The sequence below is a fragment of the Bradyrhizobium elkanii WSM2783 genome (assembly GCF_000472865.1).
In the GTDB taxonomy this organism is placed as follows: Bacteria; Pseudomonadota; Alphaproteobacteria; order Rhizobiales; family Xanthobacteraceae; genus Bradyrhizobium; species Bradyrhizobium elkanii_A.
On sequence record NZ_AXAP01000054.1, the window covers coordinates 1 to 55,677 of the forward strand.

The following is a 55,677-nucleotide window of genomic DNA, read 5'->3' on the forward strand; positions in this document are numbered from 1 at the left end:
CCCTGGGATGGTCGACGGGCAGCGGTTGCCGGAAGCACGATCACTTTCGCTCCGACTTTCACCCGCTCATAAAGGTCCACGACGTCCTCATTGGTCAGCCGGATACAGCCGGACGAAACCCGCTTCCCGATCGTATCGGGCTTGTTGGTGCCGTGAATTCTATATTCGGTCTCGCCCAGATACATCGCCCGAGCGCCGAGCGGGTTGCCGGGACCGCCTGCCATAAACCGCGGCAGATAAGGCTGACGCACAAGCATCTCTGCCGGCGGACGCCAATCCGGCCATTCCGTCTTACGGGCCACAGTCTGCTCGCCTGACCATGTGAAGCCTTCGCGGCCAACACCGATGCCGTAGCGCAACGCTTGCGTGTCGCTCAGAACGAAATACAGGAATGTGTTCTTGGTATCGATGATCACGGTGCCCGGCGTCTGGTGGCTGGCGTAGTCAACTACCTGCCGAACAAATGCTCCGGGACCGTCAGCAGCTTTTGGTGGTTCGACCAGAGGCGCCGGGACCGAAATCGGAGCCGGAGCTGGCGCTGATGCATGAACTGGAGTTGACACGTGAACCGGAGTTGACGATGCCAGGGCTTGGGGCGCGGACGGCTTCCGTATCGGTTGCACGCTCGTCGGGCGAGACAGCAAGCTGTATCCCAATGCGGCGACGGCCACGGCGCCAACTGCAACTCTCGCGGCCATTGGTAGTGCGAGCGCTTCTGCCTTTCCACGTTTGGCCCGCTTACTCATATCTTTCCCCCGGTCACCATGCCCGGAAGAGGTACCCAGCAAAATTTAAGAAACTTCGAAGCGATTTCGCTCAGGCTGGAACCGTTAGCGGTGGTTAACGCCGAACTCTTGTTCGGCAACATAAAAATTGGGAGTGACGCTCGATATCAATTTGGCGACATGGACGACGCACGTCACATTGCGGAACGAGTCGAAGTCTGAATTGCCCGGCCGAGCGGACACGCTCCGCTCTTTGGTTAACAGCGGCTTCGGGTCAAAGCGCGACGTCCCCCACTCCGTATGCGTCAGTCTACTTAGCCTGTCCAGAAAACCATAGGCCTCACTTCGACGCTCTAGTTTCACGCAAACATCTTTATCGCCGACTTCCTTTGATCGCTATGGGTCACAAGCGGCGGTAGAAACTCGCGCGAGCGAGTTTCCGGACTACCCGTGAGAGCGGACCTGCGAGATCGGGCGCCAGGATATCATCGTCATTGCGCTGGGATTGCTCAGCGCCGCCGCCTACATCATCCAGTACCGCCTGCTGCACTAGACCAATGCGCCATAATATTGCGTCATTCGCTCAACATCGTTCCGACTCGCGGGGAGCTGCTCATGTGGAAGGAACAAGCATGCGACGCTTTCTATTCATCATCGGGCTTCTTGCCGCGCTGATCATTTCCCCCGTCACCCAAGCCCAAATCATAAGCATTACGATCGCCCCACCGGAGCTTCCGGTCTATGAGCAACCGCCGCTTCCAGCACCTGGGTACATTTGGACGCCCGGCTATTGGGCTTACAGCACGGACGGTTATTACTGGGTTCCGGGCACCTGGGTGGAGCCGCCGGCCGTCGGCCTGTTGTGGACACCCGGTTACTGGGCCTGGCGTGACGGTGTTTACGCATGGAACACCGGTTATTGGGGGCCGCGTGTCGGCTTCTACGGTGGCGTCAACTATGGTTTCGGCTATGGCGGCGTCGGCTATGAAGGCGGCCACTGGGACAATGGCGTGCTGGCTTACAACCGCACCATCAATAATTTCGGCAGTGTCAACGTCACCAACGTCTATAGCAAGACCGTGATCAACAACAACATCACGCGTGTCAGTTTCAACGGCGGCAGTGGTGGGATCACGTCTCAGCCGACGGCGCAAGAGCAAGTGGCTGCGCAGGATCACCACGTTGCTCCTGCGCCCGCGCAGATCCAGCAGCAGCACCTGGCGAGCACGAACAGAGCGCTGCTCGCCTCCGAGAACCACGGCCGCCCGGCAATCGCAGCGACAGCCAAGCCCGGCGAGTTCACCGGCAAGGGTGTTGTCGCCGCACGGGAAGCCAAGCCGGGACCCGCGCCGCTGCCGCAGCCGGTCGCTCCCAAAGCGCCTGCGAACAATGCGGTCGCCAACAAGCCGCTCGAGAGCAAGCCTCTTGCGGCCGCCCCACCCGGCAATAAGCCTGTTGCGAACGATCCTCCCGCCGCGAACAAGTCACGTGAAAACAAGGCATCTGTTGGCTCGGAGCATGCTGCGCCGACCAACGGAGCGCTGCCCAAGCCGCCGAATGCGGCGGTCAGACCGGAAGCAAAGCCTCTGAATGCCGCAGCGAAGCCGGCAAATGTCGCAGCGAAACCGGTCGCCGCCCCACCGGCGCCAAAACCCGGCGCCGTTGCCGCGGCCCCGAAGCCGCCCCAGCATCCATCCGCTGCTCCAGCGCCACATCGAGTTGCCGCCGCGTCGCATCCGGCGTCGCGCCCCGCGCCCCACCCGCCGGCTGCAAAGCGGAATGTCTCGCCGCATAACGAGGCGCATTAGACCATGACCCGATTAGGCGGATTCGGATCATGTTCTCATCTCTTTGTTTGAGCATGATCCAGCGCTCGAGACTCGAATTCCCCGGTCGCCTTTCGCCATCCAACCGCTAAGCGCGTGTCAACGCTTCGCGCACGTTGACACGTTCCCCGCCTGGCTTGCTGACATAAAGATGGCTCTCCAGGACGGATTGCATGTTCTCGAACATCGAATAGAGATCGTCGCAATATACCGACGGATTGTCGTAACCATTTGCGTTGGAAAAACGATGCGGAAGATAGCCCCCTCCGCAAGCGTTCATGAACTTGCACTGCCGGCATTTCTCGCAAAGATTGATTGAGGCGTCGCGCGCCGCTTTCCAGCGCGGCTCGTTCCTGACCTCGTCGATCGCATGATCGAAGATGTTGAACCTGGTCCGCGTGAAGCCGTCGCCCGCGATGCGGAGCACATCGTGGGCCTCCACGGTGCCATCGGTCATCACGGTGCAAAGCTCGATCGGCTTGTGGCCGACGCCTTCGGTCGGCGAATTGTTGCCAAGCAGGGCAGTGATCATGTCGGAAATGATGCGGATATTGGCGGTCGGCGCCGTGCGATTTGCCGTCAACCACAAGTCGAACAGTCCGTTGTAGAACGACGCAATGGATGGCGGCTTCTCGTCCACCGTCGCATCGGGGATCATGATGTCGTAGTTCGCAATTCCGCACGCGGCGAAAAACGCGACATACTGCTCCGGGGGATAAGCGGGATTGCAGACAGCCAAAGCGCTTACGCCGATGTCGCGTGATACCAGCTTGCGGGCGGCGCGCTCCACCGCCGCGTGGGTGCCCGTACCTTGAAACGTGCGACGGTGAATGTCGTGAATATGTTCGGGTCCATCGAGACTGATCGCAACCGAGATGTTGCGCGTCTCGAAGCAGTCCAGCCATTGATCATCGATCAACACGCCATTGGTCGTGACCGCGATGGGAATGTCGCAACCGGTTCGCGATGAAATGCGCTCGCAGCCCTCGGCAAAATGGTGGAAATTCTCGACACCCCAGAGCAAGGGCTCGCCGCCGTGCAGAACGATGGGAAAATCGACGAGGGAGTATCGCGCGACGTGTTCTTCGATGCGCTGCAACAATTGATGTAGCACGCCGGTGCTCATCAGCTTGGGCTTGTCGTAGACGGCCGCGTCGCGAAACCAGTAGCAATAGGAGCAGTCGATGTTGCATCGCGCTGCCACCTTGACCAGCAACTGCGTGATCGGCTGATCCTGGAAGGCGACAGGATTTGAATCGTCAAACAACATGCCGATGCCGGTATGCGCCTGAAAAAATTGCGATTAGCTAGTATCCCCGAACAAAGCCCCCTCTGCGGAACGCGCCCGCTCCCGGAGCGTACGCGCCTCTGCGGAAGGCACCTGCCCCTGGAGCGTATCCGGCCCTGCGAAAGACACCCGCATGCGGCCCTCGGCCAAAGCCTCGCCTGAAATAAACTTGATTTACAACGGGTTGGTCGGGAATAACCGCGGGTTGGTCGGAGCTAAGTCCTTCCGTCGAACTCTGCTCGCGCAGTTCGTTCAGCAGCGCGTCGATACCTGGATGATCGCTCTGAATTGTCGCGCCCGGCCCGTGCAACTGCAGGAGGCTCGCCAAAACCTTCAGCGTGGTAATCGCCATGGTCGTGCTCCTCTTCGCGATGCAGTTCAAGATCGAACGAAAGACCGGTGATTTGCCTCAACCGGATGAGCAGCGGACAGTATATACCTTTTCTATTGCAGCGGAAATGTGGTGGGGCCGAGGTAGCGCTCTTTGCCACACAATGCTTTCAGGAAATTCCGACCGTTGACGGTCGGGATGAAGTTCGAAGCGGCGCGTCGGCGCAAATTTGCAGCAGGAGATCAATACACAAGCCGCAGGGAAACACGGAAATGAGCGATTGGTTGCACAACCTTTCAGTGCTCTGGATGGCACTCACCATTTTCGCCTTTACCTACCTTCTGGCGATCTTAGTTTTCGTAGGCGTTACAATACTATCGACCAAGGGCCGAACAGCTTCATTCAAGTCGGTCTCTCCCGGCATGTTGCCTGTACTAGGCATCATATTCGGCCTGTTTGTTGCCTTCACCGCGTCGCAGGTCTGGAGTGATAGTGATCGCGCCAGCTCGGCGGTAAGCCGCGAAGCCAGTTCGCTGCGAGCGGTTATCCTTCTCGCCGGCGGTTTGCCCGCAGAGCAGGAGACGCGCCTGCGCAGCCTCGTTCGTGAGTACGTCGAGCAAACAGTAGCGGTCGAATGGCCAATGATGGCGCGCAAAACTGCTTCGCTAACGGTGGATCCCCCCGCTCTCGCCCAGGTGCTGCAGCTCGTCGTCTCGATCTCGGCGCAAGGTGCAGGCCAGCAGACGGCGCAACGCGAAATCATCACAGCCTTGCAGTCCGCGCTGGACGCCCGAAGACAACGGATCATCGTCAGCCAGTCAGAAGTCAATTCGGTCAAGTGGTTGTGCCTCTACCTGCAGGCGATATGCGAGTTGCTGGTGATCGCCCTCGTTCACTGCGATAATAGGTTGGGATCAGCAATCGCGATGTGGCTGTTCGCGACCGGAGCGGCAACCTCGGTTTTGCTGATTGCCACTCATGATCGGCCATTCACGGGTCAGATTTCGATAGGGCCCGCGCCGTTGCTGCAAATCATGCCCGAAAAGACGGCAAGCTGATATGTGTCGGGTTGCACCGACACTTTTGGGCGGCTGACAGCCATCCATCTTGAACCAGTGACCGCGGCTGCGATGCGCGCATGGCAGAAGGACGTTCCCGGTGCGTTGTAAGTACTCGCGAGAGGACGAATAATGCTCATCATTGAATCGCTTCAGGGAAGGTACGATTGTCGCTTGTCGTTGAGGAGACCAAACAGTTCGGCGTGAAGCGCGCGGCATTTGCCGCCACGATCGGCAACATGCTCGAATTCTATGATTTCATCACCTACAGCTTCTTCGCGATACAGATCGGCCACACCTTCTTCCCTGTGCAAGGCGAGTATGGCAGCCTGATGCTGTCGCTTGCGACCTTCGGCGCGGGTTTCATCACGCGCCCGATCGGCGGGATCGTGCTTGGCATCTATTCCGACCGTGTCGGCCGGCGGCCGGCAATGCTGCTCAGCTTTGCGTTGATGGGGAGCGCGATCCTGGCGATCTCGATCACCCCATCCTACAACGCCATCGGCCTTGCGGCGCCGATCATTGTGATCGTGGCGCGCTTGGTGCAGGGATTTGCGCTCGGCGGCGAGGTCGGGCCGACCACGGCCTATCTCCTGGAGATCGCCCCGCCGGAACGTCGGGCGCTGGTGGTCTCGTGGCAGCCGACAAGCCAGCAGATCGCCGCCACCACCGGCGCGCTGGTCGGCTTCATTCTGAGCAGGACGATGACGCCAGAGGCGCTGGATTCCTACGGCTGGCGCGTGGCGTTCCTGATCGGCGCCATCTGCCTGCCGTTCGGGCTCTGGATGCGCCGGACGCTGCCGGAGACGATCCCGCAAGGCGAAAGCGGCGCCCGGCGCATCGAGAGCTCGAGCCATCTCGCGCTGGCGCGCCGGCACATTCGCCTGATCGCACTGGCGCTGATGATCTTGGCGAGCGGCACGATTTCGACCTATGTGACGCAATACATGACGACCTATGCGCAGAACACGCTCCATGTGGCGCCGTCTCTGGCCTTTGCGACGTCGCTTGTCAGCAATGGTCTTGGGATCGCGGGCGCGTTGCTGGGAGGCTGGCTGGCCGACTTGCTGGGTCGCAAGCCGGTCATGATCTATCCGCAGCTCGTCACGCTCGCGCTGACCTATCCGATCTTCCTGTGGATCGCCGGTGCACCCGGCGCGTGGTCGCTGTTGTTCGGCTTCGGCGCGCTATCGCTGATCGGATCGCTGCCGTTCACGGCTTTCTATGCGACCTTCACCGAGGCGCTGCCCCAACAGATCCGCGGCGGCGTATTCGCCACCGTCTACGCGGTTGCAATCGCAAGCTTCGGCGGCACCGCGCAGCTCGTGGTCACGTGGCTGCTGCATATTTCAGGAGATCCGCTGGCGCCCGCCTGGTACCTCCTGCTCGCCGCCGTCGTCGGACTGATTGCGATGAGCCTGATGCCCGAGACGGCACCGGTGAAAGTGCAGGCTGGTGCACCAGCCCGTAGCCCGGGTGGAGCGAATGCGTAACCCGCGACGTCGGCATCCGCGACTACGGGCAGTCCCGGGTTGCGCTGCGCTTCACCCGGGCTACGGAGCAGGCCCCCTTTGATTGATCGACGGATCAGCTCTGCGAGTGGCGCGCCATGAAGTTGTCATAGCCGACTTCGGCGACCTGGAACCATTGATAGCCGTTGCTGGTATAGGCTGTCAGCGATTCATAGACCTTCTTGAAATTGGCGTTGCTGGCCGCGACTTCGGCGTGCAGCTCCTTTGCCGCCTTGAAGCTTGCTTCCATGATCGCAGGCGAGAAGGCGTGCAGCTTGGCGCCGCCCGCGAGCAGCTTCTTCAGCGCGGTCGGGTTCACGGTGTCGTACTTCGCCATCATCCAGTTGTTGGCCTGGTGGCCGGCCTGCTCGAGGATGGCCTGATAGTATTTCGGCAACGCATTCCACTTCTCGAGATTGACGAAGACCAGCAGCATCGGGCCGCCCTCCCACCATCCCGGATAGTAGTAATGCGGCGCGACCTTCTGCAGGCCGAGCTTCTCGTCATCGTAAGGGCCGACCCATTCGGCTGCGTCGATCGTGCCTTTCTCAAGCGCCGGGTAGATGTCGCCGCCGGCGATCTGCTGCGGAACGCAACCGAGCTTCTCCATGACGCGCCCGGCGAAACCGCCGATGCGGAATTTCAATCCTTTCAGATCATCGACGGTGTTGATCTCCTTGCGGAACCAGCCGCCCATCTGGCAGGTCGTGTTGCCGGCAAGCAGCGAGGTGACGTTGTAGCCCTTATAGAACTCGTTCAGGAGCTCCTTGCCGCCGCCCATCATGTACCAGGCCTGATTGAGCCGCGCGTTCGGCCCGAACGGCACCGATGAGCCGAAGGTGAAGGTCGGATCCTTGCCGAAATAGTAGTAAGAGGCGGTGTGGCCCATCTCGACCGTGCCGCTCTGCACGGCGTCCAGCACCTGCAGGCCCGGCACGATCTCGCCAGCGGCAAAAGTCTGGATCTGGAATTTGTTGTCGGTGGCCTCGCCGACGACCTTGGCCATGATCTCGGCTGCGCCATGCAGCGTATCGAGCGATTTCGGCCAGCTCGTCGTCATCCGCCATTTCAGCTCCGGCATCGACTGCGCGATGGCCGGCGCGGCGAGCGTGGCGGCACCGGCGGCACCGATGCCGGCGACTTTGATGAAGTCCCGTCGTTTCATGTCGTTTCCTCCCTTTGAATATGTGTCATCGGCCTTCGTACCGAGGCCTGAGGGCAGCATGGAACATCCCCTTCCCGATTGCCATCGCCAACGTTCGCCGCAGCGCTCAAAAAAAGCTTGGTCCGGGCCGTCCGTCTCGTGGGCGTGTGGATTACGAACGCAACAAAGATCCGATCTGCTGCAATCGTCTGGTAGCGCGGGTATCCAAATCTCTCCCATCCGACGCAATCGGCGGCCTGCCGTCGACAGGCTCGCCATCGCCGCTTCCGATCGATGGGAAACAAGCCATGTCCTACAATTTCCTGGTGGCCACCTGGGGAGACCACGGCCATCTCGGACCGACCCTGACAGCGGCGCAGCAATTGCGTGCAAGGGGTCATGTCGTTCGTTTCATCGCGCGTGCGGACGCGCGCGCGTCAGTCGAGACGGCGGGCTTCGGCTTCGCGACCTGGCAACGGACGCCTCACGTTTCGCCTATTGGGCAGGCCACCGCCCCCCTTCAGTACGCCTGCGATCACCTGCTGTTTGGGCCAGCCGCCGCGCAAGGTGCGGATGTCCGCGACGAAATCCGGCGCGCCACGACTGACGCTGTGTTGACCGATATGCCTCTGTTCGGCGCCGTGCTCGCCGCGGAGGCCGAACATATTCCCTGTGCCCTGCTCTCGCCCACCATCAGCATACGACCTCTCCCAGGGCAGCCACCAATTGGCAGTTGTTTGCCCGCGCCGCGTACGCCGGAAGACCGTGTCGCCGTCGAGGCGGCAAGCAACCGGTTCGCTGCTCTCATGAACGAATGGCTGCCGATGCTGAACGAGGCGCGGGCGAGCCTGCAGCTTGCTCCTTGGGCTGATGTGATGGAGTTGTTCGACCGACCGGCGCGGCTCCTGATAGCGGTAAGCGCGGCGTTTGACTTTGCCCCCGACGTCCTCCCCAGCAATGTCAGGTACATCGGGCCGCTCCTGGATTCCTCGAATTGGTCGAAGCCATGGATCTCTCCCTGGTCCCAAGGGGATCGTCCGCGCGTGCTGATCTCTTCCAGCACGACCAATCAGGATCAGACCGAGGCGCTGCAACGCACGATCAACGCGGCAGGACGCGTCGATGTGGATGCGGTTGCAACGCTCGGACCTGCTCTGGACCACATCACCCTGCAGGCGCCGGACAATGTCACGCTGCTGCCGAGCGCCCCGCATGATGCGGCCATGAAGGAAGCCTCGCTGGTCGTGAGCCATGGTGGCCATGGCACGACGAGCCGTGCACTCGCGCATGGCCTGCCGCTGCTGGTCATGCCGTTCGGCCGCGATCAGGGCGACATTGCCGCGCGTGTGGAAGCCTGCGGCGCGGGGTTGGTCTTGCCGCCGACCGCCACGGAAGCGGAAATTGCCGCCGCGATGACGCGCCTGATCCGCGAGCCGCAATTCCTGATCGCTGCCCGACGGTTCAAGGACATCATCGCCGCCGAAGTCAGCGCAGCTCCGCTTGTTAGAGAACTGGAAGAAATCGTTCGAGCTGCAGCGAACGCCTGAATCCGGGACATCCGTATTCACACCGCAAAAAAGCCCGGCCCCCACGAGGGGACCGGGCGGTGCATCTACTATTTAAAACCCGATCAGCCGCGGGTGCGCGAGCGGATCATGAAGCTGTCGTAGGTGTATTCGGCGACCTGCCACCACAGATATTCGTCGGAGCGGTAGGCCTGCATTGCGTCGATCGACTTCTTGAAGTCGGGGTTCTTGGCGGAGATTTCGCTCCACAGCTCGTTGGTCGCCTTCAGGCAGGCTTCCAGCACCTCGTTGGTGAACGGACGGAGCTGCGTGCCGCCGGCAACCAGCCGCTTCAGCGCCGTCGGGTTTTGCAGGTCATACCGCGCGGCCATCCAGCTATTGGCATTCGCGGCCCCGTTGGTGAGGATTGCCTGATAGTTCTTCGGCAGCGCATTCCACTTCTCGAGGTTGACGAATGCGTGGACGGTCGGGCCGCCTTCCCAGAAGCCCGGATAGTAGTAGTACTTTGCGACCTTCTGGAAGCCGAGCTTCTCGTCGTCATAGGGGCCGACCCATTCGGCGGCGTCGATGGTGCCCTTCTCCAACGCCGGATAGATGTCGCCGCCGGCGAGCTGCTGCGGCACCACACCGACCTTCTGCAGGACCTGGCCGGCGATGCCGCCGATGCGGAATTTGAGGCCGGAGAGGTCGGCGACCGTCTTGATCTCCTTGCGGAACCAGCCGCCCATCTGAGTGCCGGTGTTGCCGCAAGGCAAACCGATCACGTTGAACTTCTTGAAGAACTCATTGCCGAGCTGCTCGCCGCCGCCCTGGTACCACCAGGAGTTCTGCTGCCGCGCATTGAGGCCGAACGGGACCGAGGCGTAGATCGCAAACGTCGGGTCCTTGCCGACATAATAATAGGCCACCGTATGCGACATCTCGACGGTACCTGTCGACGTCGAGTCCAGCGCCTGCAGGCCCGGCGCGATCTCGCCCGCCGCGAACACCTGGATCTGGAATTTGTTGTCGGTCATCTCGGCGACGTATTTCGACAACTGCTCAGCACCGCCATAGATCGTGTCCAGCGACTTCGGGAAGCTCGAGGTCAAGCGCCACTTGATTTCGGGAGAAGACTGCGCAATCGCCGGCGCGGCAACCGCAGTCGCGGCCGCACCGGCCGCAGAAACTTTCAAAAAGTCACGACGCTTCATCTTAAGTCATCTCCTTGCGGGGCGTTTCCCTTTTGTCCCCAAAACATCTCCTCCGGGCGGGCGAATCCTCAGGCTCCGGGGGCGCTCTGGCGGGGCCGTTTAACACGGATGGCCGCCCGCGGAAACGCGACATTGGCATGACGGGACTGGACGAAAGTCGCAAGACGCGAGGCGAAATATCGGGTGGAAAGGACTGTCAAGCCGCGGCGATCACGCCCCGGAGCTGGTCGCGGACCTTGGTCCCGATTGCGCGGTAAATCGCCGCGTGCGGCCCGTCCGGCTCGCTATCCACCACCGGATTGCCGGAATCCGAGGTGGTGCGGATCGCCATATGGAGGGGAATTTCGCCCAGGAACGGTACCCCCAGCCGCTCGGCCTCATGCCGGGCGCCGCCATGGCCGAAAATGTCCGACCGCGTGCCGCAATGCGGGCACTGGAAATAGCTCATGTTCTCGACAATGCCGAGCACGGGCACGTTAACCTTCCTGAACATGGCGAGCCCGCGCCGCGCATCGATCAGGGACAGGTCCTGCGGGGTCGAGATGATGACGGCGCCCTTGAGCGGCACGTTCTGCGCCAGCGTGAGCTGCGCGTCGCCTGTGCCGGGCGGCATGTCGACCACCAGCACATCGAGCGTACCCCAGGCGACGTCGCGCAGCATTTGCGTGATCGCCGACATCACCATCGGCCCACGCCAGATCATCGCGGTGTCTTCCTCGACCAGGAAGCCGATCGACATGATCGAGAGCCCGAAGCGGGAGATCGGGATCATCTTCTTGTCGTCGTTGAGCGCGGGCTTCTCGCGGATCCCGGTCAGCCGCGGCACCGAGGGGCCGTAGATGTCGGCATCGAGCAAGCCGACGCGCAAGCCGAGATCACGCAAGCCGAGCGCGAGGTTGAGCGCGGTGGTCGACTTGCCGACACCGCCCTTGCCCGAGGCCACTGCGATGACGGCGGCGATCCCGGGGATTTCGGCCTGCCGCGACATCGGCGACGGCGCGCCTTGCGGCGGCCGATGCGTCGAGGCCGGCGCGATGCCGCCATGGCGGTGCGGCTGCGGCGGAGCCGCCGTGCCAGGCTTGCGCTCAGCGGTCAGCGCGATCATGGCGGCGGTGACGCCGGGGATGGCGCGCACGGCGCTCTCGGCCTGCGCGCGCACGCTTTCCCAGGCGCGCGCCTCCGCGGCATCGACATTGATCGAAAAGAACACCTTGCCGTCGCTGACCGTGATCGGCGACAGCACGTTGGCATTGGTCAAGGCGACGCCGCGCGGCGATGTTACCCCGGCCAATTTCTCCAGAACCTGTTGCTGCGTCACGCTCACAGCCGCTCTCCTGCCGAATATCCACATGGTGAAGTCACAGATATGACGGATCGGCAAGAAAGGGTAGTTGCGTCAGCACAATAGATTCCGCGGTTCACACCGCGCGTCCGAACGGTTCCTACCTGCCGCCGACGTCGTCAGCGCGCTCGGCCGGCGCTGCGGCGCCCTGTTCCTTGGCGACCTCGTAATTCAGCTCGATCATCACGCCGTTAGGATCGTGCACAAAGATCTGCCAGAGGTCGCCGCCCGGAACCTGCCGGGAATCGAATTTCATGCCCTTGGACTGAAGGCGCTGCTGCATTGCCGTGAAACCGCGGCTGACGAAGGCGACATGATGGACCACGCCGGAGTCGGGCTTTTGCGGCTCGTCGGTCGGGGAAATGTCCACGAGGTGAACCACCGGTTTGCCCTCGCTGTACATCCAGGCGCCGGGAAAGGCGAAATTCGGCCGGGCGCCCTTCTCCAGGCCCAAAACATCCTCATAGAACTTGACGGTTTCGGCGAGTTTCCGGGTGCGGATGTTGAAATGATCGAGCACGCCCACACTTGCGCCCGCCTCTCTTCCATTCATGTCTCACTCCCATTTTTGTGAGGTTCGTTGGTGGGTTATGATAACACAAAACCGCTAGATCATGATCCGATTGGACAGAATCGGATCATGATCTCATCTCTTTGTTGGAGCATGATCTTTTCGGAAAACCGGTTTCCACTTTTCCGGATCATGCTCTAATGCCGGCCAAACGAGCCGTTGCCCTCTGCGGCGCAGCGTTTATGGTGCGGCCCTCCCGCCTGAAAAACACCGTCCGGCCCGTGCAATGTCGCCGGCAAATCCCAAGGTCACTAGAAGAAACAAGGTAGCAGACATGGCTAAAGTCGCTTTTCTCGGTCTCGGCGTGATGGGTTTCCCCATGGCAGGACATCTCGTGAAAAAGGGGGGCCACGAGGTGACGGTGTACAATCGGACGCAGGCGAAGGCGCAGGCCTGGGTCGAGAAATTCGGCGGCCGCGCGGCGCCGACGCCGAAAGCCGCGGCCGAAGGCCAGGATTTCGTGATGTGCTGCGTCGGCAATGACAACGACCTGCGCGCGGTCACGATCGGCCCGGACGGCGCATTCGCCGGCATGAAGAAGGGCGCGACCTTCGTCGACCACACCACCGCTTCCGCCGAAGTCGCGCGCGAGCTCAATGCCGCCGCCGAGAAGGCCGGATTCAAATTCGTCGATGCACCGGTCTCCGGCGGACAGGCCGGTGCCGAGAACGGCGTGCTGACGGTAATGTGCGGCGGCAAGGAAGACGCCTATGCCGGCGCCGAGCCGGTCATCGCGGCCTATGCGCGGATGTGCAAGCTGCTCGGACCGGCAGGCTCCGGCCAGCTCACCAAGATGGTCAACCAGATCTGCATCGCCGGCCTGGTGCAGGGCCTTTCCGAAGGCATCCATTTCGCCAAGAAGTCAGGCCTCGACGTGGCCAGCGTGATCGAGGTGATCTCGAAGGGCGCGGCGCAATCCTGGCAGATGGAGAACCGCTACAAGACCATGAACGACGGCAAGTACGATTTCGGCTTCGCGGTCGAATGGATGCGCAAGGATCTCTCGATCTGCATCGCGGAAGCGCGACGCAACGGCGCCAACCTGCCGGTGAGCGCGCTGGTCGATCAGTTCTACGCCGAAGTCGAGAAGATGGGCGGCAAGCGCTGGGACACGTCGAGCCTGCTGGCGCGGTTGGAGCGCTAACGGCGCGCATGCTGCGCTCCTTCCCCTGAAGCTGGACTCCTTTCCCCCCTCAAAGGGGGAAGGCTGGGATGGGGGGTCAAGCCGCGCACACCAGCGTTGGAGCGACAGCGGGGATTGGGATTATAGGCAATGAGATTGCTCATATCCCAGCTATGGAGCAGTCAACTCTGTTCGACTTATCGCAGCAGATAGTCCCTGACATGGATGACGCGGGGATGGCGCAGTGCTGTCTTGTTCCAGACGAGATAGATCGTATTGTCTGGCCCCGGTCGCGCTGTCGGTAGTTCAACCAGATGACCGACGGTCAGCGCTTCGGCGCAGAGGTAGTCCGGCAACACGGTCCACCCTGTTCCAGCCTGGGCCATGCCGCTCAGGACGCGCAGGTCTGGAGCCGTTACCACCGCCTGCATGTCGGGCGTCTTGCCGAACACCTGCTCGAAGAAGGGCCGCAGCAGCGGCAGTGTCTCGTCATAGGCGATGCAGGGTAGTCCGCACAGAAACTCGGTCGTGACGGTGCGGGCCTTGGTGCGCTCAGCCAAGACCGGCGCGGCGACGAGCAACAATCGCTCCCGGCCCAATTCCGCGAACCCATGCACGCTGCCGTTCGGCGGCGAGGCCGTGACGGCGAGATCGGCATGGCCCTCGTCGAGCGCCGCATAGATGCGTTCCCGGTTGCCGGTCTGGATGCGCAACCGCAGGCCCTCGCGGACGAGCGGCGCCAGAGCGGGACCGATACGGGCAGAAAGATATTCGGCAGGGCCGACCAGATGCACCGTGCCGCTCAGATGGGTGGAGCGGGCCTGTGCCGCCCCCATGGTTGTCTCGATCCCGTCCAGATGAGCCGCGATCGAGCGGGCGAGATCGTCGGCAGCCGACGTGGGCGCGACGCCGCGTGCCTGGCGGACGAAAAGGAGCTTGCCCAGCATTTCTTCCAGCGCGGCGATATGCGCGGACGCCGATGGCTGGGTGATGCCGAGCCGCTGCGCCGCGCGGGTCAGCGATCCGGCGCGATAAGTGTCGAGGAAGGTGCGCAGATAGATGAGGTGGTTCATGATTGTTAAGCCATAGATATTTCTATGGCTGATAGCAGAAGGAATGATTTTTGTCGCGTTCCCGCTTGCTGCATGGTTCGGCCGAAAGCCGGAGTGACACCATGCCGAGCAAACTGAAAATCCTGATGATCCTTACTTCCAGCGCCCCCATGGGCGAGGCCGGCGAGCCGACCGGCCTGTGGTTCGAGGAACTGGCGGCGCCTTACTACGCTTTCATTGATGCGGGGGCGGCCGTGACGCTGGCCTCGATTGTTGGTGGCCCGGCGCCGATCGACCCGCGCTCGGTCAAGCCGAAGGGGGAGAACGAAGCCAGCGTTGATCGCTTCCTCAGCGACGAGACGGCTTCCGCAGCGCTCAAGGTGACAGTCCGCATCAACGGCATCGACGTCTCGGTTTACGACGCGATGTTCCTGCCCGGCGGACATGGGACCATGTGGGATCTGCCGGACAGCGCCGAATTGGCCTCGCTGCTCACAAAGGCATGGGCGCAAGGCAAGGTGGTCGCTGCCGTGTGCCATGGTCCGGCTGGCCTCGTGAACGCGAAAGACGAAACCGGCGCACCGCTCGTCGGCGGTCGGCGCGTTGCAGGCTTCACCGACAGCGAGGAACGCGCGGTCGGCCTCGACGCGGCGGTGCCGTTCCTGCTGGAAAGCCGCCTGCGCGAATTGGGCGGGCGTTATGAGAGCGTCGCGGATTTCCAGCCTTTCGCTATCACCGATGGGCGGCTTGTGACCGGGCAGAATCCGGCTTCATCTGCACTCACGGCCAAGCTCACACTGGAAGCGCTGAAAGCTCATCCCACGCGCTGAACCGCCTCCCCAACAAGAAGAAAGACCGTTCTCATGACCACGCCGCAGGCGCGGAGCATTCCGCTCGTCATCTATGTCTTCGCGCTCTCGGCGTTCGCTTTGGGCTTTACGGAATTCGTCACCATTGGCCTGGTGTCTGACATTGCGTCCGACCTGAAGGTGGATGTCGGGCAAGTGGGCGCCGCCGTCGCCACCTATGCGATCGGCGCGACCATTGGCGCACCGATCCTGACGGCGCTGGCGGCGAGCTGGAGCCGCAAGCATCTCCTGCTGGCGGCAATGATCGTGTTCACCGTTGGCAACTTCCTCGTCGGTCTGTCCGGCGACCTCACTTCGTTGCTTGCGGCCCGATTCGGATCAGGACTGGGCCATGGCGTCTTCCTCGCCGTTGCATCCAGCGCGGCGACAAGGCTGGTCGCGCCGGAGCGAGCAGGCAGTGCGGTCGCCGTCGTGTTCGGAGGGCTGACGCTGGCGCTGGCCTTCGGCGTGCCGATCGGCACTTTCCTGGGCGGCATCTGGAGCTGGCAGACCATTTTCATGGGCGTGGCGATCTGCGGCGCGATCGGCGTGGCCGGTCTGGCTCTGTTGATGCCAAATGCGAAGGATGGGGGGGAAGCGAAGGACGCCCTGCACAATCTGCTGGCGCTGTTCGACCGCCGCTTGCTAGGCGCAGCGTTCATCACCGTGCTGGCCTATACCGGCTCCTTCTGCCTGTTCTCTTATATCTCACCGCTGTTGATCGAAGTGACCGGCATGAACCTCGCATGGGTCAGCACGATGATGCTGGTCTATGGAGTGGCAGCGGCGATCGGCAACATCATCGGTGGGCGCATGACCGACCGTCTCGGCCCCGACAAGGCGGTGATGATCGTTCTCGTCGGTCTTGCCCTCGTGCTCGCGGCGATGTGGCCCGCCGTCCATTCCGTTCCGGCCATGGCGGCGTTGATCGCCGCACTCGGCGCGCTCACCTATGCTGCGGTGCCCGCCATGCAGGCCCGCGTCATCGGCATTGCCGAGCGCCATGCGCCCAAAGCGCTCGCCGCCGCAGCCGGCCTCAACATCGCTGGTTTCAACTCGGGCATAGCGCTCGGATCGCTGGTCGGCGGCGGGGTGATTGGAGGCTGGGGGCTGACCGCGACGGCGCTTGTCGGTACGGGCGCTGCCATCGCAGGAATTGCGGTCCTGTCGTTTCAACGGAACGAGTCAAGGACGTGAGGAGGCGTGGACAGAGCACAAGGGCGACGAATGCGGCGGCGCGAAGGGAGCGGTAGACCCTCATGAGCCTTCCCCGTCATTGCTGTGCATGTTCCCTAATTCGCTGATCGAATGGTTTGCGTCTGGGCCTCAGCAAAGTCGGCTCATTCACAGACAACGCCAAATGGTTAATTTAACTTCTCGTTAACGAGAATCTTTAGCTTTCTAAGTCATCGCTTAATGATTTGGCGCGAGAGATAGACAATGCAAAAGCCCGTGCGGTTTGCGGGCAGGATTTTGTGTTGTTAATGAGTGATCCCGCGGAAAAGCCTGAAGTTGTCCAGCTGCCGGCCGAGCCCCAGGCTGCCGCGCCGGTCAACAGTCGCCGCGCCGCGGCGCAGCGGGTGCGGGAGGCGCGGGATCGGTTAACGTCAACCAGCGGGACCCGCCCCGCATTCGACACCGAACTGCTCCGCCAATATGCCCAGACCAGGATCTCGGCATCCTACGTCGTGATGCTGCTGGTGATCGCCACCGGCGTGCTGTTCGGCCTGTGGCGGGAGCCGCTCGTGGCGGCGGCCTGGACCATCGGCGTGCTCGGCATCCATGCCGCGACCGTGAAGAGCTGCACCAAGTTCCTGAAGGAATCCCCCTCGCCTGCCGCGACGCGCAAATGGCGGGCGCGCTTCGTGCTGCTCGACCTGCTCTACGGCTTGTTCTGGACGGTGATCCTGGCCCATCCCGCAGGGACGGATGCCGCCTCCAATGCAATGATGATGTTCCTGATGCTGCTGGTGATCGCGGTCTCCAGCATGCTCGCGGCGAGCCTTCCAATGGCGGCACTGGCGGCCACCGCGCCGGTGACGATCGCGATCGCCGTCAGTTTCGCGCTGAGCGGTTCCTTCGACAATTACGTGTTCGCGCTGCTCGCGCTCGGCGCCGAGGGCTATTTCGCGCTGCTTGCCCACCGGCTGCATTCGACGACGCTCGCCACGCTGCAGGCGCGCGCCGAGAAGGACGTGCTGATCGCCGAGCTCGAACAGTCCAAGGCGATCTCCGACGAAGCACGGCATCGCGCCGAAGCCGCCAACGTCGCCAAGTCGCGTTTCCTGGCGCAGATGAGCCACGAATTGCGCACGCCGCTGAACGCCATCCTCGGCTTCTCCGAGGTGATGAAGAGCGAGATCTTCGGCGCGCATGCGGTGCCGGTCTACAAGGAATATTCTGCCGACATCCACAATTCCGGCGTCCACCTGCTCAATCTCATCAACGAGATCCTCGATCTGTCGCGGATCGAGGCCGGCCGCTACGAGCTCAACGAGGAAGCGGTCTCGCTGCTGCATGTCGTGGCCGACTGCCACCATCTCTTGAAACTGCGCGCGACCAGCCGCGGCATCACCATCCACGAAGTATTTGAGCAGGGCATGCCGCGGATCTGGGTCGACGAGCGCGCCACGCGGCAGATCGTGCTCAATCTGTTGTCCAACTCGATCAAGTTCACCCCGCAAGGCGGCGAGATCTGGCTGAAGGTCGGATGGACCGCCTCCGGCGGCCAATATCTCAGCGTGAAGGACACCGGCTCCGGCATTGCCGAGGACGAGATTCCGATCGTGCTGGCGTCGTTCGGCCAGGGCTCCAACTCGATCAAGTCCGCGGAACAGGGCGCGGGCCTTGGCTTGCCGATCGCCAAGAGCCTGATCGACCTGCATGGCGGCACCTTCACGCTGAAGTCGAAGCTGCGCATCGGCACCGAGGTGATCGTGACATTCCCGCCGGAGCGCGTGATGTCGGCGTTGGCGCCGATGGCCGAGGAAGCGCCGCCGTTGCAGCCGCAACCCTCGATTCCTATGACCGACGACAAGCAAAGGGGGCGCCACAAGCCGATCATGAGTGCAGGCACCGGGCTATAGACACTACGAAGAGTCATCCCGCTACGCGCTTGCACCCGCGATCGAAATCGTTTCACTATCGATGGATGAGCACAGAAACGCCGTGTATCGCAGTCTGTATGATCGACCCCAGGACCAAGCTCTGCTTCGGCTGTGGGCGGACGCTGCCGGAGATCGCGCGCTGGCACAAGATGGACAGCGCCGAGCGCCTCGCCGTAATGACGCTATTGCCCGCGCGCATGGCGGAAGCGGGCCTCGAGCGGATGGAGGCGCGCCCGAAGCGCGCCTAGAGCGCGATGACTTTTCTTCGAATCGTCATCCCGCTCTAGCTCTTTGTTTGAGCATGATCTCCGCGCAAACGCTTCGCGTTTGCCGCGAGGGAAAACCGGTGCCCACTTTTCCGGATCATGCTCTGGTGCATTGGACGCGGGAGGCGGTGTCATGAGCCGCATCCTCCTCGTGCTCCTATTGCTGGTTGCGACCGCCGGCGCGGTCGTCGCCTATGGCGATCCCGAACAAATCGCGCGCGCCGGCCATCAGGTTTCGCACATGCTGCGCGGGAACGTTGTGACCCCCGGCCCCGCCGTGCAGATCCCGCGCGGACAGGGCGGCGAGTTCGCGCTGCGCGCCAAGATCAACGGCGTCAGCGCGCCGATGGTGATCGACACCGGCGCGACCTCGGTGGTGTTGACCTGGGAGACCGCGAAGGCAATCGGGCTGCCGATCGAAATGCTCGAATACAATGTTGATCTCGAAACCGCCGGCGGCCACACCAAGGCAGCACGGCTGACGCTCGATCGCCTCGCCGTCGGTCACCTGGTCGAAAAGTCTATCCCGGCGCTGGTGGTGCCGCGCGGGCAGATGAAGACGAATCTGCTCGGCATGAGCTTCCTGGATCGGCTGGAAAGCTGGGGCGTGCGGGCCGACAAGCTGATGCTGACCGGCTATCCCGACGTGCTAGGCCGCCATCGACGCGGCCGCACGGCTTCCAACTAGCGCGATCGCCTCGCGTAGTACATTCACCCCCGCACCCGGCCTCCTGCCATGCTCGGCGAGATGGCGGCGGAAGGCGCGCGCTCCTGGCACGCCGAAGAACGCGCCGACGAAATGCCGCGTGATCGCATGCAGCCGCGCGCCGCGCGCGAGTTCGCCTTCGATATAGGGGATCATCGCCTCAAACGCGTCCTGCATCGTGGCGTGCGGCGCCGCCTCGCCGAACAGGTCGGGGTCGACCGACAACAACCGCCACGGCTCCTGATAGGCCGCGCGGCCCAGCATCACGCCATCGACATGCGCCAGGTGCCGCTTCGCCTCGTCGAGACTCGCGATGCCGCCATTGATGATGATGGGAACATGGGGCATGGCGGCTTTCAACCGATAGACGCGATCATAGTCGAGCGGCGGGATGTCGCGGTTCTCCTTCGGCGACAGGCCGTTCAGCCAGGCTTTTCGCGCGTGCACGATCAGCGCATCCGCGCCCGCTTCGATCACGCCGCGCGCGAGCGTATCGAGCGCCAGTTCCGGATCCTGGTCGTCGATCCCGATACGGCACTTCACCGTCACCGGAACCTTCACCGCGCGCTTCATCGCCGCGACACCCTCGGCAACGAGCACCGGCTCCGCCATCAGGCAGGCGCCGAACCGGCCATCCTTGACCCGATCGGACGGGCAGCCGACATTGAGGTTGATCTCGTCATAGCCGAAATCCTCGCCGATCTTGGCTGCAGCGGCGAGTTCACGCGGATCGGACCCGCCAAGCTGCAACGCCACCGGATGCTCGCTCGCATCAAACCCGAGCAGCCGCGCGCGATCACCATGAATGACGGCGCCGGTGGTCAGCATCTCCGTATAAAGCCGCGCCCGCCGCGAAAGCTGGCGATGGAAGACGCGACACTGCCGGTCGGTCCAGTCCATCATGGGGGCCACGGAAAAGCGATAGTCTTGCGATTTCAATACTTTATCCTATGTTCTCAATGGGATGAACCCGGAACATGTGCACTCCAAACTAGTCGAAATTGCACACGTTTGTACCTGTTTTGACCTCTCAGTGCACACGTAGCGCACACGAATTGGGGAGTGCACACGGCCGTGGCCAGCTTCACTCAATTGCCTTCCGGGAACTGGCGCGTCCAGGTCCGCCGCAAGAACCGCTACGTGTCAGAGACCTTCCGCCGGCGCAAGGACGGCGAAGACTGGGCGCTCGATATGGAGCGCAATATCGACCGCAGTGGATCACCAAAGCCCCGCGCCGCTGTCCAAGCCAAAACCTTCGGCGACATCATCGATCTGCATATCGAGGACATGCACGAGGTCGGCCGCCCTCCCCGTCGCTCCAAGGCCGCTGTGCTAGAGGCACTGTCCGTCGTCAGATAATTTGAGACTTATCAGGCTCTTCGAGAAGGGAGGCTCTGGCTCATCAGGGGTTAGAGTTTAAGCGGCGTGCAGCTGATGCTGCAAGCGGCGGTTCGCGATGGTGGCAAGCTTGATGCGTTTTCGTTCTGCGAGGATCATCTCCGCCCTGCCGAAGTAGACGTCGGCCGGCGTCAGATTATCGATGCTCTCATGATAGCGGACGTGGTTGTAGTGCTCGACGAAGGCGCCGATCTGCCGTTCGAGATCGCCGGGCAGGTAGTAGTTGTCGAGCAGGATGCGGTTCTTTAGGGTCTGATGCCAGCGTTCGATTTTGCCTTGGGTCTGGGGATGATACGGCGCCCCGCGCACATGCTGCATGCCCTTGCCTGCGAGCCACATGGCCAGATCGTCTGCCACGTAGCTCGAGCCGTTGTCGCTGAGAAGCCGCGGCCGGTGCGCGACGGTGATATGGTCAAGGCCGGAGGCCGCGAGCGCCTGGTCGAGCGTGGCCGTGACGTCGGAGGCGCACATCGTGGGACCAAGCCTCCAGGCCACGATGTAGCGCGAGAAGTCGTCGAGCACGCTCGACAGGTAGTACCAGCCCCAGCCAGTGATCTTAAGGTAGGTAAAGTCGGTCTGCCAAAGCTGGTTGATGGCGGTGGTCTTGTCCTTGAACTCGTTTGCCGCCTTGATCACCACATAGGCCGGGCTGGTGACGAGGTCATGTGCCTTCAGCAACCGATAAACCGACGCCTCGGAGACAAAATACTTCCGTTCGTCGGTGAACCGCACGGCCAGTTCGCGCGGCGACAGTTCCGGAAACTCCAGCGCCAGGTCGATGATCTGACCTCGTACGTCGTCGGGGATGCGATTCCAGGCCCGGTCTGGTCGAGACCGATGGTCGGCCAGCGCGTCGATGCCGCCCCCGCGGTAACGATCATACCAGCGATAGAATGTGGCGCGTGGGATGCCCAGCTTGTCCAGCGTGCGCTTGGCCGGAAGATGCGATTGCTCGACCAACTGGATGATCTCGGCCTTCTCGGATGCGGGATATCTCATGCCTCGTTCTCCCCATCCCGTTCATGCTTTTTTGAGCAAGCGGTTCTCCAGGGTGAGGTCGGCCACGACTTCCTTCAACGCTGCCGTCTCACGACGGAGATCCTTCCTCGCCAGAGGTCGCGGCACGCGCCGTATCGCCCGCCAGCCGGCGCTTACCGGCTTCGAGGAACTCCTTGGACCAGCCATAATACATCGAGGCGGCGATGCCTTCGCGGCGACACAGCTCAGAGATATTCTCCTCCCCGCGCAGTCCGTCCAGCACGATGCGGATCTTCTCTTCGGCCGAATACTGCCGACGCGTCTGACGACGAATGTCCTTTAGCACTTGTTCTGCCGGCGCTTTGCCCGGTCCGGATTTCTGCTTCATCTGCGCTCCTGGTGGCTACGATGAACCAGAAATCCTCCCTCCGCAAAATCCTTCAATTTGTCTCGCAGGCGCTGACGGCGAACACTCGAGATGGAAGACTACCGTCCGCTCGCCGATTCCGACGAGAACCGCAATGTCGGCGACCGTCTTTCCTTGCGCCGTCCACGCCAGGCACTGACGCTCGCGCTGGGTAAGCTCGCTCTCGACGCGCTGGCGCGAGGCCAGCGAGGCATCAAGCCTGGTGTCAACGTGGACGTGAAAATACAAACCTACCTGATGAACAACGTCTTTCCAGATATCATCGAGTTGATCAAACTCGGTTTGGCGAAGGCTTGTCGCCAAAGTGAATGCGGCCATGCGCCCGAACCCGCCTCTGATCGGGACGGTAATTCCAGACCGGATCCCAAACGTCGTTGCCTCATCAAAAAACTGCCGCTGCGCTCGGTCTCCGGCAGCGATGCGCGCCGCTCCACCGCAAGAGAACAAATCCCGCCTGGCCCGGGCACGAAGGACCACGGGGTCGAGTTGCTGGTAGCCGAGTTGAAAGTACCGGCTGGTCCACGATCTCGGGTAGGACGAGATCAACAGCGGCGCTTCGCCATCCAGACGCAGATAAGCGAAGCGCTCGAAGCCAAGTTTCTGCGCCACCCGAGCTGCGATCCGCTCGAACGCTCTTGCATTGTCAGCTGTCTGGATTGCGTCAACAAACTCCTGAAATGTGGTCTCCATCGGACTCATTCTATGTGGACTGTTGTGAAAAAACCGCGCACCGTGTTGAGCGAGATTTCCGGGGCACTTGCGATGTGCCTTTGGGCATGTCGCTCGACGACCGGGGACGTCCGCTAGCCATTTACGTCTGGTCAAGCGATCACGCTGCATTGTGGGTCTTCCGGGCTTCTATCTTGCTGGGAGATCAAGCAGCAGGACAAGCAAAGCCAACCAGAATGGAGCCAGGTGCAAGGACTAGTTGCCACGGCTCTATGTTCGGCCTCGGGACCTCCGTTTGCGGGACAGCATGAGTTCCGCTGCAGCACATCGGGCCACAGCTTGCGGATTGCCATGATCAGACGGACACATTGCGGCTGATGCAGTGGCGCCAGCGGAGTCAAGGCGTCGATCGCTCCCATAGAAGCGTGGTCGATTCGAACCGGCCCGGAGAAGGCATCGGCGCCGTGCACGACACGATGCCTAACCGCAATGACGCGGCCCATGTCAAAATGGCTCTCTCGCTATTTCCCGCGTGGCTTAGCTCAGCAGCGGTCTGGGCCGCCGCCGTGCAGTCGATGTCGGCGACTACAACCTTGGCGCCGTGGCGGACCAAGGCCCGCGCCACGCTTGCCCGATGCCGCTTGCGCCGCCGGTGACCAGCGCCGTCTTGTCCGCAATTTGTTTCATAGGCGGTCCTCCTTTAGATCTTGCTCAACTCGCCTTGACGACGCCCCCGTCTCAGGGATCATAGCCGCCTTCGCCGGGGTCAACTCTCAATGAAAATCCCCGGGCCAGTTCTCAACGAAGATCAACACACCACGTCCAACGGCAATGATCTTCGCTAGTCCTAACAACACATCCCACTGCCTCCGCGGTCGAAGCTGCGACTCAAAACAGCAGAAACAGGCATCCCAAGAAATTCAGCGACGATCCCTCACGGGGGAAATAACTGATGCTCGGATGATCGGTGTATGCCACGCCAAGCGTTCCCCAGATGCCGGGCCGGAGGTGCGCGGTGTAGGAAGCCGTTATGGTATTGGTGTTGTAACGCGCCCCGACCAAGGTCTCGGTCGCGAAACCGTTCACAAAATCAGCCAGATGGGGACTGACTTCATTGCGACTATAAACCAAACTGAGCATGTCCTTTGGCCTTGAGGCGGAGGGCCCAATCCAATAGAGCCTGCCCTCGTAATACTGATAGAAGGCGGCAGTCTTGGGCGGCGTGTACATTGCCGTACCGCCGACGTAGATGCCGCGGTAGGCCGTAAGGGGTGACGACGGATCCTGCTGCCAAAGCTGCCGGTCCGCGAGGAGATAAAAGCCCGGTACGCCAGATTTGGTGCCTCCGGTTGCCAGCTCGGATAGGTCTTTGAATTCGGATGTGTTGTACATGGCGCCCGCGCGGATCCAGGTTGACAGATCACCTGGCAAGGGAGGCGTCTGGTAGCCGACTTCGTTCAGAAATAACGTTCCCGTTCCCTTGACGGCGAGTCGAACCTCAAACCGACCCCGTCGCTGTGGATCTCATCGTAGATGGGATTGCCGGTAGGCCCGTTAACTGGATTGCTACGCTGAACAAGGAACTGATTGTAGAATGAATTCGAGATGTTCCACTTTAAACGAACCGCTGGCGCTGCAAAAGGTTCGGTGGCCAAGCCTAATTCCGCCGGTATCGACGCTGAAGGACCGAACGGACTTGAAAAATTACCGCCGACGTAGGTGCCGATCACTTCATCCGAAGCGGCGAACCAGCCGACCTTGGCTTCCACCTTGCCGTCGAACAGCGGCTGATACCAGGACAAATTGGTAATTCTGTTAGCGGTGGGTAGATAGGCGTCATTCGTGCTCGTAGTGACGTTCGCCGCGAACGCCAACTGCCCCCCAGTCAAACCGATCCGTCCCAAGTCATAGGTCAGGTATGGCTTCAGGGTGTATGTATTGCCGAAGCTCTGTCCAAAATAGGCCTGGTTTCCAGCGCAGATTCCGCCGATCCGGGTGATGCTGGTACAGACCGGATATGTACTGGGAACTTGTCGGGGCGTGTCGAGCATATTCGCCTGCATGATCTCGGGACTGACAAACAACAAGCCGAAACCTTCCTCTGCCAGCGCCGAGCGGAAACCGCCGACGTCTTGCGTTAGAGTGTCGGAGAAAGATGGGAACGGAATGTTCCAGCCCTTGTATCCCAAGGTCGCGTTCATCTGGTCCAGCGACATTGCTGGTGCGGACGGCTTCGCGACGCTAGGAGGCGGGGCCGTAGCGGGTATCGGCGCGGCGTCAAAGCCTTTCGCGATAGTGGAAGACGTCGAGGACCGCTTTTTCTGTTTGATCGGCTTCACGGCAGTTGGAGCTGGCGCGTCGACACTTGGCTGCGGTGGACTGGCAACCTCAGCCGCGTGCACGCCGGTCGGCGCGACGCCGGCAAAGGCGATCAGAAGGCCTTGGCAAATCCGCGCCTGCCATCTCACGTGACTTACCGAGCCCGATATACGGCTGCTCGCGATGACCCCTCTCGTCGGCATATTCTCTCCCTGTATTTATCTTTTGCGCCCACCCCGAGACCGGACTGAGCTGCCGGTCTTCGGGTAAGGCTGCGCGAATGAAATCCGGAAGAACGCAAAAAGTCAACCAACAAGTTGGATGATGACACAGATGCATCGGAATCGATTTGTGGAGGACGAAGCGGCGTTGTCCCCTGATCAAATCAGGCTTCAACATTTACGGGCAAACCCTTCGGCTCTCAGACCTAGCCATGCCCTCCCGAGCCTGCGACAATGATTGCATGTTCGCAGATAGCCAACCCCGTGCCCGTGGCCATGCGTCGCCGCGCCGATCTTCGGTCTGCCCGCCGTCAACCTGCGCGCCTGGTCCGGGAAAACCAGATCCCCGGAACGGCGCTTCCGTCAATTCGAGCAGGCTACCCGTTGGAATATCCGGACACGGACCTCCGACACGACCACAGCGGTCTTGGATTGGCTGCCAGAAATCGCATTTCAGAATGGGGAGGAAGGAAGCCGTCGTGCCAAAATATAAAATAGTGTAGACGTTTGATCATCAGATGTTCGACGATTCGTATCATAAATTGGCACTGACAGGAGGCTTGGTCCGTGCCCCGGTTATGCGCATGCAATATGGATATGGGCTCCGGCGAGAGGATGGCTTATGAGCACCTCTCGTAAAGCAGCTAAATCCATTGCAGGCGAGAATACCAAGGATCGAATCCTTCATGTCGCGGTGGACGAGTTCGCGAAAAGGGGCTTTGCGGCTGCCCGTATCGACGAAATCGCGCGGCGGGCTCGAGCGAACAAGCAGCTCATCTACTATTATTTCAAAGGCAAGGCTGGCCTCTATGACGCCGTGCTCGAGGAGATGGTCGAATGGTCAAAGCCACTTTGGGCGTCTGTCTCTCATAGCGATCTCAAACAGCTCATCACTACGCTGATGACGAATGCCGCAGATCATAAGTTAGCGAGATGGCGGCGTCTGCTTGCATGGGAAGGGATCGAATTTGGTGCGCGGCCGGACCGCCGTGTTCACCTCGAAAGCGTTCGCTCTGCCGCCTACCGGACGCAAACCGACGTTCTGGAACGGGAAAAAAATCGGGGAGCGTTTCCAGCCGAAATCGATCCGAAGGTGCTCTCACTTATGCTCACGCTCCTGTCGCTCGGACCGGATCTTCTTCCACAAGTGACGAAGCTCATAACGGGCAGGGAGGCCCGAGATCCCACGCTGCGTCACGACATGCAACATACGCTGCTCAAACTCCTCGATGCCGCGAGTCGCCGCGAAACACCCGCCACATCCCACGAGCCACAAGCGAAATGAGAGTGCTTGGCGCTCCTCGGCCGCAGCCGCGTCGTCGGGCGCTATCGACCTGGCGCCCGGCTAGGGCGTCGGGTCGACATAGACGGTCTTTGTCGTCAGGAAGGCGTCCAAGGCTTTGGGGCCGTTCTCGCCGCCCCACCCGGACTGCTTGTGACCGCCGAAAGGAAGGCTGTAGTCGAAGCTGGGCGAGTTCAGATGGACGTCGCCGGCATCGATCGCAGCGGCGAACCGATGCGCCCGCACCAGATCGCGCGTCCAGATGTAGGCCGCCAACCATACTCGGTGCCGCTGAGCTGTCCCCTCCGTTTTGGAGGGGGCTCCCGTTGTGAAGGAGGCGGCCATAAGCCGCTTGTTCCGACCTCTGCCCCTCTGCCATAGGGTATTTTGCCCTCAGCCAGACGAGACGGCGCATATTGTAGGCGAGATTGGCGAGGCCGATCTTCGGCGTGTATCCTCGTGAAATACGGGGGTGTTGTCTTATCGACCATCGCCTATCCAGCCCTTTTGTCCAGAGCCAACTGTCAGGAGAAAATATCGATCTTACCGCACGACGTCCTTCTGTAACGCGAGGACAGGCATGAGGGTTAGACCGTAATCGATGCCGGCCTCCCAACCGAGTTCATCGACGATTTGGTAGGTCTTCTTGGTGTAGTCGAGCGATACCGCGTCGAATGTCGCAATCAGCTTTGCAAGTTCGACCGCGCGGGGCAGCAGCCGTTCACGTGGCACGACTTCGTTGACGAGCCCCCAGCTCAACGCCGTCGCTGCATCGATCCGCTGCCCGGTCACGGTCAGCCAGATCGCATGTTTGTGGAGAATCCGACGCATCGTCGTGGGACCGGCCAGCGCCGGATACTGCCCGAAGGTGATCTCGGGCATGCCGAACGTCGCGGTGTCAACCGCGATCGCCAGATCGCAGCTATTCACCAGCGTGAGCCCACCGCCAAGTGCATAACCGTTGATCGCACCGACGAAGATGGCGGGATGCTCGCGGATCGCCCTCTGCACCATAGCCCAACTGTTCGCTTCATGCGCGAACGCTCGCTTGGTCGGATCGTGTTTCTCCTTGATGTCGACTCCCGAGCAGAAGCTCTGATCACCTGCAGCGGTCAGAACGACGACTTTGCTCCCAGCCTTCTTGATGGCGTCCAGCGCATCGCACAGCGCCTTCTGGGTGGCTGAACTCATCGCGTTCCGCTTGTCTGCCCGGTTGATTGTAAGAATCGAATAGCCTTCGTGGTGCTCAACAAGCGCCAGCTCTGCCTCGCTCGTGACGGAGGCCGACGTGGTCGTGGTGTTCATTACGATCTCTCCTTCAAAATTCTTCGCTACGCTGGCGAACATTCACGAATTGACTGGACGGAACTTCGCGAGCGCGAATTCCTCAGTCGCCGGCTCGAACTCAACCCGCATGGGCATGTCGATACGGAGATCTTGGACCCTCACATCCGCCGGGATCGTAGCCACCATGAAAGGTCCTTCTTCGAGCTGGACGAAAATGACGGGATAGGGGACATCGCCCTTAAAGGACGGGAAGTAGACCTGGTGGAAAACGGTCCAGGACCACAGCGTCGCTCGGCCCGAGACGTCGACCCATTCAGCATCTGTCGAAAGATCGATCGGATCGAAGGGCGCATAAGGAAAACGATACCTCCCCGTCGAGACTGAACGCTGGAGGCGGAGCTTGCCTTGAAGAGACCCCTCAAAGAACGGCGCGTTTTCCGGTGTTTTGTCTGGGATAGGCTTGGTATACTCGGTCATCTGCGCGCTCCTACTTTTCAACTCGACGGAAGATCTGAGACGTGATGATGGGCGATACGCAAATATACTGCGCAAACTCCGCGTTCTTGACTTGTCGCTCACCGGCATCGCCACGCAATTGCCGAACGGCTTCGACCTGCAGCGCCCAGCCCTGCATATAGCCCTCGCTCGTATGGCCGCCGCTGGTGTTGATCGGAAGTTTGCCCTCGCGCTCGATCCGCCCATCGCGAATCCACTTCCAGCCCTCGCCTTCCGCCGCAAATCCGAAGGATTCGAGCGAGAAAAGCACGATCGGCGTGAAGTTGTCGTAGATCTGCACGACGTCCATGTCCTTCGGCGAGAGTCCAGCTTCGCCGAATACCTGCGCTGCCGCCTGTCGCGAGCCGTTTGCGAAAAGATCGGTCACTGTGTAGTAGTTCGTGAGGTTGCTGGACGACCCCATCGACATGATTTCGACAGGGACGCTTTTGAGTTCCTTGGCGCGATCCACCGAGGTCAGGATGATCGCCACGCCGCCATCATTGATCATGCAGTAGTCGTAGAGACGTAGAGGTTCGGCGACGTACCGCGAATTGATGTATTCCTCCCGCGACAACGGTTTGCGCATCGCAGCCTCGGGATTGACTTCGGCGTTTCTCCGATTGCTGATGGCGATCGGCGCGAGAGCATCGTCTGGCGCGCGGTACAGCTGACGGTAGCGCTGATACATCAGCGCGACGGAGGCGCCCGGGGATGTCATTCCATATGCCCAATCGTATTTCACGTTGCCGACGCCATAGTCGCCGCCATAGGTCGCACCGGCCGACCGGCCATTGTTTCCGTAGACGAGCGCTATGGTCGACGCGCGACCCGACTGGATCAGCGCGACGGCATGTTGGACTGCGACCCCGGCCATCCGGCCGGAGCCTTCGACGGCATTGACCACCCGCAATTGCGGGGTGCCGATCAGAGTAGCAAAGCCGTTGTAGTCTGAAATACGCGCTGTAATGAGCCCGTCCAAATCCCCCTTCGACAATCCAGCGTCTTCGAGCGCCTTCTTTAGCGCGTCGACGCCGAGCGACTCTGCGCTGCGGGGCGTGCGATCACGATATAGCGCCGCGTAGTTGGTGTTACCTACGCCGACGATGGCGACGCCGGTTCCTGCCCGTTTACTCATGACAAATGTCCTTTCTTCCTTCAGCTTCCGCCGAGACTGACAGACGCTCGATTTCTGATCGCGTGGGGTCAGGCTTTACGCACCGGGAGCGCGGTGAGCTGGTTGATGAAGACCGACCATCCGCGTTTGGGTTCGCCGTTCAGACGAAGCTTGAGGCCGCGTTTGTGCAGCTCTTCCCAAAGCACCTTGAGTTCGAGCTGCGCCAGGTAGGCGCCGATGCAGCGATGCACGCCGGTGCCGAAAGCGAGGCTGTCCGTTTCCGAGCGCCACGGATCGAACTCGTCGGGATTGGCAAACACCCGCTCGTCCCGGTTCGCCGATATGTAGTACAGAACCATCACGTCGTCTTTGCGGATCTGTTCCCCAGCGAATTCCAGATCCCTCGTTGCCGTGCGGGCCATCTCCATCGGCGGGCTGATCAATCGCAAAAACTCGTCCACAACGCGATTGGTGCGGCCTTCGCCGATAGCCCGAGCGGTGCGGTCCGCCACGACCTGATCCGTCAGGTAAAGTCGCATCGAGTGCCCGATCGCCGTGTGCGTGGTCTCGAAGCCGGCGACCATCATCAGAAACATCCAACAGAGAAATTCGCTCTGAGTAAGCTCGCCCTTGTCGACGCACCTGCCCAGTTCGGTGAACATGTCGTCGGCTGGCTGCTCTCGCTTGAGTTTCTGAAGCTTCTCAATGTAGGGCGCCACCTCCATCATGACCTTGATGGTGGCCTGCGTCGTACCGGCGCCCTCCCCCAAATCCTCGGTCTGCTGCGTCGCCGCGAAAAGCGCCAGCGTCCATTGAACGATCAAGGGTTCGTCTTCACGGGGTGCGCCCACGACACGCGCGATGACGCGGGCAGGAATAGTACGGGCGACTTCATCGACCCAGTCGAACGTGTCGAGAGACTGGATCCGATCCACCACCTCGCACACGATCTCCCGCACCCACGGCTCGAAATTTGCCACGACCCTCGGGCCAAAACCTTTCGCCGCGGCTCGACGCAAATGACTATGGCGCGGCGGGTCGGTAAGTATCAGGCTGTCGGAGGTCAGCACCGACTCCTGCTGATTTGTGATGGGATAGGCAGCACCCTTCGTTGATGTGAACGTCGCAGGATCCTTCTCCACGGCAACGATGTCGGCAAATCGCGTCACCGCCCAGAAGCCGCCGTTCGCCGTGGCAATCGTTGTCGGTTGCCAATACAGGCCGGGCAACCTTCGCATCCGTGCGAACGCTTCGAACGGGACGTCTTCTACAAACGTCCGCGGGTCCGTCAGGTTTGGGAAATCGGAATTGGTCTTATGTGCTGTCGCTGTCATCGTTGATCCTCCCAGATCAGGTTCGGTTGCTTGATATTCAGCCCCACTCGTTCCAACCAACTAGTTATATAATACTTGCCGCTGTTCTTGACCAGAGCAGTCTGCGGATTAGGCAACCGCCGCGACCATCCTGGATAGGTCGCGAGGGGTGATCCTGGTATCGGCAAGGATCACCGGATCTACAACAGCCGCCGCGGCGACCAACTTCCTCGCGACGGCAAAGTCTTGTGGGCTCCCCACGATGTCAGCGGCGCTGACCACACCGTTCCTCAGATAGTAGATCGCAAACTTCCGTCCGTTCGTCAGATCTCCCCGAAGAACGACCTGATCATGCTCGTCCGACAATCCCACGATTTGGAGCTTCACGTCGTACTGATCGGACCAGAACCACGGCAGACTGATGTATGGGCGAGGACGACCGAGCAACGTCTCCGCGACCGTGCGCGCTTGCTCCGTCGCGTTTGGCACGGATTCGATTCTGCGCAGAGCGCCATTTCCAGCGTCAGGAAACCGCGCGACATCCCCGATGGCATATATGGCGGGGTCCGACGTCCTCAGACATTCATCGACGACAATGCCGTTCTCGACCTCCAACCCTGCCGCCTCAGCGAGTTCGCTGTTCGGTACGAGACCTATGCCCACCAGAACAATATCCACGCGAATGTGTTCGCCCCCGTCCGAGACCAAAGTCTCGACATTTCCGCTTTGCCCCACGAGATAGCTTTGGACCGAGGTTTGCAGGCGCACATCAACACCTTCTTCGTGATGGATGCGCCGAAAGAATTCGGACACAAGCGGACAAGTCGCACGCGCGAGGAGTCTTTGCTGGCTTTCCAGCAAGGTTACGTCCAGCCCGAGCTGGCGTGCGACCGAGGCGACCTCGAGTCCGATGAAGCCCCCGCCAATGATCGCCAGGCGAGCGCCTGGAGCGAAATAAGGCCGCATACGATCAATGTCGGCTCGTGTTCGCACATAGAAGACGTTTGCGGCGCCGCTCAACTCCCTCACCGGCAGCTGCCGCGGACGGCCGCCAGTGGCTATCACCAGCTTGGAGTAACTCAGCACTTCGCCGTTAGAGAGTGTGACCGTCTTGGCCTTCCGATCGATCGATCTCGCGGCGGTGTTCATGCGGACATTGATGTTCTGCTGGTCATACATCGCCGGCGCGCGGATCAGGAGTTCTTCGGCGGAGCACTTGCCGAGCAAATAGGCCTTTGACAGCGGAGGGCGCGCGTATGGATAAGAAGCTTCGTTTCCGACGAGGGTGAGGCGTCCGTCGTAGCCAAGCGAACGGAGCGCCGCGGCGAGTTCGCCACCAGCCTGGCCGGCACCGATGATGACGATGTCCTCGGACGACATCACCTTTGCGCCTTCGGAATGTGAACGACAATGCCGTCCAGACTCTCGCTGCATTTGATCTGACAGCACAGCCGACTGAATTCAGTGGGCTCAACCGCCGTCACCGCAAGCATGTCGTCTTCTTCCGGCGTCTTGGGCGGCAGAGTTCGCCATGACACTTCATCGACGAAAACGTGGCAAGTGGCGCAGGAGAGGTCTCCGCCACATTCTCCGATGATGCCGTCGACGAGGTTGCTGGTCGCCACCCGCATGACAGACTGGCCGTCGCTGCCCTCGTGTTGCTCCTGGCGCCCGTCAGGATGGATGAATGTTACCTTCACCAAAGTCTATTCTCCCTAACTTATTTTTTTGAACGAGATCTCAACCATTCGGTTGGCTGACGTTAGTTGCCCCAGACGTCATTTGCCAGCATGATCACTTCGGTTGAAGCGCACTCACTTGCTCTCAGTGGCCATGTGCCTCGACAGCAAGGTCTTTCCATTGCTCCCACGTCGCAACCCGCGCTCGATAAAGATCCGGCACGAGCTGAGTGGGCATGACACCGAAAAATACCCGCAACGGAGGCGCCTCGCTGTCAACCACCTTGAGCAGCGCAGCACCGGCTGCCGCCGCGACGCCGAAGAACTCGGCTGGCATGGCACTGGCTTGTTGAGCCATTCCCGAATGCAGCTCGGCATATTCCGGCTTGGGCGCAGCATGCACCGCGCTGCTGCCGGCCCAATCGGTCGCGTATGGGCCGGGCTCAACCAAGGTCACCTTGATGCCGAAAGCGGCCACCTCTTGGGCCAGCGCCTCGGTTAATCCCTCGAGCGCCCATTTTGAGGCGTGATAGCCCCCAAGATTGGGGAATGCTGCAACACCGCCAATAGTGGAGATTTGGACGATGTGACCACCCCCCTGGGCTCGCAGTATAGGGAGGGCCGCTTGCGTTACATGAAGCGCCCCGAACAGATTGACCTCGAGCTGATCACGCAGTTCCTGGTCCGTGATCTCTTCGACGGCGCCGAAAAGACCATATCCCGCGTTGTTCACGACAACGTCGAGCCGCCCGAACTTGTCCCTGGTCTTCGCCACTGCCTCGAACGCCGCCGTGCGGTCCGTTACGTCAAGAATAAGGGGAAGGACCGCCTCACCATGAGTGTCGACCAATCCCTGGAGCGCTGAGAGATGTCGCGCAGTGGCGGCGACCTTGTCGCCGCGCGCCAGCGCCGCTCTGGCGAACGCCTCCCCAAGCCCGCGGCCAGCGCCGGTGATGAACCATGTTTTCGTCATGCCTTCCTCCCTTAATGAATGCCGGATCTCGCCCGCACCGCTCAGCCCGCTTCGAATGCCGCCCACCGTGGGGGCCTCGTGGACCAACTGGGCGAAGAGGAGCCGGGCAACTCCGCAGGGCGATCCCAAAACAGAGGCACCCCGTCGACCTGAAGTGGAAAAGCGAGCCGTCGCGATGGGCGTCCGCCCAGATCCCATACCCTCTCGTCGGCGAACGGCATGTCATGGGGCAGCGTGAACTCCACACCGCCGGCTGGCCGAACCGCGCTCGTCAGTAGCGCGGCAGTCCGCGCGAGCGACATCTTGGTGATCGAGCCCCGCCCCGTCTCGAGACGGCGCGCCAACCCCCGTAATGCGGCCGCAGCGAGCAAATAGCCCGTTCCGAAATCCAGTGCCTCCACCGGCAGGTGACGCGGGCGAGAAGCGTCGACCAAATGCCCGAGCGCGTTCAGCGGGAGGCGACGTTCCGGCGCTTCATTCGCCCAGCGACTGACCTCATCGGCTATTCCCGAGGCATACTGGACCAGCGTGTCGAACCCTCTTCGGCCACGCCACGGCCCGGTCCAGCCATAGGCGTTGAGCACCACCTCGACGAGACCCGGCCGGATAGCGGCGCGCTCGTTCTCATCGAAACCAAGCGAGTCGATGGCTCCTGCGCGATAGGAATGGATAAAGATGTCGGCCGTCGACAGCAGTTCCTTATACCTGGCCCGGCCTTCCTCCGTGCGCGCATCCAGCAGAGCCCAGCGCTTGCCCAACATGATGTCATTGGCACCGCCCAGTGCCACCTCGTCGGCGCCAGGGGGATCGATCCGCAGCACTTCCGCGCCGAGTGCGGCGAGGAGGCGCGTCGCCATCGGAGCGGCCACGACGCGAGTCATATCGAGAACCCGCACGCCGTGCAGCGGACGTTCCGCCACCGGCTTCCACTGGTCTTTCGCGACCAAGGTTTCCCTCACCGCTGCAATAGGTTCTTGCGCCACCGCGGCGCCCTGAGGATGCGCTTCCCACTCAGCGAGCGATCTGGCAATCGCGACAGCTGCGCCGGCCTCTATGAGGCGTCGTTCGGCCTCCTCGGCAGGCAACACACGAAGCGCCGCCGCAATACTGTCCAGCCCCTCCGAAACGCCCAGGGCGGCCAGCAATCGCCGCCGGAGCGTCGGATAGCTTGCCTGTACCCGCATCCATCGATCGTCCGCCGTTTGGAACTCGACCATCCATTTGGCGTGAACGCCATGCCGCTCTGGCGTGTCGATGAACCGCGTCGGGGCCAAGGGGACATCGAACCAGATCGTAGCATGGCGCCGATCCACGTTGATCGGCCCGGGAGATACGCCCGCCTTTTCCAGGAGGTTCGTCACCCCCAAACCCGCCACAGCGAACGTGGCCGCTGCAAAATCGACGACAGGAAAGGGCGAGCGCAGATCGCCTTCGCCTGCAAACGTGACACGTTGCGGCGCGGCTTCATCACCTCCCATGGCCGCCCATATCTCGCTTGTGATCGCCCGCGCGATCGGGAATTCGTCCCTCCGCACTTCGGGCTTTAACATGGTCGGCATTTCTATCTACTCCTTGGCGAGGCGGGATGGTTGCTGTTTCTCGGGCTCGCCCAGTCAGTGCCGGCCGAAGTTGGGGCGGTTGCCCAGGTCGATCCAGACCGCCTTCTCCTCCGTGTAGTAGTTGAGCGCCTCCGCGCCGAACTCGCGGCCGACGCCGCTTTCGCCAAAGCCGCCGAAGGGAACGTTGAACGAAATCATGCGGTAGTTGTTGATCCACACATTGCCCGCACGCAGCCGCGCCGCCATCCGATGGGCCCGCGCGACATCCTTCGTCCACGCTGCGCCCGCCAGTCCATAGCGCGTGTCATTGGCGATCCGGACGGCATCATCCTCATCCGTGAAGCGGATCAAGCCAACGACGGGTCCGAAAATCTCCTCACGCGCGATTCTGAAGGCGTTATCGACGCCCGTGAAGATGGTTGGCTCAATGAAAAGGCCCCGCTCAAGCGCAGCCGAACCACGCGCCGCGCAGCCGCCGCGAGCAATGTGTGCGCCGTCCTCCACGCCGACATCGAAATAGCTCAGCACCTTCTTATACTGCATTCGATTGGCCATCGGCCCCACGTCCACCGTGGCGTCGAGAGGGTCGCCAAGCGTCAGCCGATCGGTCGCGGCGGTCAGGCGTGCGGCAAACTCGTCATAGATCGAAGCCTGAACGAGCACACGAGAACCGCCCATGCAGGTTTGTCCCGTGGCGGCAAAAATGCCGCTCATCACACCATGCACGGCATCGTCGAGATCGGCATCGGCGAACACGATGTTGGCCGACTTGCCGCCTAGTTCGAGGGTGACGCGACCCACGCGGTTGGCCATCTCGCGCATGATGGCCTTTCCCGTCGCGGTCGAACCTGTGAACGCAATCTTGTCCACGTCGCGATGCGCCACCAGGGCTTCTCCGGTGGGTTTGCCGAATCCGGTGACGACATTCACGACCCCGCGGGGAAACCCGGCTTCCTCGATCAATTCCGCAAGACGCAATGTCGAGGTCGGCGTGATCTCCGATGGCTTGATCACGATCGTATTGCCTGCGGCCAGCGCTGGAAAGAGCTTGGGAGCGAGCAGCGACAGCGGAGAATTCCAGGGAGTGATGGCGCCAACCACACCGAGCGGCTCACGACGGGTGAACACCATCATGTTCGGGAGTGGCGGCTGTATCGTCTTGCCTTCGATGTTCTCGGCCAGCCCTGCGGTATAGTGAGCGTGCATGGCCAACGCCTGCGCACCGGCGGTCATCTCTCCGATGAGTTTGCCGTTTTCATGGGTTTGGATGCGGGCAAGCTCGTCAGCGTGCCGACGGAGCAGATCACCGAGCCGGCGCAGCAACGCAGATCGCATAAAGGGAGAAGATGTGCCCCACCCGGCGTCGAAGGCTCGCCGCGCCGCCTGTACCGCGCGATCGACATCCGCCGAAGTGGCCGCCGGCACGGTTCCCCACTCCGTGTCGTCGTAAGGATCGACACAGCGAAACGTGCCGCCGTCGCTCGCGCCGACCCATTCGCCGCCTATCAGCATCCGGTATTCGCGATCATAGTCGCTCGAAAAGCGCGGGACTTCTGAAGCGGCGTTCGAACTCATCATTTTATCTTCCTCCCGTTTCATCTTGTTCTGGACCTACTTAGCGAGCGCTATCTCGGCGCCTTGCAAGTCCGGGATGAAAATCGCCTCCTCACGATGGAGTTTTTCAATCTCAGGCCCTTCGAGATGAAGCATCTTATCCAGGACTTCGCGCGTGTGCTGCCCAAGATCGGGGGCTGCTGCTCGGATGACCCCCGGCGTGCGGCTCAGGCGTGCCGTGTAGCCACGCTGCAAGGTCGATCCGATCTTCGACTCGACAGGTTGGAAAAATCCGAGCGCATCGAGTTGATCGTCTCGCAACACCTCGGCAGCATTGCGCACTACAGTCGCGGCAACTCCAGCCGCCCGCAACTGCTGCTCCGCCACTTCAGGAGGCTGCGTTCGGACCCACTCACCGAGCAGGGCATGAATCTGTCCCGACGCCGGGGCCGCCCCAACATCGCTGGCCGCGCCGATCACTCCTAGCAGGGCCTGGAGCTGTTCGCCGTCTGCCGGAACCGATACCGCCACCCAACGATCGCTAACGGCGGACTCGTAAACGCCCTGGATGGTGCCCGCCTCCGCGTTCCCTTGTGGAATCGGTAGCTCCCCCGTCTTCGCATAGCGCACGAATTGCTCACCGATGGCGAATGTCACCGCTTCACGTTGGGAAAAATCCACCCAGACGGCCTTGCCGGATTCACGGGCCTGACGTAACGCGGCAAGAGCAACGCCAGGCCCTAGGAACGAAACGAGTTGATCGGGGTAGTTGATGTTGTTGCTCGACCACAACGGCTCGCTAGGCGCGTAGCCGGTAACCGACATAAGACCGCCGAGCGCATCAAGCGTCGATCCGAACGAGCCGTATTTCGCGTCCGGTCCAGCCACCCCCTGGCTGGTAAGGGAGAGGAGCACGATCTGGGGGTTGGCCTCGCGAAGCGCCGAGAAATCCAATCCCAACCGCTCCAGCACACCTCGCCTGAAATTTTCGACGACAATGTCGCAATGCGCCGCCAACCTGAGAAGCAGCGCGCGTCCGCTGGTTGACTTGAGGTTGATTCCAACGCTTCGTTTCCCGCGATTTACAACGTGGAATGGCGGGCTGGAATTATAGTCGGGAGTCCCGCTGGATGCGATCTGAGTCCAGTGTCGGAAAGGATCGAGTTGACCTGGCCACTCGATCTTGATCACGTCTGCACCAAAATCGGCAAACACGCCGCTTGTCGCAGCGCCTGCGGTAATCGTGCCGAGGTCCAGCACTCGGACTTCAGACAAAGCTCCCTTGCGTGCCGTCATTTCTGAACTCCCGCCAGATCGCGACCGAAGGACGTCGCGCCCACATCGGAAGAGTTGAAACGGCGACCGTTGAATGTGAAAGGGAGTGACGGTTGGGTACAGCCGTCGCCATCGGCAGGGTCACACGCCTCGAGAAAGTGCTGTGCGGCATATTGTTTGCTGTCGAGAAGATCTCGGATTGTCTCAACACTGCCGATTGGTATCCCCAAAGACTGCGCGGCGCGGTATAGCTCATGCTTTGCGGCCTTCCGCGTATGCTCCTCCAAGATGGCCGTCAGCTCTGGTTCGTGGGCAATCCTGCCTCTGATGGTGTCAAACTTCGGGTTACGGAGCTGGTCATCGTCAAAAAGTTCGACGACCCGCGGCCAGTCGATATCGCGATAGTAAAACGCGACATGGCCATCTTTCGTCGGCAAGATCAGAGGGCCTGTGCTCCTGCCCCGCTCGAGGATGACGCCATCGGCTTGGTAGAAAGTGCCTCCTTTCCATTCGAGGAAGGCGACAGTCTCGAAATATGATGTTCTGACGAACTGCCCGACACCGCTCCGATCGCGTTCGGTCAACGCGATCATGATCCCGGTGAACAATTGCATTCCGGTCGAATAGGCGGCCTGATGACCGCCGAGCATGATGGGGGGACGGCCCGGTTTTCCTAAAAGATAGACGAGGCCGCCTGCCGCTTGCAGGATAAGCTCTGAACTTGGCTCGGCCCATCGCGGGCCACGCTCCCCCCATGGCGTCGCTTGCGCGATAATCGCACCCTTTTCAATCAACCGATCTGCCACAAGTCCGAGGAAGTCGGCATCCGCATCGGAATGTAGAATGATGTCGGCAGCACCGATGGCACTCCGCGCTCGATCCGGCGCGGCGCCGACCACGATCGACTCCATCCCGCGGAAAAGAAACGACGAAAGATAGTCGCCCTCCGGAGATGGCGGAAAGGTTGCCTGGCAAGCATCTCGCAAAACATGCACGACATTCACCCCCAGGCTCAGGAGCAGCTTTGCCGCCATACCTGTCGCAGGATCGTTGCCGATGACAACACCCGCCAGCGCATGAAGAGGGAGGCCGACGCGCAGCCGCTCGCCGTCGGCACCTGCCGCCTCACGAATACTCCTGCCCGCATGGGACGCAGGCGTCTCTGAGCTGCTACCTATTACCATCTTCCATTTACCATCTTCTATCCAATCCAGTCTTCAACCAACTAGATGGTTTATCTTTTGCCGTCGAACCACTGCCTCAGCCTCGTTCGACGGCGTTGGCCTTCGTGCTGCAGGCTCAGCCCCAAACACTAGCCTTTCAGGATGTGCGCCACCGGACACCGCGACATGTCTCCCGTCCCGTCATGCGCATGACCGGAATCCTGCGGCGAGTCGGGCAACCGCTGCACCTCGGCTAAGACTGCGTTCGCGTGCTCGATTGCAAATGCGCGGCTCGCTGGATTGGTGACGATGATGTATCGACGGCCAAGCAGCCCATCCCATGCCGCCCTTGCGACCACGTCGGTGTCCTGCGCGTAGGGCTCGATCATCGCCGCCGCCTCGGCCGAAGCCTGCACAATCGCACGAATCTTCTCCGTGCGAATCCATCCCGGAGCGAGGAGGGAGACGCCGACCCCTGTATTCGCGAAGTCGCGGCGCGCCGTGTCCGTCAGACCCAGGACAGCGTATTTGCTGGTCGTATACGCGCTGAGCGGCGGAACGTGAGGGGGAACGCCGAGGGAATGCTCGGAGCCGACGTTGAGAATGAACGAATGGCCACCGCTGCCGGCGGCGGCCTTTAGCAGTTCGGCGAACGCCCGAATTCCGTGGAAGACGCCAAGAATCCCGACCTCGAAGGTCCGCTTCGTTGCAAGCGGATCAACGCTATCAAGTGGACCCGCCTCCGCGAACGCCGCGTTGTTGATGACCACGTTCACTCGACCATAGCGCTCGCGAACAAACGTTGCCAACGCTTCTACGGATTCGTAGTCTGCTACATCGACATGCTGGGCGACAGCCGAGCCGCCCGCCTTCGCGATTTCCTCAACGACACTTCCCGCATCCGAAACATCGGCGAGGATAACTTCAGCACCGCGAGCCGCTGCCTCCAAAGCGAGCGCTCTCCCCAACCCGGTCGCTGCGCCGGTCACGACGACGATATCGCCTTTTAAATCAGTCACCCAGGACCCTCCCGATTATTGTCGCAGCATTAGATTGACGACCTGATCGTCGGCCTCGCCTGCTGTTTTGTCGTATCGAGCCACATAAATCGGAGTAAGTCAACCAACTGTTTGAGTGAAACTGGCGATAGCGCAGTCTGATGTCCAACCTGCTCGACTGCCTGGCTAGGCCGCTTCTCGACTCGGAAGATGACAGTTGGAGATCTGGTGGGAAGACGGCGCGGGTAGACGGAGAGCGGGCCGAATCGCCACCCGTGGCAAAGTTGGTTCGGATGCACGCCTCTAGTGGAATAGGTCCAGTGCCGATTGACAATCAACGTACGGGCTTAAATCTCCAGGCTACACACCGGTCAAAGCTGCCTGGGCTCTATTGCCGACACCTCCCTCTCGGGGGGCGGCGAGTGGCGCGGGAGCTAACATCGACCATCGCTCGGCGCGTGGCGCTGCCGGCGCCGCGTCCCGTCGCCGTGGCGCCCCGAAGGCCCGCCCCTCGCCGCCGACGACAACGACGCGCCGTTGCTGCCGGTCGCGTCTTGTAGAGGCTCCTTGGCCTCTTGCCAACGTTGCCCGCCTCACCTGAAAATGAAACAGAGGCACGGCTATCCCGCTCGGGATCTCGCCCAGAGTGGGGGACGTTCGGGAGAGCCCGTCGGCATCAAGCCGAACGTAGTGCTCTTCGCGGGCTGGTGACGGTGCATCCTGCAGAGCCGCCGCCTGCAAACCGGCTGCCGCGCTCCGCTACTCTTGCTGCGAGCCGTTTTGAGCGCCGTTTCGCCCGCGCGCACCACGCACAAACACAACTGCATGACAGTCCTTGCTCAGTTTTGCTTCGTTTTGACGCAGGCATGTGGCTATCCGATCGGCGTCTGGAATGAAACTGCTGCATAGCCGCAAAGCGTCGCCTTGGCAGGCAGCGCGCTGTTCTGGCGTTCCCTGCTGAGCAAGCGCTTCGTCTTGCCAGATCAACAAGATACCGAACAGCGCCATTATCATTGCACGCCCGCGGACAACCATCCTTGCTCTCCTTGTCTGCATGAACATTCTTTTGAACGTTCGTGCTACGGTACGGTTTCGTATCTTTTTTTGGTTATTTTGTACAAGCTGGAGCGGCATCGCCATGGGTTTGTTAGTCCCTGGAAAGCGAATCTGCCGGCCCTCGGCGCTCTACAGAGCCCCTCACCCCGGCATCAGTGTTGGAGCTTCAAATGAATAATGCCGTCATTTCAGCGATCGCAGCTCTAGCGGGCTCCGCAATCGGCGCTATAGCGTCGTTCGCCACGACATGGCTCAGCCTTCGAGCTCAAGAGCGGACGCAGCGATTTGCCAGCGCGATGAGCCGCCGCGAACATCTGTATGGCGACTTCATCGACGAGGCGTCCCGGCTGGTCACGGAAGGCATAACACACGACACGATCGATCCAACCAAGTTCGTGCGATTGTATGCGATCCTTGGAAAGCTTCGTCTGTTTGCCTCCGAAACGGTGGTCACTAACGCCGACGAGGTTGTGCATCACATTCTTGACATTTACGCCACTCCGTCTGAGCCTCTTCGCGACTTTGCCAAGAAGTACAATCCGGACGCGGATATCCTCCGCAACTTCGGCCTGGCATGTCGTAGGGATTTGAACGTGTGACACTGGAAGAAGGCCTTCCCAGTCACCGTCACCGAGATCCTGCATTGCACTTCCCAATGCCCCCCTGCGCCCGGCTGCCAATCGGCCGACGTCGCAATGCACGGCGCAGGCCCTTTCGGTGATCAGCGGCCTTTCCCAGCAGGTGGTTCGAGCACAACTTGCTTCAAGCTCGAACCGGAATCGACGACGATGGTGAAATTCAGCCTGCCGTCTATGCTCGTCAAGCTTCCCCCGACAGCTCGTCTCGATGCTGACTGCTCCGCGATATGGACGGCATCAGACATCTGCTGCCGGACCGTCCTTAAGGCCAGAAGGTTCTTGCGAGCCTCCGCGTTGAATTCGCCGATCGACGATATAACCGGACCGCCGATTATTTCTCCAGTTTCGCCGTCCACAAGGTTCTCCCAAATTCGATCTTTTTCGAAGGTCATGACTTTGTAGAGAGCCCGGCCCGTCGATCCGTCGAAGCCCGCGTCCGCAGTTCTGGCGCCAGCGTGCCGCTTTTCCGCAGCTGCTATCGCCTCCACCAGCGAAATTCGAGTGCCGCGAAACAACTCAAGTTCGTCGAGCACGCTCGGTTCGCCTGACTTTGTCACGCTCCCCTGGGCTCGAGGCTCGACGGCCACAGGCGCCGCCAACGCGGCCTCTGCCCCCAAAGCGATCAGCACAGCAACAAAGATGTGAAAGCGCCGATTGTCTATCCGCATCGGTGCGCACCTTTCGAGATATGACCTGGCCAATCAGCGCAAGAGACGCAATCGAGGCCTAGGCCACATAAACCAAACAGACAACGTTAGTGTACGATACCGTATCGTTCCGTACAACTGGAGCGAGGCCTCTAGGTTCCACTTCGGCAAGGAGAAACTTGGTCCCTACGCGGCTAGCGTCCGGTCGCGGTAGGGTAAGACAGCAACATGCGAACGGCCGGCGGCTTGGCCTCTCATCACGAGAGCTCGGAACCAAAACCACCTTCGGCCCCCGCTGGAGCAGCTTGCGGGCAAGCTCGAAGGGGTACGACCGGGGGGAATGATGGGGCTTGATGGATCCGCAACGCCTAATTCCGGATGCCAGAAATCTGCGGTGTTAGCGGCTGGCGACCTGTTTCTTCATGCTATCGACGAATAGACGCACGGAAAATCTCAATTTCGCCAGTCGCGCTTCATTCAGTCGGGCGGTCTCCAAACCAAGAATGATGCGGCGCATGGGTCCGACAACGACCGCGTTGAGAAAATACTCCGCCGCAAAGTCGATTTTGGTCTCGTCCAACTTATTGTTAGGCCAAATCTGCTCGATGACCCTGCGCACGGGACCTAACGCTTGCGGGTAGCCAAAGTCGTAGATGATTCTGCCGAGTTCCGGAAATCGCTTGACCTCGGCGGTAACGACCCGGTCCAACGCAAGGGTGTCAGGTTCCATGCACACCTGGAGCAACTGCACGGCAATGGACTCCAGTTGCTGTTCCGCCGTTCGGCCTGCCGGCGACAGGTTCAGCCGCTTAACCCGCTGTTCGGTAAAGCGTACGACGACCGCGGTAAACAGGTCAGATTTCGATGCGAAACGTAGATAGAACGTGCGTTTGGAGATTCCCGCAATGGCCACAAGATTGTCTATGCTCGTGGCCTCGAAGCCTTCTTTGAGAAACAATTGCGTCGCAATCTCGATGATGTGTTCAGTGAGTTGAAGCGACTCGCTTGCCGAGGGCCGTCCCCCCCGATGGCCCGAGGACATCGGCCGCTTCGCTCGAACACTCGCCTTCTTCATGTTGTCTGCCAAACTCCGAATAATATCACTGCTGTATGTGCAGAATGAGCGCAATCTTATCTTTACGGCTCTTCTGGCGAATACCACTGCTGATCGCCAACAGACCTCGTGACGTTGAGGCAAATCACGTACTTTGATCGTTACCTGGGCCAACACAAAGCGAGGCTAGATCTGTCTCCCGGCCCGTCACAGGCAGTCGTTTGTGACACCGACAAGCTCACACTTGGAACGAATTACTTAACCCTCGTAGCGCTGATAGCAGCTGCCTGGAGTTTGGGCAAGTTTACCGACGAACTCTGGGCGACGTGTTCCGAAGAAGGGCGACAGAAACGGCAAGGCCTTCGCGGCCCGGGCCGGAGACGCGCGAGAAAGTCGGCTCCCAACGCCGAACGAGACGGTCGTCCAGAGAACCCACCGCGAGGCGGGAATGGATTGTCAGATCGAGAACCACCTATGATCGACGCGCCGAGCCGACCCTCCGAGAGCAGCGTGGGTTCCGGAACTCCGTCACTCGCCGCCTCAACCAGTCGCCGCGAGCCGGACTACCTAGACCGATCCGTGTACGGCTTGTTGAGATCCTGACCGAGTGAGGGTTGGCAACCAGCCGGGACACTCAAACCAATCTACATCCATCGCAGCCTTATTCAGAAGCTACTGTGATCGTCGGTGCGGACCAACCCAGACCGAGCGCCTTTTGCAGCGAGATGAAGTCGTTGGTCAATTGGACCTGGGCTTGCGGCAAGCTCTGCTCGGTCTGCAAGCGCTGCCTCTCGACATCAAGCAAGTCGATCAAGCTGACGGCCCCGGCCTTGTTGCGCTCCCGCGTAAGAGTTGCGGCGTGCTCGGCTGTCGCGCTCGCTTGAGCCAGCTTGCTGACCGTTTGCCTCTGATGTGCGAAGCGGGAAAGCGCCGTCGCGGAGCGCAGAAAGAACCGATTGCCTATAGCTCGCGAGGCTCTCGTCGAACGAGGCCTCGCTTCCGCGAAGCGCGCAATCGTACGTCCAAAGTCAAGGATATTCCACTGCAAGCTGGGTTCGACATTATAGACTAGCGAGGCAGGCGTACCGAAACTCGTCTCATTCGGGGCAAGGTAGCCGACATTCCCCAGCAAGGTAACCCTCGGACACAGCTCAGATACCGCCAGGCGACTGGAGGCGTTGCTCGCGGCGAGACGTGCGCGACCACCAGCAACTTCGCCACATACCCAGAGATTTTTGGAGAAATCGCGACCTGGTCCGCACGAACCTAGGCGTCATTTGTGCTTTGAAAAAAGCGCCCGGTCCTCCAATAGTACAAGCCGAACCAAACCCCGCCACCGCCAAGACGACCAGGGCCCGGCGAGCGGCCGCCGCTTCAGAATCGATTTCGGCTCGGCTCCATCGTGATGCCGAGCGTCCTCGTCAGAGGCTTGATGGTCGTTTCGTTCGTCGCGATGATCGTCACCTGATTGACCGCTCGACACTACCGTTCCCGTCGCGACACGAATTTACTGATGCATGGGCGGAACGCAGCGTCCCGCAGGACAGGCCAACCGAAGAAGTGATCGGTAACGTACCGTATACTATGAACGAACATCTGCCGCAAGCACTGAGCGCGTGGAACTTACATCAGATCTGACGGGCGGCTGCACGAGATTGACCCGCGACGATACGTTGGGCATCGCGGTTTAATCTCGCGCCAGGCAGGTCAGATCGATGTCGATGCTCCATTGGAACAGGATCGGTCCGCGCCAGCAACTTCCTTGGATGAAGGAGCGCCTTCTTTGGTGATTCCAGGAAGCTCCGCCTTGCTCTTGCAAAAAGGATACGGTGCCGTATACCATAAAAGAACATAGGTTCATGTCGCGCTCGGAGCGAGGGCGGCGGGATCACTTCCGCCGACCTAGCGTTGCAGTCCTGGTGCGCAGTTCATGACCGCCCCCTCCTCACGGATACCTCACGCTGCCATGAAACTGAGTATCCTCTCTCTCGTCACCGCGTTCGTTGTCGTGGGTTGCGCAATCGCGGATTCCGAGGTCGCACAGCAGGCAGAGACCGGTCTGCTGGGGCTTCAGCAGAAGGATCTTGAAAGCTGCCTTGGTGTGCCAAATCGCAAAGACAAGTTTGACGAGACCACGATCCTTTCCTACGACGGAACATCGACGAATTCGGGCGGGCTCAGCCTTGCGTCCCCGGTCGGTGGCGGGCTCAGTCTTTCTGGCGGCGGATACTGCCATCTCACGGCTCGCTTGGACAAAGGTCGTGTGACAAGCATCCGGTACACCGGCGAAACCGATGCTGCGCTTTCACCGAAAGCGTATTGCGCGCCACTTGTCAGAAGTTGCATGGCACGGTCACCGTCCTCCTCGCCCCAGCGAATTGGCCGAACCGCTCGCGAGGCCTCGGGTGAACCGATGTTTCGTTGATGATCTTCGCTCGTGCGACCTTCTCTGCTGGCCATTGAGTGACTGCCGCCTTCCGCCTCGTCCCCACTGCGGCCGGCGGATCGCACGAAGCGCCAACACTTAGGGCCGCTGATGCATTCGCCCGAGCACTGCGCAGGGAATTTGGACAATTCTCTCGGTCCGCTTAGTTCATGGACACGCCCGGCGACAATTCCTAAGCGCCGACTGGAAAGAAGAGCCCCAGGGTGACGAATACCGCGCCGGATATAACGGGACGAGAACGAACGAGCTGAGCCATGGAGGAACCTCTGCGAGATCGAAACCGATCCGGGCGGAGAGAACTTGCGCCAACCACGTCTCACAGCTGCCGTTCCAAAGAATAGGGAGCCTCTTTAAAACGTTACCGTACCGTTTCATCTCGTCGAAAAGAGGGCCGCCCTGCTCGCAGCGGATGCAATCATTGCGCAATAATTTGCGATGATCTCCGACACCTACCTCAATCCCGGGCTGTCTCATCGGTTACAGACTGGATGTCGTGCTTTCACGTCGGCCGCCGTATCCCAGACCTGGCCGTCCTTGATCGATCTGATCTCGAAGAACGGTGTCCCGCCCCGATCCTTCAGCGCGACGTCGTACACCCGCGCCGCCAATGTGGCGCTCGACCATGGCGACGAGGTCGGCTCCCGAAGGGATGCTGCCGACGACGAGTTCGGGCTTGCCGGCTGCCGCCGGCCCGCGCTCAACGAACTCGGTCTCCCGCGCCGCCTGTGCGCCCGGCGTCCCCCGCCCAATCAGATGCAGCACCATCACAGACGGGGCCAGAAGGCTTCGTGCAGACATCGCCGCCTCGTTGCTCGTCGACGCGGCACATCAAGGTCGGGTTACCCTGTTAGTTTGCGCCAGCCAACTGCCGCTCCGGACTCGCCTCGGCTATCGGCGGCGCAGGCGGCGCATCCGCCGGAGGCGCCTTCACCCACGCGTGGCCGGACAGTGCTTTGTCGTAGCCGTACTGGAACAGATCGCGCATGTAGGCGGTGTTGAAGCCCGGCGGCGACAACGGACGAGCGGCCTCGATGTAGCTCAGGTTGAAACCGAACTTGTTGCGCCGGGCGAACTCGTAGGTGGTGAACAAGATCGAACGCGTCTGCGTCTTCACGAGCGTCGATGACGAGCGTCCGGCGATCTCCAGCGTCTTGTCTGCAACCACCTGGAACTCGGGTTCGATCTTGTTGTTGATCAGAATGTAAAGTTGCAGATCGAACGACTTGCCCGATGCATTGCGCAGCAGATAGGCCTCCGGCAGCGTCAGCACCGGCGCGGTCACACCACCGTCGACATGCATCTCCTGAAACCGTGCGCCGCCGGCTTCAGCATTGATCAGCATCGGCGGGAACACCGCCGGCAAGCTCGCCGACGCCGCGACCACGTCGCGGAATAGGTTGAGCGAGTCCAGCGTGCGCAGCGACGCGATGCGCCCGAGATCCCAAATCACGGCGCGCTGCGAATCCAGATTCGTCGTCACCACGAATAGCAACCGCCCCTTGCCATATTCGGTGGCGACCGCGGCGACGAAATCCTCATTAACGTATTGCGCCACCAGTTCGCGCAGCCGTTTGTTGCCGAACAGGCCGGAACCGAAAATTGCGTTGAGCGGGTTCGGCGAGTCCAGCAGAGTCTCGGCAATGCCGCTGGTATAGAACTCTCGCAGGGCCGGGTCGTACTGCGGACCCAGGAACGCGAACGGCGCGATCAGCGCGCCGGTGCTAACCCCGGAGACGATCGAGAATGACGGACGCGTGCCGGCCGCGGTCCAGCCGTTGAGCAGTCCGGCCCCGTAGGCGCCATCGGCGCCGCCACCCGACAAGGCCAGATAGTTGCGAGGACCCGCGGCCAATTTCGTCCGCCCGAATGCGGAGGCCGGCTCGTCGGCGTAGCGGCGCAGATCGTCCAGGTTGAGGACCCGCGCGGCATTCGCTTCCGCGGCCGTATACGGCACGCGCGGCGGCGACGCGCACGCCGCCAGCATCCAACTCAACGCGATGACGAGCGAAACGACAAAAGGCCGAGACATGCGACGCATGGTACTTCCAGAGGGTTCACAATCGCTTAGGGATTTGAGGCGGCGCAGTGTCGATCGGCTGTCGCATTCACCGAATGATGCGGCTGGCTCGAACGCGGAACCCGCTCAAGATAGTCCCGATAGATCGCCTGGATGGTCCTGCGATCATCGAACTTGACGCGCCAAGTGCTCGGCGCCCCCTCCCCGACGGTCAAACCGTCACGGTCGCCACATTTCGGATGACGCGAGCGGCCGAGCGGACTCATCCGAACGCGACCACCGTGGCACAGCGGCAAGGAGCAAGCATGATCTGTCATTTTCATGAACGGGCGCGTTCTTCCGGCATCTTGATACGAAACCACGCAACATAAAGCGCGGGGAGGAACAGGAGGGTCAGGACGGTGCCGACGATGATGCCCCCCATCATCGCGTAGGCCATCGGTCCCCAGAACACTTCGCGGGCGATCGGGATCAGCGCGAGACTGGCCGCCGCCGCGGTCAACAGGATCGGTCGCATGCGATGTTCGGTAGCTTCCATCACCGCCTCGCAGGGCGGCTTGCCCTCGTTGCGCAACGTTTCGATCTGCACGATCAGGATCACCGAGTTGCGGATCAGAATGCCAATCAGCGCGAGGACGCCGAGGATCGCGACGAAGCCAAGTGGTGCGCCGCTCGGGAGCAATGCGGCGACGACGCCGATCAGTGCCAGCGGCGCGACCGCGAACACCAGGAACAGCCGGTGGAAGCTCTGCAACTGCACCATCAGGATCGTTGCCATCACGAACAGCATGATCGGCACGACTGCGGCGATCGGCGCCTGCGATTTGGCGCTCTCCTCGACAGTGCCGCCGACCACCGCCGAATAGCCGAACGGCAGTTTGGCGTTGAACTCGGCAACTTTCGGCTTCAACTGATCGACCACGGTCGCGGGCTGGGCGCTATCGATGATGCCGGCCTTGAGCGTGATCGTCGGCAGGCGCGAGCGGCGCCAGATTGTCGGCTGCTCGAGCTCGTAGCGGAACGTCGCCACGGCGGCGAGCGGCACCGACTGCCCGCTGCTGCCCGACAGTTGCAGGTTGCGCAGTGTCTCGATCGAACCACGCTCCGCCGAATTGGCACGGCCCAACACGTTGACCAGATAGATGTCGTCGCGAACCTGAGTGGCCGACGCACCGTCGAGGATGCCGTTCAGAGTCGAGGCGATATCCTCCGAAGTGATCCCGAGCTGTCGTGCCTTGTCCTGCAGAACGTTGACCTTGACAACCCGCGCCGGCTCCATCCAGTCGTACACCGCGTCGCCGAGATGAGGATTCGTCGCCATGATGCCGACGAGTTGCCGCGACAGTTCGCGCACCTTGCCGATGTCCGGGCCGCTGACCCGATACTGGATCGGCCGGCCGACCGGCGGACCGATGTCGAGCAGCTTCACCAGCGCGTCCGTGCCCGGGAACGTCTTCTTCAGGTACGCCTGCAGTTCGGGCTGCAGCCGATCGCGATCAGTGAGACTCTTGGTCACGATCACCATCTGGCCAAATGACTTGTCGTCCGGCTGCACATCGAACGACAGCACGAAACGCGGCGCGCCGCGCCCGACATAGGTCGACCAGTGATCGATGCCATCCCTGCCCTGCAGCGCCTCGCGCTCGAACTGCGCCATCTGCGCGCTGGTTTCGGCGATCGAACTGTTCTGCGGCAGATTCCAGTCGACGATCAGCTCGTTGCGGTCCGACGACGGGAAGAACTGCTGCTGCACGAAGCCCATGCCAACGATCGACAGCGCGAACGCGCCGACCGTCACGCCGATGGTCAGCCATCGCCATCGCACGCAGAACAGCAGCGCGCGGTCGAAGGCGCTGGAGAACCAGCCCTTGGTCTCGTGGTGCGCCTTCATCTCCTTTGGCAGGATGCTGACGCCGAGCAGCGGCGTGAAAAGCACCGCGACGATCCAGGACGTCACCAGCGACACAGCGATGACGACGAACAGCGTAAAGGTGAACTCGCCGGCGGCGCTGCTGTTGAGGCCGATCGGAATAAAGCCGGCGACCGTCACCAGCGTGCCGGTGAGCATCGGAAACGCCGTCGACGTGTAGACGTAGGTGGCGGCCTTTTCGAGCGAATCGCCGACCTCGAGCCGCGCCACCATCATCTCGACCGCGATCATCGCGTCATCGACCAGCAGACCGAGTGCGATGATCAGCGCGCCAAGCGAAATCCGCTGCAGAGAAATGTCCGAATACTGCATTACCAGGAACGTGATCGCGAGCACCAGCGGGATCGAGATCGCCACCACCAGGCCAGCGCGCAGACCCAGGCTGATGAAGCTGATCGCGAGTACGATCGCGACCGCTTCGAACAGCGCCCGGGTGAAGCCCGACACCGCCTCCTCGACGATCTGCGGCTGGTCCGACACGAGATGGACCTCGGCACCGACCGGAAGATCGGCGGCGATGTGCTTCATCTTCTCTTTCAGAGCCTCGCCGAACTGCAGCAGGTTGGCCCCGGACTTCATGCCGATGGCGAGACCGATCGCGGGCTGCCCCTTGAACCGAAACAGCGAGGTCGGCGGATCGACGTAGCCGCGATGAATGGCGGCTATGTCGGTGAGCACCGGTCATTGACGCGCAGGTTGATCGCCTTGAGGCTGTCTTCCGAAGAAAACTGTCCGCTGACGCGGACGGCGACGCGCTCCGGCCCGGCCTGCAGCACGCCGGACGGCGTGATCGCGTTCTGGGCCTGCAGCGACGCGATAATCGAGCGCTGATCGAGCCCGAGCGCCGCGACCTTGCGCGGCGAGAATTCCAGATAGATGACTTCGTTCTGGGCGCCGACGATATCGACGCGCCCGACGTTCGGCACCTGCAACACCTTGGCGCGCACGTCTTCGACCTGGTCGCGGAGCTCGCGCTGGGTGAGACCGTCGCTGGTGAACGCGTAGATATTGCCGAACACGTCGCCGAAGCGATCGTTGAAAGTGGGCCCGACGACGCCTTGCGGGAAGTCGCCCTTGATGTCGTTGATCATGTTGCGAACGCGTACCCAGGTCGGAACGACGTCCCGCGCCTTGGTGTTGTCTCGCAGATAGACGAACACCGTGGTTTCGCCGGGCGTGGTAATGCTCTTAGTGTAGTCGAGCGACTCCAGCTCTTCGAGTTTCTTCTCGATCCGGTCGGTGACCTGACGGGTGGTCTCTTCCGCGGTAGCGCCCGGCCACTGCGCCTGGATCACCATCGTCTTAATGGTGAATGACGGATCTTCTTCGCGGCCGAGCTCCAGATAAGAGAACAGGCCGGCCGCCATGAAGGCGATCATGAAGTACCACACCATCGATCGGTGGTGCAGCGCCCAGTCGGAAAGGTTGAACTTCTTCACGCTTGCGGTTCCCCTTCGAGGCGGACCCGCTGGCCCTCCTTGAGTTGATGCACCCCCGCCCTCGCCACGCGCTCGCCCGCTTTGATACCTTCGGTCACTTCGACGGAGTTATCGTCGATCTGGACGACCTGCACCGCCCGCTTGTTGACCGACTTGGTGGCCGGATCGATCACCCAGACGCTCGATTGGCCGTTCTCCGTGAGGATCGCCGTCGCCGGCAGCGCGTAGCCGCGCGTCGCTTTGCCGGAAATCAGCGTGGTGATGGTCGAGCCCAGAAGGAAGGTGTCCGGCGGCGAGTCGAGCGTGATCCGAACCCGCCGCGTCCGCGTTACAGCGTCGGCCTGCGGCGCGACTTCGCGAACCTTGCCGGCCGCCTTGATCTGAGGATCGAGTTGCAGCCGTACCGTCAGCGGCGCGCCGATCTTCAGCATGCCGGCGAGTTCGTCGGCGACGTCGATCACGGCTTCCCGGATGTCCGGCCGCGCGACCGTCACCACTGTCTGTCCTGGATTGACGACCTGTCCGACCTGCACGCCGACAGCGGTGACGACGCCGGCATACTCCGCCTCCAGCTTGGTGTAGCCGAGTTGCTCGCGCGCCTTGGTCAGGTTCGATTGTGCCCGCGTCAAAGCGGCCTGTGCGGCCGCACTGCTCTGCTCGGCGGAGTCAAGCGTCGCCTTGGTGGTCGCTCCGGTTTCGATCAGCGTGCGCTGGCGGTTGGCGGTGCCGCTCGCATTGGCGAATTGGCCCTGCGCCGTCGACACCTCGGCAAGCGCAGACCGCACCGCCAGTTCGGCCGCGAACGGATCGACCGCCGCAAGCAGCTGCCCCTTTCCGATGCTGTCGCCGACATTGACGGGCCGCGCGATCAGCCGGCCGAGCATACGGAAGCCGTAATCGGTCTTGAATTGCGGCTCGACCGTTCCGACCACCGCGAGCGTGCTCGCCTCGCGCGGCGCGACAACCACCGACAGCACAGGCCGGATCGGGTCCGGCCGCTCCGCTTTCTTGCCGCAGCCGGCGATCAGCAGGCACGCGGCCGCGACTCCGATGACACGAAGCGCCCTCATGCCTTCGCTCCTTCGTAGGTCACGACCTGCGCCGGGCGCAGCAGCTTGCCGCCTTCCGTCACGACCCGGTCGCCCGGCATCAGACCGCTGGTCACCACCACCGAGTTGGTCTCATAGGTGTCCACCACGATGCTCTTGAGCGACACCGCGTTGGTCTGCGGATCGACAACCCAGACGGCGGGGCCACGGGCGTCCGACGTCAGTGCGCTCCACGGCAACATGATCTTGTCGACCGCCTTGCTTCGCCCCTCGGCGGCGACCACGCTGCCGAGCGTCATTGCCGCCGGCGGATCGATGATCGACAATTTGACGCGCACCGCTCCGCTGCGCGGATCGACGGTCGGCGAGATTTCGCGCGGCCGCGCCAGAGCCGTCACCTTCGGATCGGACAGCAGCGTCAACTTCGCCGCGCTGCCTTCCCATGGCGTCAGAAAGATCGACTCGTAGACATCGATGACCGCGTCGCGCGCGCCGTCTTCCGCGAGCGTGTAGGCGGACCGCGCCGCCTGCGCGACCTGCCCGACTTCGATGTTGCGCGCGGTGATGATTCCGGGCGCGCTGGCGCGCAGCTCGGTGTAGCTCAAAGCGTCGGTGGCATTGCCTAGCTGCGCCTTGGCGGTCTCCAGCGAGCCCTCGGCGGTGTGCAGCGCCTCCTCGGCCTGATCGTACGCCACGCGCGTGGTGAAGCCATTGTCGATCAGCGATTTCTGCCGCTCGAAATTCGCCGTCGCGACACGGAGCTGCGCTTCCGCCGCTGCTACCGCGGCTTGCGAGCCGGCAAGGTCGGCCTTCTGCTCGGTCGGATCGATCCGCGCCAGCACGTCTCCGGCGTTCACATGCGCGCGGACATCGACCAGCCGCTCGGTCACCCGGCCGCTGACCCGGAACGACAGCTCGGTGCTGACCTGAGCCTGTACGTCGCCGGTGAGCCGGATCACATTCTGCCATGACTGCGTGCGGACCAGCTCGGTCTTCACCAGCATCGGTGCCCGCGCCTGCTGGTCTCGCTCGCTGCCGCAACCGACCAGACACAGCGCCAGCGGCGCCAGCAGGACGATCCTGTACGGAGAAAGCATGAAGCGTTGCCTTATTTCACCAATCGGCCGACCCCAGTATTATTGACTAACGCGAAAGTCAATAATAAGATGCTGATCGTCGGAGTTCGCAATGGCACCCGAAACAAAGAAGCGCAGCCGGCGCAAAGCCGAGCGCCCCGCCGAAATCCTCGACGCGGCGTTCGAAGAATTTGTCCAGCACGGCTACTCAGCCACCCGGCTCGAGGACGTGGCCGCACGTGCCGGCGTGACCAAAGGGACGGTGTATTTTTATTTTGACGCCAAGGAGCGCGTGTTCGAGGAGATGGTCCGGCACAAGTCGCAGACCTTCCTCCCCGATCTGACGAATCATGTCAGCACGCTGCAGGGCTCGTACACGGAGCGCTTGCGCTCACTAATGGCCTTCACCTACGCACACATCGCGGCGAACCGGGACTCGCGCGAAGTGCTGCGCTTCCTGATCTCGGAAGGCGGCCGTTTCCCCGAACTGGTCGAGCGACACTACGACGAGTTCCTGTTGCCGATAATGGAGCAGTTCAAGACGGTGATCGACGGCGGCGTCGCGGCAGGCGAATTCCGCGAATCGGTTTCGTCCACTTACACGGAAATCGTGATGAGCCCGGCTCTTCTGCTCAGCTTGTGGTCCATGTTGTTCGGAAGCCGGAAGACGCTGGAAATTGAGAGTTTTACCGAGGCAAGCGTCGATCTTTTGCTACACGGCATGCTGCGGCGGTAATTCCACGGTAGCGGACGTAGCGGTGGTCAATATGGGCCGCGATATGAGCAGATGGTACCCGTACTCGACCGTTTTGTAGCGCTACCGCTGCGGCGCCGAGTAACTGGCTGGATCATGGTGCTTCATCAAAGTGCAAGCGATCAATGAACTCACTGAGCGCGGCACCCTGCCGGGACTGCCGTCGCCCAGGGAGCCGCATTCGAGACGGGCAAACTCCCGGTACCAGCTCTCGCATGGCGTGGCTTGACAAGGCGGCTGGTCTCGCTTTCGCGGCTTGCCGTTTTATGAACCGGCTCCGGCTCACGGATGCCGGGTGTTATGTAACAGGCCAAACCACAGCAGCGTAATAAGCGCGAAAATCGAGATGAAGAACGCCAACCAGAGCGCGGCTTGTGGACCCGCCGACGTCATCATCGCGGCAAATGCCGGGGGGACGGCTGCAAATGTAAGTTCAAGGGGACAGCCATCCGCGCCGATGCACCGCATAAGCACCGGAAGGGAATAGCTGGAGAGGCAGTGTTGCGTGGGCAACAGCGGTAATGCCACTGGCGATGCCATGAAGTGTGGCAAGGCGATAGCACTGTGGAAGCTATTGTTTAGCAGCAGACCCACAAAACTCAGCGGGAACAGAGCCGAGCCGGCAAGGCTCACCGTGCGTCCTGACCAGCGTCTCCCAATGAAGAAATCGACCATTATCATCGCCGGATGGCGCGGACGAACTCAGAAGTTAATCGAGGAGGCGCTCGGGACGGCGCATTTGCGCTGGCACGCGCCGTTGAGCCGCCAGCCTTGGGAAGGTACTGCAGAAGCTACAAACCCATCCGAAGGAGCAGTGTCCGGCGTTCAAAGCGTTGAAGGCAGAGACAGCGGCCGATCTGATAGAGGCCTAGCCGCTTGCCCAGCTAAGTCTTTGCTCTTGCCTCCAGGAAAGCCCTTGCATCGCCGACGGTCAGCATCGTTTCGGCTATCTCATCTGGAATTTCGCAACCGAATTCGTCTTCAAGGGTGCGTGTACCGAAAACCTTGTCCGAGTTGATGATGTGACGGATTCGGCTAAGTTGGCGGGATGATCGGGCTTCTCTGTTTCGTGCGGGCCGTCGTGACCTCGCCGTTCAGGTCGAGGTTGCAGCTGGAAGCTGAGAACGCGGCGCTTCGACATCAGTTGATGGTCTTGCGGCGGAGGCTGCAGGGTCGCGTCCGGCTCACGAACCATGATCGCTGGTTCTTTGTCCAGCTGTATCGTTGGTTTCCATCAATCTCGTCCG

General features: G+C 61.3%; 49 protein-coding genes and 3 pseudogenes. 16 read left to right on the forward strand and 36 right to left on the reverse strand.

Going from position 1 to position 55,677, the window contains the following annotated elements; genetic code table 11:
• Nucleotides 1-746: L,D-transpeptidase (locus tag YY7_RS0133580; RefSeq protein WP_028167039.1), on the reverse strand; the 746-nt coding region annotated here is incomplete at its 3' end.
• Between the two features lie 611 nt (nucleotides 747-1,357).
• Between YY7_RS0133580 and YY7_RS64535 the strand changes: the two genes are divergently transcribed.
• On the forward strand, nucleotides 1,358-2,533 hold the full coding sequence (locus YY7_RS64535; RefSeq protein ID WP_051397055.1) for a YXWGXW repeat-containing protein: 1,176 nt from the start codon (nucleotides 1,358-1,360) through the stop codon (nucleotides 2,531-2,533).
• Between the two features lie 106 nt (nucleotides 2,534-2,639).
• On the opposite strand, the gene YY7_RS0133595 is transcribed toward YY7_RS64535, so the two are convergent.
• Complete coding sequence (locus YY7_RS0133595; protein WP_028167041.1) at nucleotides 2,640-3,821, reverse strand: radical SAM protein; 1,182 nt, start codon at nucleotides 3,819-3,821, stop codon at nucleotides 2,640-2,642.
• A 621-nt stretch (nucleotides 3,822-4,442) separates the two neighbouring features.
• Here YY7_RS0133595 and YY7_RS0133605 point away from each other — a divergent pair.
• A complete protein-coding gene (locus YY7_RS0133605; RefSeq protein ID WP_028167043.1) occupies nucleotides 4,443-5,228 on the forward strand; it encodes a DUF4239 domain-containing protein in 786 nt (261 codons plus the stop codon).
• A gap of 239 nt (nucleotides 5,229-5,467) precedes the next feature.
• The gene (locus YY7_RS0133610; RefSeq protein WP_433994543.1) at nucleotides 5,468-6,721 is read left to right on the forward strand and encodes an MFS transporter; all 1,254 of its coding nucleotides are present in this window, start codon (nucleotides 5,468-5,470) and stop codon (nucleotides 6,719-6,721) included.
• Between the two features lie 94 nt (nucleotides 6,722-6,815).
• Here YY7_RS0133610 and YY7_RS0133615 read toward each other — a convergent pair whose 3' ends face one another.
• A complete protein-coding gene (locus YY7_RS0133615; RefSeq protein ID WP_028167045.1) occupies nucleotides 6,816-7,904 on the reverse strand; it encodes a TRAP transporter substrate-binding protein in 1,089 nt (362 codons plus the stop codon).
• A gap of 287 nt (nucleotides 7,905-8,191) precedes the next feature.
• Between YY7_RS0133615 and YY7_RS0133620 the strand changes: the two genes are divergently transcribed.
• The gene (locus tag YY7_RS0133620) at nucleotides 8,192-9,430 is read left to right on the forward strand and encodes a glycosyltransferase (RefSeq protein ID WP_028167046.1); all 1,239 of its coding nucleotides are present in this window, start codon (nucleotides 8,192-8,194) and stop codon (nucleotides 9,428-9,430) included.
• Between the two features lie 83 nt (nucleotides 9,431-9,513).
• Here the strand turns inward: YY7_RS0133620 and YY7_RS0133625 are convergent, their stop codons facing one another.
• From YY7_RS0133625 to YY7_RS0133635, 3 genes are all read right to left on the reverse strand, one after another.
• On the reverse strand, nucleotides 9,514-10,602 hold the full coding sequence (locus YY7_RS0133625) for a TRAP transporter substrate-binding protein (protein ID WP_028167047.1): 1,089 nt from the start codon (nucleotides 10,600-10,602) through the stop codon (nucleotides 9,514-9,516).
• Nucleotides 10,603-10,798: 196 nt separating this feature from the next.
• Nucleotides 10,799-11,926, reverse strand: a complete 1,128-nt coding sequence (locus YY7_RS0133630) for an Mrp/NBP35 family ATP-binding protein (protein WP_028167048.1) — start codon at nucleotides 11,924-11,926, stop codon at nucleotides 10,799-10,801.
• Between the two features lie 118 nt (nucleotides 11,927-12,044).
• Nucleotides 12,045-12,497, reverse strand: a complete 453-nt coding sequence (locus YY7_RS0133635) for a VOC family protein (protein ID WP_028167049.1) — start codon at nucleotides 12,495-12,497, stop codon at nucleotides 12,045-12,047.
• A gap of 292 nt (nucleotides 12,498-12,789) precedes the next feature.
• Here YY7_RS0133635 and YY7_RS0133640 point away from each other — a divergent pair, with 292 nt between their 5' ends.
• Entirely contained in the window at nucleotides 12,790-13,659 is an 870-nt protein-coding gene (locus YY7_RS0133640; protein WP_028167050.1) for an NAD(P)-dependent oxidoreductase, read from the forward strand.
• Nucleotides 13,660-13,835: 176 nt separating this feature from the next.
• Here the strand turns inward: YY7_RS0133640 and YY7_RS0133645 are convergent, their stop codons facing one another.
• Nucleotides 13,836-14,711, reverse strand: a complete 876-nt coding sequence (locus YY7_RS0133645) for a LysR family transcriptional regulator (protein ID WP_028167051.1) — start codon at nucleotides 14,709-14,711, stop codon at nucleotides 13,836-13,838.
• 101 nt (nucleotides 14,712-14,812) lie between these two features.
• Between YY7_RS0133645 and YY7_RS0133650 the strand changes: the two genes are divergently transcribed.
• The 5 genes from YY7_RS0133650 to YY7_RS0133670 all read left to right on the forward strand — a co-directional run bounded on the left by YY7_RS0133650 (nucleotide 14,813) and on the right by YY7_RS0133670 (nucleotide 19,599).
• Entirely contained in the window at nucleotides 14,813-15,520 is a 708-nt protein-coding gene (locus tag YY7_RS0133650) for a type 1 glutamine amidotransferase domain-containing protein (protein WP_028167052.1), read from the forward strand.
• A gap of 33 nt (nucleotides 15,521-15,553) precedes the next feature.
• Nucleotides 15,554-16,735 carry an MFS transporter gene (locus YY7_RS0133655; RefSeq protein WP_035691574.1) on the forward strand — a complete coding sequence of 394 codons (1,182 nt, stop codon included), beginning with the start codon at nucleotides 15,554-15,556 and terminating at the stop codon, nucleotides 16,733-16,735.
• A 287-nt stretch (nucleotides 16,736-17,022) separates the two neighbouring features.
• Nucleotides 17,023-18,624, forward strand: a complete 1,602-nt coding sequence (locus YY7_RS0133660) for a sensor histidine kinase (RefSeq protein WP_028167054.1) — start codon at nucleotides 17,023-17,025, stop codon at nucleotides 18,622-18,624.
• Nucleotides 18,625-18,689: 65 nt separating this feature from the next.
• Nucleotides 18,690-18,893: a DUF1289 domain-containing protein gene (locus tag YY7_RS0133665; protein WP_028167055.1), complete on the forward strand. Its 204-nt coding sequence runs from the start codon at nucleotides 18,690-18,692 to the stop codon at nucleotides 18,891-18,893.
• Nucleotides 18,894-19,044: 151 nt separating this feature from the next.
• Nucleotides 19,045-19,599, forward strand: coding sequence for a TIGR02281 family clan AA aspartic protease (locus tag YY7_RS0133670; protein ID WP_028167056.1), 555 nt, complete (start codon nucleotides 19,045-19,047; stop codon nucleotides 19,597-19,599).
• Here the strand turns inward: YY7_RS0133670 and dusA are convergent.
• A complete protein-coding gene (dusA, locus tag YY7_RS0133675) occupies nucleotides 19,561-20,520 on the reverse strand; it encodes a tRNA dihydrouridine(20/20a) synthase DusA (RefSeq protein ID WP_028167057.1) in 960 nt (319 codons plus the stop codon). The genes YY7_RS0133670 and dusA overlap by 39 nt on opposite strands.
• Nucleotides 20,521-20,679: 159 nt before the next feature.
• Between dusA and YY7_RS0133680 the strand changes: the two genes are divergently transcribed.
• A complete protein-coding gene (locus YY7_RS0133680) occupies nucleotides 20,680-20,976 on the forward strand; it encodes a hypothetical protein (RefSeq protein WP_028167058.1) in 297 nt (98 codons plus the stop codon).
• A gap of 57 nt (nucleotides 20,977-21,033) precedes the next feature.
• Here YY7_RS0133680 and YY7_RS0133685 read toward each other — a convergent pair.
• The 5 genes and pseudogenes from YY7_RS0133685 to YY7_RS0133710 all read right to left on the reverse strand — a co-directional run bounded on the left by YY7_RS0133685 (nucleotide 21,034) and on the right by YY7_RS0133710 (nucleotide 25,557).
• Nucleotides 21,034-22,381 (reverse strand): annotated as a pseudogene (locus YY7_RS0133685) (IS3 family transposase).
• Nucleotides 22,382-22,396: 15 nt separating this feature from the next.
• Nucleotides 22,397-23,260, reverse strand: a complete 864-nt coding sequence (locus YY7_RS65250) for a LuxR family transcriptional regulator (RefSeq protein WP_080663961.1) — start codon at nucleotides 23,258-23,260, stop codon at nucleotides 22,397-22,399.
• The gene (locus YY7_RS60865; protein ID WP_155255414.1) at nucleotides 23,242-23,592 is read right to left on the reverse strand and encodes a hypothetical protein; all 351 of its coding nucleotides are present in this window, start codon (nucleotides 23,590-23,592) and stop codon (nucleotides 23,242-23,244) included. The genes YY7_RS65250 and YY7_RS60865 overlap by 19 nt, the downstream gene beginning before the upstream one ends.
• A 385-nt stretch (nucleotides 23,593-23,977) precedes the next feature.
• A complete protein-coding gene (locus YY7_RS0133705) occupies nucleotides 23,978-24,520 on the reverse strand; it encodes a carbohydrate porin (RefSeq protein WP_245287494.1) in 543 nt (180 codons plus the stop codon).
• A gap of 26 nt (nucleotides 24,521-24,546) precedes the next feature.
• On the reverse strand, nucleotides 24,547-25,557 hold the full coding sequence (locus YY7_RS0133710) for a carbohydrate porin (RefSeq protein WP_028167062.1): 1,011 nt from the start codon (nucleotides 25,555-25,557) through the stop codon (nucleotides 24,547-24,549).
• Nucleotides 25,558-26,251: 694 nt separating this feature from the next.
• Here YY7_RS0133710 and YY7_RS56945 point away from each other — a divergent pair.
• Nucleotides 26,252-26,914: a TetR/AcrR family transcriptional regulator gene (locus YY7_RS56945; RefSeq protein ID WP_051397057.1), complete on the forward strand. Its 663-nt coding sequence runs from the start codon at nucleotides 26,252-26,254 to the stop codon at nucleotides 26,912-26,914.
• Nucleotides 26,915-26,974: 60 nt separating this feature from the next.
• On the opposite strand, the gene YY7_RS0133720 is transcribed toward YY7_RS56945, so the two are convergent.
• The 14 genes from YY7_RS0133720 to YY7_RS62180 form a co-directional block, all read right to left on the reverse strand.
• The gene (locus tag YY7_RS0133720; protein ID WP_028167063.1) at nucleotides 26,975-27,187 is read right to left on the reverse strand and encodes an aldehyde dehydrogenase family protein; all 213 of its coding nucleotides are present in this window, start codon (nucleotides 27,185-27,187) and stop codon (nucleotides 26,975-26,977) included.
• A 267-nt stretch (nucleotides 27,188-27,454) separates the two neighbouring features.
• Nucleotides 27,455-28,216, reverse strand: coding sequence for an enoyl-CoA hydratase/isomerase family protein (locus tag YY7_RS53600; protein ID WP_196237364.1), 762 nt, complete (start codon nucleotides 28,214-28,216; stop codon nucleotides 27,455-27,457).
• Between the two features lie 42 nt (nucleotides 28,217-28,258).
• Nucleotides 28,259-28,675 carry a Zn-ribbon domain-containing OB-fold protein gene (locus tag YY7_RS62170; RefSeq protein WP_028167064.1) on the reverse strand — a complete coding sequence of 139 codons (417 nt, stop codon included), beginning with the start codon at nucleotides 28,673-28,675 and terminating at the stop codon, nucleotides 28,259-28,261.
• A 10-nt stretch (nucleotides 28,676-28,685) separates the two neighbouring features.
• Nucleotides 28,686-29,831 carry a thiolase family protein gene (locus YY7_RS62175; protein WP_028167065.1) on the reverse strand — a complete coding sequence of 382 codons (1,146 nt, stop codon included), beginning with the start codon at nucleotides 29,829-29,831 and terminating at the stop codon, nucleotides 28,686-28,688.
• 68 nt (nucleotides 29,832-29,899) lie between these two features.
• Nucleotides 29,900-31,144 carry a cytochrome P450 gene (locus YY7_RS0133740; protein ID WP_028167066.1) on the reverse strand — a complete coding sequence of 415 codons (1,245 nt, stop codon included), beginning with the start codon at nucleotides 31,142-31,144 and terminating at the stop codon, nucleotides 29,900-29,902.
• Nucleotides 31,145-31,252: 108 nt separating this feature from the next.
• Complete coding sequence (locus YY7_RS0133745) at nucleotides 31,253-32,557, reverse strand: NAD(P)/FAD-dependent oxidoreductase (RefSeq protein WP_349642696.1); 1,305 nt, start codon at nucleotides 32,555-32,557, stop codon at nucleotides 31,253-31,255.
• Nucleotides 32,503-32,823 carry a 2Fe-2S iron-sulfur cluster-binding protein gene (locus tag YY7_RS0133750; RefSeq protein WP_245287495.1) on the reverse strand — a complete coding sequence of 107 codons (321 nt, stop codon included), beginning with the start codon at nucleotides 32,821-32,823 and terminating at the stop codon, nucleotides 32,503-32,505. Before YY7_RS0133750 ends, YY7_RS0133745 begins: the two co-directional genes overlap by 55 nt.
• Before the next feature lie 124 nt (nucleotides 32,824-32,947).
• Nucleotides 32,948-33,841: an SDR family NAD(P)-dependent oxidoreductase gene (locus YY7_RS0133755; protein ID WP_245287496.1), complete on the reverse strand. Its 894-nt coding sequence runs from the start codon at nucleotides 33,839-33,841 to the stop codon at nucleotides 32,948-32,950.
• Nucleotides 33,817-35,334 carry a CoA transferase gene (locus YY7_RS53605; protein WP_051397059.1) on the reverse strand — a complete coding sequence of 506 codons (1,518 nt, stop codon included), beginning with the start codon at nucleotides 35,332-35,334 and terminating at the stop codon, nucleotides 33,817-33,819. Before YY7_RS53605 ends, YY7_RS0133755 begins: the two co-directional genes overlap by 25 nt.
• Nucleotides 35,335-35,388: 54 nt before the next feature.
• Complete coding sequence (locus tag YY7_RS0133765) at nucleotides 35,389-36,933, reverse strand: aldehyde dehydrogenase (protein ID WP_245287497.1); 1,545 nt, start codon at nucleotides 36,931-36,933, stop codon at nucleotides 35,389-35,391.
• Between the two features lie 12 nt (nucleotides 36,934-36,945).
• Nucleotides 36,946-38,184, reverse strand: a complete 1,239-nt coding sequence (locus YY7_RS0133770; RefSeq protein ID WP_028167071.1) for a CaiB/BaiF CoA transferase family protein — start codon at nucleotides 38,182-38,184, stop codon at nucleotides 36,946-36,948.
• Nucleotides 38,181-39,347 carry a CoA transferase gene (locus tag YY7_RS0133775; RefSeq protein WP_028167072.1) on the reverse strand — a complete coding sequence of 389 codons (1,167 nt, stop codon included), beginning with the start codon at nucleotides 39,345-39,347 and terminating at the stop codon, nucleotides 38,181-38,183. Before YY7_RS0133775 ends, YY7_RS0133770 begins: the two co-directional genes overlap by 4 nt.
• Nucleotides 39,348-39,475: 128 nt before the next feature.
• Nucleotides 39,476-40,315 (reverse strand): SDR family NAD(P)-dependent oxidoreductase, encoded by an 840-nt coding sequence (locus YY7_RS0133780; RefSeq protein WP_196237365.1) that lies wholly within the window; start codon nucleotides 40,313-40,315, stop codon nucleotides 39,476-39,478.
• 768 nt (nucleotides 40,316-41,083) lie between these two features.
• Nucleotides 41,084-41,464 (reverse strand): hypothetical protein, encoded by a 381-nt coding sequence (locus YY7_RS62180; RefSeq protein WP_051397060.1) that lies wholly within the window; start codon nucleotides 41,462-41,464, stop codon nucleotides 41,084-41,086.
• An 86-nt stretch (nucleotides 41,465-41,550) separates the two neighbouring features.
• Between YY7_RS62180 and YY7_RS0133790 the strand changes: the two genes are divergently transcribed.
• Nucleotides 41,551-41,979, forward strand: a complete 429-nt coding sequence (locus YY7_RS0133790) for a hypothetical protein (RefSeq protein ID WP_028167074.1) — start codon at nucleotides 41,551-41,553, stop codon at nucleotides 41,977-41,979.
• Between the two features lie 122 nt (nucleotides 41,980-42,101).
• Here the strand turns inward: YY7_RS0133790 and YY7_RS0133795 are convergent, their stop codons facing one another.
• From YY7_RS0133795 to YY7_RS0133805, 3 genes and pseudogenes are all read right to left on the reverse strand, one after another.
• The gene (locus YY7_RS0133795; RefSeq protein WP_051397061.1) at nucleotides 42,102-42,686 is read right to left on the reverse strand and encodes a PepSY domain-containing protein; all 585 of its coding nucleotides are present in this window, start codon (nucleotides 42,684-42,686) and stop codon (nucleotides 42,102-42,104) included.
• A gap of 376 nt (nucleotides 42,687-43,062) precedes the next feature.
• Nucleotides 43,063-43,740 (reverse strand): TetR/AcrR family transcriptional regulator, encoded by a 678-nt coding sequence (locus YY7_RS0133800; protein ID WP_035691579.1) that lies wholly within the window; start codon nucleotides 43,738-43,740, stop codon nucleotides 43,063-43,065.
• A gap of 640 nt (nucleotides 43,741-44,380) precedes the next feature.
• A pseudogene (locus YY7_RS0133805) lies at nucleotides 44,381-44,908 on the reverse strand (TolC family protein); the annotation flags it as partial.
• A gap of 777 nt (nucleotides 44,909-45,685) precedes the next feature.
• Between YY7_RS0133805 and YY7_RS60875 the strand changes: the two are divergent.
• A complete protein-coding gene (locus YY7_RS60875; protein WP_155255415.1) occupies nucleotides 45,686-46,144 on the forward strand; it encodes a hypothetical protein in 459 nt (152 codons plus the stop codon).
• A 498-nt stretch (nucleotides 46,145-46,642) separates the two neighbouring features.
• On the opposite strand, the gene YY7_RS0133820 is transcribed toward YY7_RS60875, so the two are convergent.
• From YY7_RS0133820 to YY7_RS0133845, 5 genes and pseudogenes are all read right to left on the reverse strand, one after another.
• Nucleotides 46,643-46,963, reverse strand: a complete 321-nt coding sequence (locus YY7_RS0133820) for a hypothetical protein (RefSeq protein ID WP_155255416.1) — start codon at nucleotides 46,961-46,963, stop codon at nucleotides 46,643-46,645.
• A gap of 49 nt (nucleotides 46,964-47,012) precedes the next feature.
• Complete coding sequence (locus YY7_RS0133825; protein ID WP_028167080.1) at nucleotides 47,013-48,203, reverse strand: patatin-like phospholipase family protein; 1,191 nt, start codon at nucleotides 48,201-48,203, stop codon at nucleotides 47,013-47,015.
• A gap of 298 nt (nucleotides 48,204-48,501) precedes the next feature.
• A pseudogene (locus tag YY7_RS53615) lies at nucleotides 48,502-51,551 on the reverse strand (efflux RND transporter permease subunit).
• Nucleotides 51,548-52,621 (reverse strand): efflux RND transporter periplasmic adaptor subunit, encoded by a 1,074-nt coding sequence (locus YY7_RS0133840; protein ID WP_028167082.1) that lies wholly within the window; start codon nucleotides 52,619-52,621, stop codon nucleotides 51,548-51,550. Before YY7_RS0133840 ends, YY7_RS53615 begins: the two are co-directional and overlap by 4 nt.
• Nucleotides 52,618-53,697, reverse strand: a complete 1,080-nt coding sequence (locus YY7_RS0133845; protein WP_155255417.1) for an efflux RND transporter periplasmic adaptor subunit — start codon at nucleotides 53,695-53,697, stop codon at nucleotides 52,618-52,620. Before YY7_RS0133845 ends, YY7_RS0133840 begins: the two co-directional genes overlap by 4 nt.
• A gap of 91 nt (nucleotides 53,698-53,788) precedes the next feature.
• Here YY7_RS0133845 and YY7_RS0133850 point away from each other — a divergent pair, with 91 nt between their 5' ends.
• On the forward strand, nucleotides 53,789-54,412 hold the full coding sequence (locus tag YY7_RS0133850) for a TetR/AcrR family transcriptional regulator (protein ID WP_028167084.1): 624 nt from the start codon (nucleotides 53,789-53,791) through the stop codon (nucleotides 54,410-54,412).
• Nucleotides 54,413-54,712: 300 nt separating this feature from the next.
• On the opposite strand, the gene YY7_RS0133855 is transcribed toward YY7_RS0133850, so the two are convergent.
• Nucleotides 54,713-55,105 (reverse strand): hypothetical protein, encoded by a 393-nt coding sequence (locus tag YY7_RS0133855; RefSeq protein WP_196237366.1) that lies wholly within the window; start codon nucleotides 55,103-55,105, stop codon nucleotides 54,713-54,715.
• Between the two features lie 373 nt (nucleotides 55,106-55,478).
• Between YY7_RS0133855 and YY7_RS62615 the strand changes: the two genes are divergently transcribed.
• A partial coding sequence (locus tag YY7_RS62615) for a hypothetical protein (protein WP_028167086.1) occupies nucleotides 55,479-55,677 on the forward strand: 199 nt, incomplete at its 3' end.

Bases quoted from the DNA above. Each gene is read 5' to 3' on its own strand.
- YY7_RS64535 (WP_051397055.1), top strand. From the start codon at position 1,358: ATGCGACGCTTTCTATTCATCATCGGGCTTCTTGCCGCGCTGATCATT.
- YY7_RS0133595 (WP_028167041.1), bottom strand. From the start codon at position 3,821: ATGTTGTTTGACGATTCAAATCCTGTCGCCTTCCAGGATCAGCCGATC.
- YY7_RS0133605 (WP_028167043.1), top strand. From the start codon at position 4,443: ATGAGCGATTGGTTGCACAACCTTTCAGTGCTCTGGATGGCACTCACC.
- YY7_RS0133610 (WP_433994543.1), top strand. From the start codon at position 5,468: ATGCTCGAATTCTATGATTTCATCACCTACAGCTTCTTCGCGATACAG.
- YY7_RS0133615 (WP_028167045.1), bottom strand. From the start codon at position 7,904: ATGAAACGACGGGACTTCATCAAAGTCGCCGGCATCGGTGCCGCCGGT.
- YY7_RS0133620 (WP_028167046.1), top strand. From the start codon at position 8,192: ATGTCCTACAATTTCCTGGTGGCCACCTGGGGAGACCACGGCCATCTC.
- YY7_RS0133625 (WP_028167047.1), bottom strand. From the start codon at position 10,602: ATGAAGCGTCGTGACTTTTTGAAAGTTTCTGCGGCCGGTGCGGCCGCG.
- YY7_RS0133635 (WP_028167049.1), bottom strand. From the start codon at position 12,497: ATGAATGGAAGAGAGGCGGGCGCAAGTGTGGGCGTGCTCGATCATTTC.
- YY7_RS0133640 (WP_028167050.1), top strand. From the start codon at position 12,790: ATGGCTAAAGTCGCTTTTCTCGGTCTCGGCGTGATGGGTTTCCCCATG.
- YY7_RS0133645 (WP_028167051.1), bottom strand. From the start codon at position 14,711: ATGAACCACCTCATCTATCTGCGCACCTTCCTCGACACTTATCGCGCC.
- YY7_RS0133650 (WP_028167052.1), top strand. From the start codon at position 14,813: ATGCCGAGCAAACTGAAAATCCTGATGATCCTTACTTCCAGCGCCCCC.
- YY7_RS0133655 (WP_035691574.1), top strand. From the start codon at position 15,554: ATGACCACGCCGCAGGCGCGGAGCATTCCGCTCGTCATCTATGTCTTC.
- YY7_RS0133660 (WP_028167054.1), top strand. From the start codon at position 17,023: ATGAGTGATCCCGCGGAAAAGCCTGAAGTTGTCCAGCTGCCGGCCGAG.
- YY7_RS0133665 (WP_028167055.1), top strand. From the start codon at position 18,690: ATGAGCACAGAAACGCCGTGTATCGCAGTCTGTATGATCGACCCCAGG.
- YY7_RS0133670 (WP_028167056.1), top strand. From the start codon at position 19,045: ATGAGCCGCATCCTCCTCGTGCTCCTATTGCTGGTTGCGACCGCCGGC.
- dusA (WP_028167057.1), bottom strand. From the start codon at position 20,520: ATGATGGACTGGACCGACCGGCAGTGTCGCGTCTTCCATCGCCAGCTT.
- YY7_RS65250 (WP_080663961.1), bottom strand. From the start codon at position 23,260: ATGCAGCGTGATCGCTTGACCAGACGTAAATGGCTAGCGGACGTCCCC.
- YY7_RS60865 (WP_155255414.1), bottom strand. From the start codon at position 23,592: ATGGGCCGCGTCATTGCGGTTAGGCATCGTGTCGTGCACGGCGCCGAT.
- YY7_RS56945 (WP_051397057.1), top strand. From the start codon at position 26,252: ATGAGCACCTCTCGTAAAGCAGCTAAATCCATTGCAGGCGAGAATACC.
- YY7_RS53600 (WP_196237364.1), bottom strand. From the start codon at position 28,216: ATGAACACCACGACCACGTCGGCCTCCGTCACGAGCGAGGCAGAGCTG.
- YY7_RS62170 (WP_028167064.1), bottom strand. From the start codon at position 28,675: ATGACCGAGTATACCAAGCCTATCCCAGACAAAACACCGGAAAACGCG.
- YY7_RS62175 (WP_028167065.1), bottom strand. From the start codon at position 29,831: ATGAGTAAACGGGCAGGAACCGGCGTCGCCATCGTCGGCGTAGGTAAC.
- YY7_RS0133740 (WP_028167066.1), bottom strand. From the start codon at position 31,144: ATGACAGCGACAGCACATAAGACCAATTCCGATTTCCCAAACCTGACG.
- YY7_RS0133745 (WP_349642696.1), bottom strand. From the start codon at position 32,557: ATGCAGCGAGAGTCTGGACGGCATTGTCGTTCACATTCCGAAGGCGCA.
- YY7_RS53605 (WP_051397059.1), bottom strand. From the start codon at position 35,334: ATGCCGACCATGTTAAAGCCCGAAGTGCGGAGGGACGAATTCCCGATC.
- YY7_RS0133765 (WP_245287497.1), bottom strand. From the start codon at position 36,933: ATGAAACGGGAGGAAGATAAAATGATGAGTTCGAACGCCGCTTCAGAA.
- YY7_RS0133770 (WP_028167071.1), bottom strand. From the start codon at position 38,184: ATGACGGCACGCAAGGGAGCTTTGTCTGAAGTCCGAGTGCTGGACCTC.
- YY7_RS0133775 (WP_028167072.1), bottom strand. From the start codon at position 39,347: ATGGTAATAGGTAGCAGCTCAGAGACGCCTGCGTCCCATGCGGGCAGG.
- YY7_RS62180 (WP_051397060.1), bottom strand. From the start codon at position 41,464: ATGGCGATGCCGCTCCAGCTTGTACAAAATAACCAAAAAAAGATACGA.
- YY7_RS0133790 (WP_028167074.1), top strand. From the start codon at position 41,551: ATGAATAATGCCGTCATTTCAGCGATCGCAGCTCTAGCGGGCTCCGCA.
- YY7_RS0133795 (WP_051397061.1), bottom strand. From the start codon at position 42,686: ATGCGGATAGACAATCGGCGCTTTCACATCTTTGTTGCTGTGCTGATC.
- YY7_RS0133800 (WP_035691579.1), bottom strand. From the start codon at position 43,740: ATGAAGAAGGCGAGTGTTCGAGCGAAGCGGCCGATGTCCTCGGGCCAT.
- YY7_RS60875 (WP_155255415.1), top strand. From the start codon at position 45,686: ATGAAACTGAGTATCCTCTCTCTCGTCACCGCGTTCGTTGTCGTGGGT.
- YY7_RS0133820 (WP_155255416.1), bottom strand. From the start codon at position 46,963: ATGTCTGCACGAAGCCTTCTGGCCCCGTCTGTGATGGTGCTGCATCTG.
- YY7_RS0133825 (WP_028167080.1), bottom strand. From the start codon at position 48,203: ATGCGTCGCATGTCTCGGCCTTTTGTCGTTTCGCTCGTCATCGCGTTG.
- YY7_RS0133840 (WP_028167082.1), bottom strand. From the start codon at position 52,621: ATGAGGGCGCTTCGTGTCATCGGAGTCGCGGCCGCGTGCCTGCTGATC.
- YY7_RS0133845 (WP_155255417.1), bottom strand. From the start codon at position 53,697: ATGCTTTCTCCGTACAGGATCGTCCTGCTGGCGCCGCTGGCGCTGTGT.
- YY7_RS0133850 (WP_028167084.1), top strand. From the start codon at position 53,789: ATGGCACCCGAAACAAAGAAGCGCAGCCGGCGCAAAGCCGAGCGCCCC.
- YY7_RS0133855 (WP_196237366.1), bottom strand. From the start codon at position 55,105: ATGGTCGATTTCTTCATTGGGAGACGCTGGTCAGGACGCACGGTGAGC.